General features: G+C 66.3%; 48 protein-coding genes and 2 pseudogenes (1 of these 50 running past the window's edge). 14 read left to right on the top strand and 36 right to left on the bottom strand.

The window, feature by feature from the left end; translation table 11 throughout:
- Window positions 1-188 precede the first annotated feature (188 nt).
- Entirely contained in the window at window positions 189-1,466 is a 1,278-nt protein-coding gene (hemW, locus tag QZX93_RS00785) for a radical SAM family heme chaperone HemW (protein WP_295392731.1), read from the bottom strand.
- 307 nt (window positions 1,467-1,773) lie between these two features.
- On the opposite strand from hemW, the gene QZX93_RS00780 reads away from it, so the two are divergent.
- On the top strand, window positions 1,774-2,655 hold the full coding sequence (locus QZX93_RS00780; protein WP_295392729.1) for a class I SAM-dependent methyltransferase: 882 nt from the start codon (window positions 1,774-1,776) through the stop codon (window positions 2,653-2,655).
- Between the two features lie 86 nt (window positions 2,656-2,741).
- Here the strand turns inward: QZX93_RS00780 and QZX93_RS00775 are convergent, their stop codons facing one another.
- From QZX93_RS00775 to QZX93_RS00755, 5 genes are all read right to left on the bottom strand, one after another.
- Window positions 2,742-3,074 (bottom strand): lysozyme inhibitor LprI family protein, encoded by a 333-nt coding sequence (locus tag QZX93_RS00775; protein WP_295392727.1) that lies wholly within the window; start codon window positions 3,072-3,074, stop codon window positions 2,742-2,744.
- 135 nt (window positions 3,075-3,209) lie between these two features.
- The gene (locus QZX93_RS00770) at window positions 3,210-3,941 is read right to left on the bottom strand and encodes an LrgB family protein (protein ID WP_295392725.1); all 732 of its coding nucleotides are present in this window, start codon (window positions 3,939-3,941) and stop codon (window positions 3,210-3,212) included.
- Window positions 3,938-4,300 (bottom strand): CidA/LrgA family protein, encoded by a 363-nt coding sequence (locus QZX93_RS00765; RefSeq protein ID WP_295392724.1) that lies wholly within the window; start codon window positions 4,298-4,300, stop codon window positions 3,938-3,940. Before QZX93_RS00765 ends, QZX93_RS00770 begins: the two co-directional genes overlap by 4 nt.
- A gap of 45 nt (window positions 4,301-4,345) precedes the next feature.
- Entirely contained in the window at window positions 4,346-4,552 is a 207-nt protein-coding gene (locus QZX93_RS00760; protein WP_295392723.1) for a hypothetical protein, read from the bottom strand.
- Entirely contained in the window at window positions 4,539-4,805 is a 267-nt protein-coding gene (locus tag QZX93_RS00755) for an AbrB/MazE/SpoVT family DNA-binding domain-containing protein (RefSeq protein WP_295392722.1), read from the bottom strand. The genes QZX93_RS00760 and QZX93_RS00755 overlap by 14 nt, the downstream gene beginning before the upstream one ends.
- 372 nt (window positions 4,806-5,177) lie before the next feature.
- Between QZX93_RS00755 and QZX93_RS00750 the strand changes: the two genes are divergently transcribed.
- The 4 genes and pseudogenes from QZX93_RS00750 to QZX93_RS00735 all read left to right on the top strand — a co-directional run.
- A complete protein-coding gene (locus tag QZX93_RS00750) occupies window positions 5,178-5,387 on the top strand; it encodes a hypothetical protein (RefSeq protein WP_295392721.1) in 210 nt (69 codons plus the stop codon).
- A 12-nt stretch (window positions 5,388-5,399) separates the two neighbouring features.
- A complete protein-coding gene (locus QZX93_RS00745) occupies window positions 5,400-6,014 on the top strand; it encodes a hypothetical protein (protein WP_295392720.1) in 615 nt (204 codons plus the stop codon).
- The gene (locus tag QZX93_RS00740; protein ID WP_295392718.1) at window positions 5,992-6,192 is read left to right on the top strand and encodes a hypothetical protein; all 201 of its coding nucleotides are present in this window, start codon (window positions 5,992-5,994) and stop codon (window positions 6,190-6,192) included. The genes QZX93_RS00745 and QZX93_RS00740 overlap by 23 nt, the downstream gene beginning before the upstream one ends.
- A 558-nt stretch (window positions 6,193-6,750) precedes the next feature.
- Window positions 6,751-7,227 (top strand): annotated as a pseudogene (locus QZX93_RS00735) (secretin N-terminal domain-containing protein); the annotation flags it as partial.
- A gap of 74 nt (window positions 7,228-7,301) precedes the next feature.
- On the opposite strand, the gene QZX93_RS00730 reads toward QZX93_RS00735, so the two are convergent.
- The 6 genes from QZX93_RS00730 to dapC form a co-directional block, all read right to left on the bottom strand.
- Window positions 7,302-8,213 (bottom strand): hypothetical protein, encoded by a 912-nt coding sequence (locus tag QZX93_RS00730; RefSeq protein ID WP_295392716.1) that lies wholly within the window; start codon window positions 8,211-8,213, stop codon window positions 7,302-7,304.
- Window positions 8,210-9,280, bottom strand: coding sequence for a GNAT family N-acetyltransferase (locus QZX93_RS00725; protein ID WP_295392715.1), 1,071 nt, complete (start codon window positions 9,278-9,280; stop codon window positions 8,210-8,212). The genes QZX93_RS00730 and QZX93_RS00725 overlap by 4 nt, the downstream gene beginning before the upstream one ends.
- A 6-nt stretch (window positions 9,281-9,286) precedes the next feature.
- Entirely contained in the window at window positions 9,287-10,417 is a 1,131-nt protein-coding gene (gene dapE, locus QZX93_RS00720) for a succinyl-diaminopimelate desuccinylase (protein WP_295392713.1), read from the bottom strand.
- Complete coding sequence (locus tag QZX93_RS00715) at window positions 10,417-10,761, bottom strand: ArsC family reductase (protein ID WP_295392711.1); 345 nt, start codon at window positions 10,759-10,761, stop codon at window positions 10,417-10,419. The genes dapE and QZX93_RS00715 overlap by 1 nt, the downstream gene beginning before the upstream one ends.
- A 93-nt stretch (window positions 10,762-10,854) precedes the next feature.
- A complete protein-coding gene (gene dapD, locus QZX93_RS00710) occupies window positions 10,855-11,676 on the bottom strand; it encodes a 2,3,4,5-tetrahydropyridine-2,6-dicarboxylate N-succinyltransferase (protein ID WP_295392709.1) in 822 nt (273 codons plus the stop codon).
- Between the two features lie 86 nt (window positions 11,677-11,762).
- Window positions 11,763-12,959 (bottom strand): succinyldiaminopimelate transaminase, encoded by a 1,197-nt coding sequence (gene dapC, locus QZX93_RS00705; RefSeq protein WP_295392707.1) that lies wholly within the window; start codon window positions 12,957-12,959, stop codon window positions 11,763-11,765.
- Window positions 12,960-13,202: 243 nt separating this feature from the next.
- Here dapC and QZX93_RS27225 point away from each other — a divergent pair.
- The 6 genes and pseudogenes from QZX93_RS27225 to QZX93_RS00675 form a co-directional block, all read left to right on the top strand.
- A pseudogene (locus QZX93_RS27225) lies at window positions 13,203-13,607 on the top strand (toll/interleukin-1 receptor domain-containing protein); the annotation flags it as partial.
- Between the two features lie 202 nt (window positions 13,608-13,809).
- Window positions 13,810-16,239, top strand: a complete 2,430-nt coding sequence (locus QZX93_RS27220; RefSeq protein ID WP_366759398.1) for a WD40 repeat domain-containing protein — start codon at window positions 13,810-13,812, stop codon at window positions 16,237-16,239.
- Between the two features lie 54 nt (window positions 16,240-16,293).
- Window positions 16,294-17,298, top strand: coding sequence for a hypothetical protein (locus QZX93_RS00690; RefSeq protein WP_295392705.1), 1,005 nt, complete (start codon window positions 16,294-16,296; stop codon window positions 17,296-17,298).
- Between the two features lie 235 nt (window positions 17,299-17,533).
- The gene (locus QZX93_RS00685; RefSeq protein ID WP_295392703.1) at window positions 17,534-17,785 is read left to right on the top strand and encodes a CopG family ribbon-helix-helix protein; all 252 of its coding nucleotides are present in this window, start codon (window positions 17,534-17,536) and stop codon (window positions 17,783-17,785) included.
- Window positions 17,782-18,069: a type II toxin-antitoxin system RelE/ParE family toxin gene (locus tag QZX93_RS00680; RefSeq protein ID WP_295392702.1), complete on the top strand. Its 288-nt coding sequence runs from the start codon at window positions 17,782-17,784 to the stop codon at window positions 18,067-18,069. The genes QZX93_RS00685 and QZX93_RS00680 overlap by 4 nt, the downstream gene beginning before the upstream one ends.
- Window positions 18,070-18,179: 110 nt before the next feature.
- Window positions 18,180-18,959 carry an HAD-IA family hydrolase gene (locus tag QZX93_RS00675; RefSeq protein ID WP_295392700.1) on the top strand — a complete coding sequence of 260 codons (780 nt, stop codon included), beginning with the start codon at window positions 18,180-18,182 and terminating at the stop codon, window positions 18,957-18,959.
- A gap of 494 nt (window positions 18,960-19,453) precedes the next feature.
- Here QZX93_RS00675 and QZX93_RS00670 read toward each other — a convergent pair whose 3' ends face one another.
- Genes QZX93_RS00670 through cysT form a run of 4 tightly spaced genes read right to left on the bottom strand, consistent with a single transcriptional unit; the run spans window position 19,454 to window position 23,232 of the window.
- On the bottom strand, window positions 19,454-20,389 hold the full coding sequence (locus tag QZX93_RS00670; RefSeq protein ID WP_295392698.1) for a CysB family HTH-type transcriptional regulator: 936 nt from the start codon (window positions 20,387-20,389) through the stop codon (window positions 19,454-19,456).
- 1 nt (window position 20,390) lies between these two features.
- Window positions 20,391-21,470, bottom strand: coding sequence for a sulfate ABC transporter ATP-binding protein (locus tag QZX93_RS00665; protein WP_295392696.1), 1,080 nt, complete (start codon window positions 21,468-21,470; stop codon window positions 20,391-20,393).
- Window positions 21,467-22,375 carry a sulfate ABC transporter permease subunit CysW gene (gene cysW / locus QZX93_RS00660; RefSeq protein ID WP_295392695.1) on the bottom strand — a complete coding sequence of 303 codons (909 nt, stop codon included), beginning with the start codon at window positions 22,373-22,375 and terminating at the stop codon, window positions 21,467-21,469. The genes QZX93_RS00665 and cysW overlap by 4 nt, the downstream gene beginning before the upstream one ends.
- Window positions 22,375-23,232, bottom strand: a complete 858-nt coding sequence (cysT, locus tag QZX93_RS00655; RefSeq protein ID WP_295392693.1) for a sulfate ABC transporter permease subunit CysT — start codon at window positions 23,230-23,232, stop codon at window positions 22,375-22,377. The genes cysW and cysT overlap by 1 nt, the downstream gene beginning before the upstream one ends.
- A gap of 278 nt (window positions 23,233-23,510) precedes the next feature.
- Between cysT and QZX93_RS00650 the strand changes: the two genes are divergently transcribed.
- Entirely contained in the window at window positions 23,511-24,524 is a 1,014-nt protein-coding gene (locus tag QZX93_RS00650; RefSeq protein WP_295392691.1) for a sulfate ABC transporter substrate-binding protein, read from the top strand.
- 92 nt (window positions 24,525-24,616) lie between these two features.
- Here the strand turns inward: QZX93_RS00650 and QZX93_RS00645 are convergent, their stop codons facing one another.
- The 4 genes from QZX93_RS00645 to QZX93_RS00630 all read right to left on the bottom strand — a co-directional run bounded on the left by QZX93_RS00645 (window position 24,617) and on the right by QZX93_RS00630 (window position 27,793).
- Entirely contained in the window at window positions 24,617-25,024 is a 408-nt protein-coding gene (locus QZX93_RS00645) for an HIT family protein (RefSeq protein ID WP_295392689.1), read from the bottom strand.
- Between the two features lie 850 nt (window positions 25,025-25,874).
- A complete protein-coding gene (locus QZX93_RS00640) occupies window positions 25,875-26,288 on the bottom strand; it encodes a HEPN domain-containing protein (RefSeq protein WP_295392687.1) in 414 nt (137 codons plus the stop codon).
- Entirely contained in the window at window positions 26,281-26,601 is a 321-nt protein-coding gene (locus QZX93_RS00635; protein ID WP_295392685.1) for a nucleotidyltransferase domain-containing protein, read from the bottom strand. The genes QZX93_RS00640 and QZX93_RS00635 overlap by 8 nt, the downstream gene beginning before the upstream one ends.
- 202 nt (window positions 26,602-26,803) lie before the next feature.
- Complete coding sequence (locus QZX93_RS00630; RefSeq protein ID WP_295392683.1) at window positions 26,804-27,793, bottom strand: lysophospholipid acyltransferase family protein; 990 nt, start codon at window positions 27,791-27,793, stop codon at window positions 26,804-26,806.
- Between the two features lie 125 nt (window positions 27,794-27,918).
- Here QZX93_RS00630 and QZX93_RS00625 point away from each other — a divergent pair, with 125 nt between their 5' ends.
- Entirely contained in the window at window positions 27,919-28,347 is a 429-nt protein-coding gene (locus tag QZX93_RS00625; RefSeq protein ID WP_295392682.1) for a rhodanese-like domain-containing protein, read from the top strand.
- A 213-nt stretch (window positions 28,348-28,560) separates the two neighbouring features.
- Here QZX93_RS00625 and iscX read toward each other — a convergent pair whose 3' ends face one another.
- The 10 genes from iscX to QZX93_RS00575 form a co-directional block, all read right to left on the bottom strand.
- Window positions 28,561-28,755 (bottom strand): Fe-S cluster assembly protein IscX, encoded by a 195-nt coding sequence (iscX, locus tag QZX93_RS00620; protein ID WP_366759408.1) that lies wholly within the window; start codon window positions 28,753-28,755, stop codon window positions 28,561-28,563.
- Window positions 28,756-28,950: 195 nt separating this feature from the next.
- Window positions 28,951-29,289, bottom strand: coding sequence for an ISC system 2Fe-2S type ferredoxin (gene fdx, locus QZX93_RS00615; protein WP_295392678.1), 339 nt, complete (start codon window positions 29,287-29,289; stop codon window positions 28,951-28,953).
- A complete protein-coding gene (hscA, locus tag QZX93_RS00610) occupies window positions 29,289-31,193 on the bottom strand; it encodes a Fe-S protein assembly chaperone HscA (protein WP_295392676.1) in 1,905 nt (634 codons plus the stop codon). Before hscA ends, fdx begins: the two co-directional genes overlap by 1 nt.
- Window positions 31,194-31,231: 38 nt before the next feature.
- Window positions 31,232-31,813, bottom strand: a complete 582-nt coding sequence (gene hscB, locus QZX93_RS00605) for a Fe-S protein assembly co-chaperone HscB (RefSeq protein WP_295392674.1) — start codon at window positions 31,811-31,813, stop codon at window positions 31,232-31,234.
- Entirely contained in the window at window positions 31,789-32,112 is a 324-nt protein-coding gene (gene iscA, locus QZX93_RS00600; RefSeq protein ID WP_295392672.1) for an iron-sulfur cluster assembly protein IscA, read from the bottom strand. The genes hscB and iscA overlap by 25 nt, the downstream gene beginning before the upstream one ends.
- 114 nt (window positions 32,113-32,226) lie before the next feature.
- On the bottom strand, window positions 32,227-32,613 hold the full coding sequence (gene iscU, locus QZX93_RS00595; protein WP_295392671.1) for a Fe-S cluster assembly scaffold IscU: 387 nt from the start codon (window positions 32,611-32,613) through the stop codon (window positions 32,227-32,229).
- 271 nt (window positions 32,614-32,884) lie between these two features.
- Window positions 32,885-34,099 carry an IscS subfamily cysteine desulfurase gene (locus QZX93_RS00590; RefSeq protein WP_295392670.1) on the bottom strand — a complete coding sequence of 405 codons (1,215 nt, stop codon included), beginning with the start codon at window positions 34,097-34,099 and terminating at the stop codon, window positions 32,885-32,887.
- Window positions 34,100-34,204: 105 nt separating this feature from the next.
- Window positions 34,205-34,696, bottom strand: a complete 492-nt coding sequence (gene iscR, locus QZX93_RS00585) for a Fe-S cluster assembly transcriptional regulator IscR (protein WP_295392668.1) — start codon at window positions 34,694-34,696, stop codon at window positions 34,205-34,207.
- Window positions 34,697-34,782: 86 nt separating this feature from the next.
- Window positions 34,783-35,598 (bottom strand): serine O-acetyltransferase, encoded by an 816-nt coding sequence (gene cysE, locus QZX93_RS00580; protein ID WP_295392667.1) that lies wholly within the window; start codon window positions 35,596-35,598, stop codon window positions 34,783-34,785.
- Window positions 35,591-36,418, bottom strand: a complete 828-nt coding sequence (locus tag QZX93_RS00575; RefSeq protein ID WP_295392666.1) for a TrmJ/YjtD family RNA methyltransferase — start codon at window positions 36,416-36,418, stop codon at window positions 35,591-35,593. The genes cysE and QZX93_RS00575 overlap by 8 nt, the downstream gene beginning before the upstream one ends.
- Window positions 36,419-36,494: 76 nt before the next feature.
- Between QZX93_RS00575 and QZX93_RS00570 the strand changes: the two genes are divergently transcribed.
- Window positions 36,495-37,292 (top strand): inositol monophosphatase family protein, encoded by a 798-nt coding sequence (locus QZX93_RS00570; protein ID WP_295392664.1) that lies wholly within the window; start codon window positions 36,495-36,497, stop codon window positions 37,290-37,292.
- Here QZX93_RS00570 and QZX93_RS27215 read toward each other — a convergent pair.
- From QZX93_RS27215 to QZX93_RS00545, 6 genes are all read right to left on the bottom strand, one after another.
- Window positions 37,228-37,551 (bottom strand): hypothetical protein, encoded by a 324-nt coding sequence (locus QZX93_RS27215; protein WP_366759406.1) that lies wholly within the window; start codon window positions 37,549-37,551, stop codon window positions 37,228-37,230. The genes QZX93_RS00570 and QZX93_RS27215 overlap by 65 nt on opposite strands.
- A 17-nt stretch (window positions 37,552-37,568) precedes the next feature.
- The gene (locus tag QZX93_RS00565) at window positions 37,569-37,832 is read right to left on the bottom strand and encodes a helix-turn-helix domain-containing protein (RefSeq protein WP_295392663.1); all 264 of its coding nucleotides are present in this window, start codon (window positions 37,830-37,832) and stop codon (window positions 37,569-37,571) included.
- A 467-nt stretch (window positions 37,833-38,299) separates the two neighbouring features.
- Window positions 38,300-39,463, bottom strand: coding sequence for a sensor domain-containing diguanylate cyclase (locus QZX93_RS00560; RefSeq protein WP_295392733.1), 1,164 nt, complete (start codon window positions 39,461-39,463; stop codon window positions 38,300-38,302).
- 23 nt (window positions 39,464-39,486) lie between these two features.
- Window positions 39,487-39,999, bottom strand: coding sequence for a PAS domain S-box protein (locus QZX93_RS00555; protein WP_295392662.1), 513 nt, complete (start codon window positions 39,997-39,999; stop codon window positions 39,487-39,489).
- A gap of 321 nt (window positions 40,000-40,320) precedes the next feature.
- On the bottom strand, window positions 40,321-40,566 hold the full coding sequence (locus tag QZX93_RS00550) for a hypothetical protein (protein WP_295392660.1): 246 nt from the start codon (window positions 40,564-40,566) through the stop codon (window positions 40,321-40,323).
- Window positions 40,567-40,577: 11 nt separating this feature from the next.
- A protein-coding gene (locus tag QZX93_RS00545; protein WP_295392658.1) for an Rpn family recombination-promoting nuclease/putative transposase crosses the window boundary here: on the bottom strand, window positions 40,578-40,696 show its end. The gene runs 163 nt beyond the window's last position; 119 of the gene's 282 nt are visible here — the last part of the coding sequence; its start codon lies beyond the right edge, outside the window — the gene reads right to left on this strand; the stop codon is at window positions 40,578-40,580.

Below are 40,696 nucleotides of genomic sequence, written 5' to 3'. Positions count from 1 at the left end.
GCCAGCCACTGGCCCTGCCAGGTGGCGACATACCACAGGGTGTGCCCGATCTTCGGCAGCGCGCCCAGGTAGTGATGGGTCTGCATCAGGGCCTGGAAGCGCGCCTCCTCGGACGCAGCGACGGGTTGGAGGATGACCTCGCGAAGGTTCACGCACGGGGCCTCGGACAGTAAGGGGACCGACGTGCTTTATACCCGGGCCACCTGGCGTTGTCCAGTGTTGCGGACAACCGCCGGTTGCAACAGAGAGTCCTGGCTAGAACGGTTCCGTCCTGAGGTTTCCTCGGCGGCCGGGTCATCGGCGAGGAAGCGTGCCACCAGGTCGTCGGCGAAGGCGCAGCCCAGTTCGGTGGGTACGACGCGCCCGGCGCTCAACTGCAACAGCCCGTCCCGGACCGCGGCAACGACCAGCGGCGCGATCCGCGACCACGGCAGTCCGGTGGCGGCAGTAAAGAGCGCTTGTTCAAACCCCGCAGTGAGCCGGAAGGCGTTGAGGGCGAATTCGCCGACCCGGTCGTCTTGGGTGAGTGTGCGCTCGCTCTCGATCAATGCCTCCGGTGCGGCGCTGAGATAGTCCTGCGGCCGGCGGTGTTTGGCCGTGCGCCGGATGGCCCCGGACCCCGGATCGGTCAGCTTGCCGTGGGCCCCGGCGCCGATCCCCAGATAGTCGCCGAAGCGCCAATAGTTGAGGTTGTGCCGACACTGCCGCCCGGCGCGCGCAAAAGCCGAGACCTCGTACTGGCCGTACCCCGCTTGCTGTAACCGCGCCCGCCCGGCCTCGCCCATATCGGCGGCCAGGTCGGCGTCCGGGACTGCCGGGGGGGCGGCATGGAAGGGGGTGTCGGGCTCCAGAGTCATCTGGTAGTAAGAGATGTGCTCGGGCGCTAGGTCGATCAGCGCCGCCAGGTCCGCCTTGGCCTGGGCCAGGGTCTGGCTGGGGAGGGCAAACATCAGGTCCAGATTCAGGTTGTCGAAGCCGGCGGCGCGGGCCGCCGCGACCGCCGCCCTTGCCCCCGCCGGGTCATGGACGCGACCGAGCCGCCGGAGCATCGCGGCGTCCAGGCTCTGGACCCCGATGGAGAGCCGATTGACCCCCGCCCGGCGATAGGCGGCGAAGCGCTCGGCGTCGGCGGCCCCCGGGTTGGCCTCCAGGGTAATCTCACATCCGGGGATCAGTTCGGTGTGTTTTCGGACCCCGTCAAGGAGCGCCTGGATGGCCGTGCCGGGAAACAGGCTCGGGGTCCCGCCGCCGATGAAAAGACTGATCAGGGGGCGGCTGGCGGCGGGGTTGCGCAGTTCCTGATCCAGGTCGGCGAGCAGGCGCGCCACATAGTCCGCGAAGGGCGGCGCGCCCGCCCAGGCGTGTGAATTGAAGTCGCAGTACGGGCACTTGCGCAGGCACCAGGGGGTGTGGATGTAGAGCGCCAGCGGGGGCGCGCGGTCGGTCGAGGTCAGGTCGAGTCCCACGGCATCACTCTTGGGTCGGATAGATCGGGCGCGCGGCAATCTGGCCGGGTCGCGGCACGGGTGCCGGTGGCCGCGCCGCGCTGATGCAGTCTACCGGAAATGCCGAACCTGGCCGGCGTGTGGCGCAAGGCGGCGCCCAAATGAACGTCCTCCGGCCGCGGACGCTCACCGCCAACACATTGACTTCGTGTGCGAAACCTGATCGAATCGCGCCGTTCCGGCGGTTGCGCAGCGCGTTCGCCGCCCTCCCGGTTGCCTCGCTGCGAGTGAATTGTCTTCAATCATGTATAGCCCGATAGTGCGCATTGTGCGTAATCAGTTAGCCGGTATACCCTTGTTGCGGCGCTGGCGCGACGCCAGTGGCGAGCCGTTGCAGCAATACCATGACGTCAGCTATAACATGGGTGTCTGTCGGCATCATATCGGCGCGGTGCAGCGCCTGGGATCGCCGGCCCCGCTGGGTCAAACGCTGGTCGAGATCGGCCCTGGCGGCAATTTGGGGAATGCCCTGATCTTGATCGCCTCCGGTGCGCGCCGCGTCTATTGCGTCGACAATTACCGCCATGTCGATTTCCAGTCCAAGCTGACTGCGTTTTATCGCGGTTTAATCGCCGATATTCTCGCCCATCCAGAGCGATTGCCGATCGCCGATCCGGCGCTATGGGATCGCCGGCAAGCCGCTCAGGCGCTGGCCGAGGCGGTGACCTTCGCCGGCGATACCGTCGCCTTCAGTCCTGACCGGATTGTCTATCTGGCCCCGTGCGAGGCGCAGACGATGCCGCTGCCGGATCGGTCCATCGACGTGTTGTTCAGTCATGCCGTTCTGGAGCATGTGAAGCACCCCGCTGCCGTCTGCCGGGAATTCAGTCGGGTCTTGCGGCCCGGCGGCTATTTCTCTCATGTCATCGATTTGCGGGATCACTTCGATCCGCTTGGCCTGGCCATGCTCCGCTATCCCGCCTGGCTCTGGCACCTCATGTCTTCCAACAGCCACGGTCATGTGAATCGCTGCCGGGCGGTCCATTTCGAGCAGTTTTTCAATGATGCCGGGGCGACCTTGCTGCAATCGCAAGCAACGCAGATGTTGCGGGATGTCGCGCTGATTCCCGCGGTTCTGAGCAAAGAGTTTGCCGATTTATCACTCAATCAGTTGCAAATCATTGGGCTCTCGGTCGTCGGTATCCGTTAGGCGCCGAATGGCGGCCTGATCGGATCAGGCGCGCGCCAGCGGGTGGATCGGCGCAGCGTATCCACCGCGCCGCCCTAACGGCGCCCTCAACGGTCCTGGAGTTCGCGGATGCGGTCCTCATAGGCCGCCTTGACGCAGCCGCGTTGGTCGCTGTCCTTCCAGCAATCGTTGCGGCCCTTGAGCCAGCCGCGTTGCTCGGACTTGAGCTGGCGCTGCTGGCTGGGCGGGGTGTGTCGCAGGACGACGCCGTAGAGGCCGGACAGTTGGCGGTCCAGGTCGGCCAGTTCGCCGTCCTTACAGATCAGGTCCTCCACCTCATGCGCAACCTTGCTGCACCGGAAGCTGGGATCGGCGGCCCAGGCCGGCAGGGCGAGCAGTGCGCTCAGGGCGGACACGGCGGCGATCTGGGTGAATCGCATGACGGGTTTCTCCGGGGTCTTGATGGTCCGGCGGGACCGATTCTTCGGGGGTTCGATCTTAACCCGCCGACGACATTCGTCGCGACCGGGAGGCCCTCCGACGGGCGTAGGAGCGGCCCCCCGGCCGCGACCGGTTCATCCCGTCAGGCCAACCCACCGCAACAACGGCGGCAAGATGAGCGCGGTGGCGAAGGCCGACAGGGCCATGGCGAGTCCGGAGAAGGCCCCCATCACCGGGCTCATCTGAAAGGCGCGGGCGGTGCCGATCCCGTGGGCGCTGAGCCCCATGGCGAAGCCCTTCACCGCGTCGTCGTGACACTTGAGCAGGCGCAACAACCCGGGGCCGAACACCGCCCCGACGATCCCGGTACTGACCACCAGGACCGCGGTCAGTGACGGCAGCCCGCCGAGCTTCTCGCTGATGCCCATGGCCACCGGGGTGGTGGTCGATTTGGGTGCTAACGAGATCAGTGTCACCGGGTCCGCCCCGCACAGGACCCCGATCCCGACGGCGCTTAAGGCCGCCGCCACCACCCCAACCAGCAGGGCGATGAGGATCGGCAAGGCCAGGCTGCGCAGCCGCTCCCGCTGGCGATAGAGCGGAATGGCGAGCGCGACCGTGGCCGGGCCGAGCAGAAAGTGGACGAACTGGGCGCCATCGAAATAGGTCTGATAGGCGGTCCCGGTGAGCTTGAGGAGCCCGATCAGCAGGGCCACCGCGATGGCCACCGGGTTCAACAGTGGGCTCTCGCCGCCCAGGCGATAGACCTTGAGCGCCGCCAGATAGCAGACCAGGGTCGCGGTCAGCCACAGCAGCGGCGAGGCGGCCAGGTAGACCCAGATCTCGGTCAGTGGTGCGTTCGTCATGGCTTGGTCCCCCGGCGTCGGGCCAGCAGCCACTGCACCCCCATCATGGTGAGTGCCGTCACCGCAGCCGTGATCAGGGTGCCGAAGACCAGGGCCGCGGCGATCGCCACCCACTGCTCCTGAACCCGCGCCCAATGGACCATGACCCCGACCCCGGCCGGGACGAACAGCAGCGACAGGTTGCCGAGCAGGGTATCCGCGGTCCGTCCGACCGGCTCAGAGATACCGCCTTTGAGCCACAGCCAGGCGAGCAGCAACAGCATCCCCAGCACGGGGCCCGGCACCGGCAGGCCGGCAGCGCGCACCGTCACTTCGCCGGCGAGCTGGCAGATCAGGATCAGGGTCAAGGCCTCAAGCAACGCACGTCCCCATGGGCGGTGACGCACAGAGTTGAATGGATACGCTCATTGGAAAGGACCAGGCTTGGTGGACTCCGGTTCAGCCCCGGGGACCATCACCTTTTCCAATTCTAGGATCACGGTGAGCGGGACGAATAGGTTCGAGAGCTTGGTGATAATCTCGTAAGCGATGGGTCGCTGCTTAACCGCTTCCGAATCGCCTGGGTCATCGACGTAGAATCGCGCGAGGATGTTGGTATCAAGGGCGATCATCGGCTGCACTGCGCATGCCCGTCGCGACGTCGAAATCGGCGAGGCGCCGTTCGCCCGGCCGAGTGCAGGTCAGCATACCGTACCCGTCTGCGGCCTGAGTTGGCTTGATTGTCCGCAGCGGCCTGATACGAATGCTGTCGCCCTCCAACTCGAAATCGAAATCGAGTTTGGTCCCGGGCGCAATCCCGAGCCGGTGTCGGATCGACGCCGGAATGACCACTTGGTCCTTGTCTGAGGCGGTGACGGTCGACATGGTAGAGGACTCGCATCTTGCACAGTAATTGACATTATCGGTGTAAGAGAGAGCGGCTTGCAAGTCGAACAGCGGGTGTGGCTAGCAAGAGGGTCTCGGCAAATCATGACCTGGACTGGCGCCCGCGGGCGGCAACCGCCGCTAGCGTAAGACTGCGATCGGTTCCGCATGTGCCCTCGGCGAGTCGTGCATCGTGACTTGGTAACGGTGCAGAACAAGTTATACACGAGAGTTCGACGCGAAGCCTTGTAAAACAGTCTGTTGCGCCAAAGTAACGCGGCGCTTGTTAGTGAACCGTCCCTTGGTTGGGTTCTGGGTGCATACGCTGTCGTCCCGGGGTATCCTGCGTTGCGAAACCCTGAGGATCACCCTGTGCGCTTCTTCAACAATGCCGGCCCGGCCAACTGCGTCGACCATTACTGCCTGGACCCGCTCCACCGGATCGACCTGGACGGGGTCGAGTCGCTGATCGAGCAGCAGCGCTATTTCATCCTCCACGCCCCGCGCCAGACCGGCAAGACCTCGTCCCTGCTGGCGCTGATGGCCCACCTGAACCGGCAGGGTCGCTACCGCTGCCTCTAGTTCAATGTCGAGATGGCCCAGAGCGCCCGGGAAGACGTCGGCCGGGCGATGCGTGCCATCCTGGGCGAGCTCGCCTCGCGGGCCAGGACCCACCTGCACGACGACTGGCTGGATGGCCACTGGGTCGAAATCCTCGAGCGCAGCGGGGCGGAGCGGGCCTTCACCGAGATCCTCACCCGCTGGTCTGCGCACAGTGATCGGCCGCTGGTGCTCCTGATCGACGAGATCGACGCACTGGTCGGCGACAGTCTGGTGGCGGTGCTGCGCCAACTGCGCTCCGGCTACGACAAGCGCCCCACCGCCTTCCCCCAGACCGTAGTCCTGTGCGGGGTGCGCGACGTGCGCGACTACCGCATCCACTGCGCCCATTCGCAAGCGATCATCACCGGCGGCAGCGCCTTCAACATCAAGGCCGAGTCCATTCGCCTGGGCAACTTCACGGCCGCCGATGTGGTCGAACTCTATCGCCAGCACACCGCGGAAACCGGCCAGTCTTTCAGCCCGGAGGCCCTTGCGCTGATCTGGGACCTGACCCGCGGCCAGCCCTGGCTGGTCAATGCACTGGGCTACCAACTCTGCTTTCGCGATCCGACCACCCGCGACCGTGCGGTCACGAATACTGCATAAGGGGCTGGCGCAGACCATCGCCCTGGGATTGGAACAGACCTATGCGTATCAGGACCGCTGTGCCGCAGATGAGGCCCACCTGCTGATCTTCGACCGCAGCGGGCGGGATTGGAGCGAGAAGGTCTTTCGGCGCAGCGAGCGGTTTCAGGGGGTTGGGATTGAGGTTTGGGGGATGTAGGGACATCATCGACTGCGAGCGCGCCGGATGTGCTATGGGGTTATCACCGGTGCGGATGTGCAAGGTCGGCTTTGATCATCGTTGCGGCCAGCGGCGATCCGCCCGTAACCGGAGGTCGAGGCTTTAGCCGGCGGCGGTTTTCGACCTATCCAAGAGACACCGGTGGCGCTTGCGCGCCGGACCGGCTAACGGCCATGGCGCCCGCACCACCCCGCAAGATGAAAGTGGCGGGCGCCGTGGCCGTTCCCCCACCCCGCCCTCCCCCAGGAGGGGGAGGGAGAAGTGGAGCGCGCTCCCGGCGCGACTTTCACGGTAAAGCCTCGACCTCCAGTGGCCGGAACGACGATCAAGGCCGCAAGGTCCGTAGCGGCATGCCACTCGTGGTGCATTGCTAGAGCTTACGACGAGCGTTTAATGTTGGACGCTTAAGCCTCTAGCGTCGATAATGTTCGTGATTGCATCCAACCGTTGCCGTGATAGGGGCCAACCATGGACTATGACTGCTTTCTCTCCCATAACGGCAAGGATAAACCCGCGGTGCGTGACCTCTACGCTAGCTCGGTCGATTTTCAGGACATTGAGGTGCGCGCGGTTTTGCAGTTGTTTGCTGATTTTACTGGGCTGAATCTGATCGCCACTGACACTGTACGCGGCAGCATTACGCTGCGGCTGAAGAATGTACCCTGGGACCAAGTTCTTGACATCGTTCTCAAGTCCAAGGGACTGGGCATGCGTCAAACGGGGAACGTGATCACGGTGGCACCGACCACGGAACTCGCGGCGCAGGAGAGGCTGGAATTGCAATCTCGCTTGCAGATTGAGGAGCTGGTCCCTCTGCGCTGGGAATTTATACAGGTCAAGTACCACAGCGCTACCGATCTCGCCGCCTTGATCAAGTCGGAGGGCGTCAACCTGCTCTCCGAACGCGGTACTATCGCCGTCGATCAACGAACCAACACGCTATTGGTCCAAGATGCTGTGGCTAGACTTGATGTTGTACGCGGAGTGGTCGCACGCCTCGACATTCCAGTGCGATACGGTTGACGAATAGCCTTTGTTCTCGCGCCCGTTTGATCGCCCTCTGAGCGCACATGAGGACAGACCGCGCGTCAATCGGGCCGCGGTACCAATCGTTGTGCATCCATCACCATCAGGCCCTGGTGCCAATCCAGATGGTGCATGGCGCGCCAGCCGCCGCTCGCCGGCCCGCTCGCGGCCCAGATGCGGCGTTCGCGAAAGCGCTCCGGGGTCAGTTCGAGGATCTGCTTGAGCGCAAGCCCATAGCCATAGCGGGGCACTGAGACTTGCGCCGGGCGCAGCAGGCGGCCTTGGTCATCGACAAAGACCCGGCCCCCGGGGCGTGCCCCGGCAAAGTCGCGCACCAGTGGATTGCCGGCATGTCGGGTCCAGCGGTCACTGAGCGGAGAGTCCGCATGGAAGGCGAAGAGCGAGTCGTTGACCCGCGCCTTACCCAGGCGGGCGCTGCACAAGAGCCACCAGCGGCCCTGGTGCTCGAACAGTGTGGCGTCGGCCGCCTGGATGCCGTCGATGAGGGTGCTCACCCTGGTCCAGCCGTGGGGGAAGGTCGTGCAGCGGTAGAGGTCCACGCGGCGGCTGGCGGCCGATTCCGGGACCATGTAGAGCTCCCCTTGGAATGCGAACAGGAAGGGGTAGGAGAGGTGGCGGTCCTCGTCGATGACCGGTACGGCGGGGCCGATGGGGTTGAGATCGGTCCCCAATTCCAAGACGCTGATCCGTCCGCGCTCGGTGTGAAAGGGGTACTCCTCAATGAAGATGCAGCGCCGCCCGTCCTGCACCCAAGCGAAGGGATCGGCCCAGAAGCTGTCCGCCGGGGGATAGAGCGGGGTTAGCCCCGCCGGGTCTGGGGTACACCAGGCGGCGCGCTCACGCAGACCTGCCAGCAGGAACCATTGCGGCCACGCGGTGCGCTCGTCGCGTTCGTCGCGGCGCTTGTAGATGGCGCGGGCCAGGGTTTGATGGAGGCGCCGCAGCGGGTTCACCCGCCGTCCCCGTCGCCCTGGGTGACATAGATGCCGGCGGCGGCGCTCGGCAGCGCGCGGGCCATGAGCGGCTGCGGTCGGCCGGACTTGGTGAGCCGCGGCGTGAAGCCCAGCGAGCCCAGGCAGTCCGCGAGGCCGCCACCGCAGGCGAAGGTCTCCACCCGCTCCGCCCGCTGCCGGCGCAGTTGGCGCAAGGCACCGCTCACCAGGGCGCGGACCGCCTCGGTGTCGCCCGGCGCGGTCAGCAGATCCACCAGCTTGGCCCAGCGTCGCCGGCCCTTGTCATAGGTGAGCAGCACCACATAGCCGCGCAGACCCTCACCGTCAGTGGTCGTGATGACCTGATAGTCGCCTTCCGGGTGCCGGCGATAGCGCCAGTCGAGCGTCGCGGCATCGCGTCGGCAGATGGCGGGGTAGCGACCCCGTACCTCCTCCCACAGCCGATCGAAACGCGCGTCGAATGCCCCAGTGAGCACCTCCAGCGGGAGCCGCGGCCGGCGCAGCGGCAGCGCCAGGTCCGCCACCGTGCCGACCAGATCGCCCAGCGGTCGACCGATGGAGCGCCCCAGCGTGTGTTTCAGCGACACTCGCCGGTGCATGGACCCACTGCCCGCGGTGGGGATGAAGCCGATCCGCTCGATGATAGTCATCATGTCATCGGAGATGTGCTTGCCGAATTGAATCGGCCCCGCGTTCGGGTGGTCGAACAGGGCCGCCGCGATGCCGTGGGAGAGGTCGGGCCCGCCGACCGGTGGGTTGCGGCGGTGGTCCTTGAGTGCCTGGCGCATCAGACCAAAATGCACCAGCACATCCACGAACCAGTGGGCTCTGACCGGCTCGCCGCCGATGTGCAACCCGGTGGGGATGGTGCTCAGGTTGCCGATGATCTGGCCGCGCCACTCGGCCACGATCCCGCGATAGCCCCGGGTCGGCAGCCGTGGGTCTTCATGCCACTGCCAGTCCCACAGCCGATCGGCCCGCGCCGCGGGCTCAGGGCCAAAGACCTCGGCGATCCGGGCGAGGATCTGCGGGCGGTCGGCGTCGGTGCCGGGTCTGATCTCGATCATGCGCGATTACGGCCCCAGCAACCGGGACAGGATGCCCTGATAGATCGCCGTCAGCGCCTCCAGGTCTGCCACCGCGACCCGCTCGTCCACTTGGTGGATGCTGGTGTTGATCGGCCCGAATTCGACCACCTGCGCCCCGGTCGGCGCAATAAAGCGTCCGTCTGAGGTGCCGCCACTGGTGGACGCCTCGGTGTCGATCCCGGTGACGGCGGTGATCGCCGCCCGGGTGGCGACCACCAACTCGCCGGCCGGGGTCAGGAAGGGTTGGCCGGAGAGCCGCCAGGTCAGGTCATAGGCGAAGCCGCCGGCGTCCAGGATGCGGCGCACGCGCTCCTCAATGACCGCCGGGGTCAGTTCGGTGGAGAAGCGCAGATTGAACTGGGCGGTGAGGTGGCCGGCGACCACATTGTCCGCGCCGGTGCCCAGGTTCAGGTTGACCATCTGGAAACTGGTCGGCGGGAAGTGGGCGTTGCCCTCGTCCCAAACCTCGGCGCACAGTGCCGCCAGGGCCGGGGCGGCGGCATGGAAGGGGTTACTGGCAAGCAACGGGTAGGCCACATGGCCCTGCTTGCCGTGGACGGTCAGCAGCCCGGTCAGGCTGCCGCGGCGCCCCACCTTGATGGTGTCGCCGAGGCGCTGCGGACAGGAGGGCTCGCCGACCAGGCACCAGTCGATCCGCTCGCCCCGGCGTTGCAGCCGCTCCACCACCTTGACGGTACCCTCGGTGGCGATGCCCTCCTCATCGCTGGTGATGAGCACGGCGATGGAGCCCCGGTGATCCGGGTGGGCGGCGACGAAGCCCTCCACTGCGGTAACCATGGCCGCGATGGAGCCCTTCATGTCCGCCGCACCGCGGCCATAGAGGTGCCCGTCGCGGATCTCTGGCGTGAAGGGGTCGCTCGCCCAGTGATCCACGGGCCCGCTCGGCACCACGTCGGTGTGGCCCGCAAAGCAGAACAGCGGGCCGGCCGTGCCGCGGCGCGCCCACAGATTGGTCACCTCACCGAACGGCATCCGTTCGATCCGGAAACCGATGGCTGCCAGCCGCCCGGCCAGCAGGTCCTGGCAGCCGGCGTCGATCGGGGTGACGGACGGCCGGCGGATCAGTTCGCAGGCCAGATCAAGGGTGGCGGACATCAGCCAAGCAACTCCGTATAACTGGATTCGGAAAAGCCGATCAGGCGTGACTCGCCGGTATCGAGTAGGGGCCGCCGGATGATCGCGGGTTGCTCCAGCATCACGCGGATGGCGGACTCTTGGTCGATGGCCTCCTGCATCGCCGCAGGCACCTTGCGCCAGGTCGTACCGCGGCGGTTGAGCAGCGACTCCCAGCCCAGTTGGTCTACCCAGGCGCGCAACTGCGGCTCGGTGAGCCCGTCGCGGCGATAGTCGTGAAAGCGGTACTCGCGACCATGCTCATCGAGCCAGCGACGGGCCTTCTTGATGGTGTCGCAGTTGGCGATGCCGTAGAGGGTGAGCATAGTGTTTAGTGATCAGTGGCTGGCGGCCAGACCGGACGCAGAGCGCCCGCACGGCATTCCCACGCGGGAGCGTGGGAACGAGAAGGCAAGCGCTCAGATATCGCGTAACAGCTCGTTGATGCCGACCTTGCCGCGGGTGCGCTCATCCACCTGCTTGATGATCACGGCACAGTAGAGGCTGTGGCTGCCGTCCTTGGAGGGCAGGTTACCGGGGACCACGACGGCGCCGGGCGGGACGCGGCCATAGAGGATCTCGCCGGTCTCGCGGTTATAGATCTTGGTGCTCTGGCCGATGAAGACCCCCATGGAGATCACCGCACCCTCACCGACGATGACCCCCTCGACGACCTCCGAGCGGGCGCCGATGAAGCAGTTGTCCTCAATGATGGTCGGCGCGGCCTGGACCGGCTCCAGCACCCCGCCGATGCCGACCCCGCCCGAGAGGTGTACGTTCTTGCCGATCTGGGAACAGGAGCCGACCGTGGCCCAGGTGTCGACCATGGTTCCGGTGTCGATATAGGCCCCGATGTTTACATAGGACGGCATCAGTACACAGGACGGTGCGATGTAGGACCCGCGCCGTGCCGTGGCCGGCGGCACCACGCGTACGCCGGAATTGCGGAATTCACGCGAGTTGGTGTCGGCATACTTGGACAACACCTTGTCGTAATAGTTGGTGTACCCGCCCTTCATGAACAGATTGTCCTCGATGCGGAAGGACAGGAGCACGGCCTTCTTGATCCAGTCGTTGACCACCCACTCGCCATCGCGCTTTTCCGCGACGCGCAGCTCGCCCCGGTCCAGACGCTCGATGACATCCAGGACGGCGTCGTGGACCAGGGTCTGGACATTGCGCGGGGTGATCTCGGCGCGGCGCTCGAAGGCCTCGACGATGATGTCTTGGGTGTCGCTCATGGACGGCTCCGGTTGGACAAAGGGGGTTGAACGGGGTTGAAGGGGGTCGGGACAACAGTTTACCGCAGCCGGTCAGGCCCGGTGCATCACAGCCGCTCGACCAGGCGGCGGATGCGCCAGGCGGCCTCGAGACATTCATCCAGCGGCGGGACCAGGGCCAGGCGCACCCGGTCGGCGCCCGGGTTGAAGCCATCCACGGTACGCGACAGGTAACTCCCCGGCAACAGGGTCACGTGTTCCTCGACAAACAGCCGGCGCACGAACTGCGTGTCCGGGATCGGTGTTTGGGGCCACAGATAGAAACCGGCCGGCGGTGCAGTCACCGGCAGGACCGGGTCCAGGACCTGCACCACCGCCGCGAATTTTTCGCGGTACAGCGCACGGCTGGCGCGCACATGACCCTCGTCCGACCAGGCGGCGGTGCTCGCGCTCTGGGTGGGCAGCGCCATGGCGCAGCCGTGATAGGTGCGGTAGTTGAAAAAGCCCTGGATCAGCTCGGCATTGCCGGCGACGAACCCGGAGCGCAGCCCGGGGGCGTTGGAACGCTTGGACAGGCTGTGGAAGCAGATGCAGTGCTCGAAGCGGTCGTTGCCCATGACCGCCGCCGCCTGGAGCAGCCCGGGGGGCGGGGCCGACTCGTCCAAATAGAGCTCCGAGTAGCACTCGTCGGAGGCGATGACAAAGTCGTGGGTCTGCGCGAGCTCGATCAGGCGGGTGAGTGCGGCGAGATCCATGACGGCCCCGCTCGGGTTGGCCGGCGAGCAGATGTAGAGCAACTGGCAGCGCTCCCAGGTGGCCGCGTCCACCGCCTCGAAGTCTGGGATGAACCCGTGCTCCGCCCGGCAGGGCAGGAAGTGCGGCTGTGCCCCGGCGAGCAGGGTCGCCCCCTCGTAGATCTGATAGAAGGGGTTCGGCATAAGCACCAGCGGCGCGCGGCGCTGGTCGACCACCGCCTGCGCGAGCGAGAACAGGCCCTCGCGCGTGCCGTTGACCGGGAGTATGTGGCGCTCCGGATCCACCAGCCCGACGGGCAGGGCGAAGCGCCCGGTCAGCCAGCGGGCGATGGCCTCGCGCAGGGCTAGCTGACCGCGGGTGGTCGGGTATACCGAAAGCGTATGCAGGTGCGCGATCAGGGCCTCAGTGATCAGCCCCGGGGTCGGGTGCTTCGGCTCGCCGATATAGAGCGCAATCGGCTGCAAGTCGCGCGGCGGCAAGCAGCCGGCCTTGAGCGCGTTGAGCTTTTCAAACGGGTAGGGCTGGAGCAGCCCGAGTGCGGGGTTCATGAGGCCGGGTGCCTGCGTGGCGCGGCGGCGCAGGACTGCGCGGCGGCGGTGGACGAAAGGGCGCTAGTATAGGGCATGGCCCCGGGCGGCTCCACGCTGGCGCGGGGCGCAAGCATTCGTCGCGTTCTGGGGCTCCTGCCCCGTAGGAGCGGCCCCCAGGCCGCGACCGGCTCCTCAAGGTCGCGCTGGCGCAACCACCGACCCCGGCGGTAATATCGCGTCGGATCAACGGAAGCGGACGATATGACCGACGAGACCTACAACGCCTTCATCAGCTACGCCTGGGTCGACAACGAACCCACCGGGCTGGACCAGTCGAAGGGCTGGGTCAGCACCTTCGTCGATCGGCTGCGCAAGCACCTCGCGCGCGAGCTCGGGCGCAAGGTTCAGGGCGACCGGGTGTGGCTCGACTATGAACGGCTGCGCGGCAGCGACAATGTCACCGATGCCATCCGCGCCAAGCTCGCGGCCTCCCACCTACTGGTGCCCATCCTCTCCACTGGCTATCGCGACTCCCCTTGGTGTCGGCAGGAGCTGGAGACCTTTCTGGACCAGCATAGCGGCGATCACGGGCGCATCTTCCCGGTCTGGATGTCCCCGGTCGAGGACCTGCCGGCGGTCTTCTCGGAGGATTTGCTCAAATACAAACTCTGGTTCGAGGACGGGCGTCGCCAACCCCGCACCCGCTGGTTCCCTGACCCGGACCCAACGGATCGGGAGTACGGGCAAGTCCAACAGGACATGGCACGGGACATGGCCGCCCGGCTCGTGGAGATCTTCGCGGCGGAACCCAAGCCGGAGCCGGTGCCAACGCCCGCTCGACCGGCTGGACGAGACCCACTTCCTGGCCGTGCTCGGCACCTCCGGTTCCGGCAAGTCCTCACTGGTGCGCGCCGGCCTGCTGCCCGCCCTGGATACCGGCTACCTGGCCGGGGCTGGCGCCCGCTGGGCGGTGGCGACGCTGCGCCCCGGTGAGCAGCCATTCGCCCGCCTGGCCGAGGCACTGATCCAGGAGACCGACTGGGACCAGGACGATGCGGCCGACCTGGAGCAACACCTGCGCAGCGGCAGCCTCGCGCTCAACTGGCGCCTGGGCCTGTCACCCCTGCCCGCGGACACCCGGCTGCTGATCCTGGTGGACCAGTTCGAGGAGCTGTTCCGTTACGGGGCCGGGACCGCGCCAGACACCACGCCGACTGCCGCACCGGACACCGCCGCCTTCATTGCGCTGCTGCTCGGTGCCGCCACCCACCCGGCGGTCTATGTGGTCATCACCCTGCGCTCCGAGTTCCTGGGCGACTGTTCCCCCTACCCGGACCTGCCGGAGGCGATCAACCGCGGGCTCTTCCTGGTGTCCTCACTGAGCCAGGAGCAGATGGCCGACGCCATCCAGCTCCCGGCGGGGCTGCCCCAATTCGGCGGCGAGGTCGACCCCGGGCTGGTCCGCCGACTGCTGGCCGAGGCGCGCGGCCAGGGCGATCAGCTCCCGCTGCTCCAGCACGCATTGATGCGCCTCTGGGACCGGGCGCGGGAGGCGGCGCCAGCCGGGCCACCCGCACCGCTGCTGGCCGCGGACTTGGACGCCATCGGCGGCCTGGCCAAGTGCCTGGATCGCCACGCGGACGAGGCATTCGCCGAGTGTGAGCCGGACCCGCAGCGTCGGCATATCGCCGAGACGCTGTGCCGCGCACTCACCGAGGTCGGCGCGGGCGGGCGGGTCATCCGCCGGCCGGTGACCCTGGGTGAGGTCGCCGCGCTGACCGGTGAAGACTGGCCAGCGGTCGCCGCGGTGGCTGAGTGCTTCCGCCAACCCGGGCGCAGCTTTCTCATGCCCCCCGCCGGCACCGAGCTCAAGCCGGGCACCCTGCTCGACATCACCCACGAGGCACTGATCCGCCAGTGGCAGAAGTTGCGCGCCTGGACGCTCGACGAGGCGGAGCAGGCCGAGCTTTACCTGCGACTGGAGTCCGCCGCCGTCCGTCACCGGGCGGGTCTGAGTGCGTTCTTGGTCGACCCGGACCTTCAGATTGCGCTCAAGTGGCGTGAGGAGCAGGGGCCAACCAAGACCTGGGCCGGGCGCTATGGCGGCGACTTCGACCTGGCGATGGGGTTTCTCGAGGCCAGCCGCGAAAAGCGGGATCGGGGCGCGGTACACAGCGAACAGCAGCGCCTGGAGCGTACCCGGGAACTCTTCGACTCACGGCTGACCCACGCCGCATTGCTGGCCCGGGTGGAGGACTATGCACAGGCCAGGGTGGTGCTGCACCAGACTGTCGCGCTGGACCCGGATGTCCCTGAGCATCGGCGCCATACGCGCAACCTGTTGGCGGGTTTTGTGGACATCATGGGTGCAAGTGCGGATAAGGTCTATGAGGGGGCTGGCGCCCAACTCTCAGGCGGCGTTGCGGTGAGCCCGGACGGTTGCTGGCTCGCGGCGGCGGGGGAGCGCGCGACCCTGGTCTTGTTCGATGCGCAGACCGGGGAACTGGTTCGGCGGCTGGAGGGGCATGACCCCAAGGCTTCCTCATTTGGGGGTGTGCGCTCGGTCGTCTTCGACCCGGACGGTCGTTGGCTTTACAGCGGCGGGGACGACCGCCGCATCATCCGCTGGTCCGGCCCGGCCGGTACCAAGCTCGCCGAATGGGAGGCCCCGGGCCAGGTTTGCGCCCTCGCACTCAGTCCGGACGGCAAGGTTTTGACCAGCGGTGGAACGGACGATGTCGTTACCCTCTGGTCAACCGAGACCGGCAAGAAGCTTGGAACGCTGAAGGACCACACCGGCGCCATCGCCTCGCCGAAAGGTCTCGCCTTCTCGCCCGATGGCAAGCGGCTCGCCAGCGCGTCTTACGACAAGACAGCTCGCATTTGGGGCCTTGAGACCAACAAGCGCCTGCGGACCCTCAAGTGGCACGATTGTCTCCAAGCGATTGCCTACGACCCAGCCGGCAAACTTGTGGCAACCGCAGGCAACGACCGGCGCATCGTCCTCTGGGACGCCGATAGCGGCCGCCAACTGCGCCAGTTGGTCGGTCACACCAACATCGTCTTCGGCCTGGCCTTCGACTCCACGGGCAATCGACTGCTCTCCGCCAGCCGGGACAGCACCATGCGTCTGTGGGATGTCGCCACTGGCATCGGTCTGCGGGTCTACCAGGGCCACAGTACCGGGATCTGCGCCGTCGCCGGCCATGGACAGACCCTCTATACTGCCGCCAACGATCAGACGGCGTCGATCATAATCCCGGCCAGCGGCGTGCGTAGTCAGGGCTTCCAGCCCTGACGGTGTCAGGCCAAGATGGCCTGACTACGCATCCGGCGAGCCCAAGTGGCCGGAATGACGATCAAGGCCGATCAGACCGTCTGCCGCTGGTCACTGGAGACACCTAGCCAGTGGGTTTGGGAAGTCGGGGAAGAACCCGCCGCCGTGGCCCTGAGCCCGGATGCCGATCTGATCGCGGTCGGTTTCGCAGGGGGTGCTCTGAGACTCTATGACCGGGCCAGCGGCGAGGTCATCGCCGCGACTGACGATGCTCATGGCAACGACATTAACCGCTTGGTGTTTAACGCGGACGGGAGCCGCCTCGCTTCCGGGAGCCACGATGGGAAGGCCCGGCTTTGGCAGGTCGTGTACGAGTCGGGTCGGGCCACCCTGGTCTCGCTCCACTGCTTGGAGGGTCATACTGACTCGGTCCATGCCGTCGCTTTCGCTCCTGACGGACGCACGCTGGCCACGGCCGGCTATGACGGGCGCGTGGGGCTGTTCGATGTAGAGAACGGTGAAGGCAAGTTATTCGACGCACACCAAGGGCCGGTCCTCAGTGTTATTTTCACCCCGGACGGTCGATCCCTCGTATGCGCCGGCCGCGACGATTTCTTGGTTAAACGTTGGGATCTTTCGCAGGACCCGCCCCCAGGGCAAGAGGTTACCAAGGCCCAGGACATGCTGCTCTGGGCGACCTTGAGCCCCGATGGCCGACAACTCGCCGCCGTCGGCCGCGGGTTGGTGGTCACCCTCCACGACCTCGGGCCCTCGCCAGCCAAGCCGCGCTACTTGGTGGGCCACGAGCAGACCGTTTTCCGAGCCATCTACGGTCCCGACGGCTGCCAACTCGCCACCGTCGGCGGCGATGCGACGGCCCGGCTCTGGGACGTGCAGACCGACCAACTGCTCTTCGCCCTGCGCCTGCCGGCGGTATCGCAACCCGGGATCCCGCCGATGTGGGACTTCGACTTCCGCTGCACCCCGGCCGGTGACTGCTGGATTGCGGTCCCACTCACCATGGGCCGCCTCGCACTCTACCGGCTCCCCTATCTCGAGCCGCCGGAGTCCATCCGCTGAGCCTGGCAGCGCGGCCCACCGGCTAACGGCCATGGCAGCAAGACCAGCCGCGCCGGACGATGGATGTCCCCCGTGGGAGCGGCCTCCGGCCGCGATGCGACGCTGCGGTAACCTGCGAGGTCGCGTCGCGGCTGAAGCCGCTCCCACCGGGGTCCGGCCTGACTTTGGGTTGGCACCGGCTCTGCGGATGCGCTATAACTGCACCTGAGTGCAATGCAATCACAGTAGGTGCCCTATGGCGCAAAGCAGTATCACCATCCGTACCGACCCCGAGCTGGTCGGCCAGGTCGCCGCGCTGGCCTTGGCCATGGACCGCACCCGCAACTGGGTGATCGAGGACGCCTTGCGTCAGTACGTCGAGTCTCAGGCCTGGCAGGTGGAAGGCATCAAGGAGGCCATGGGGTCGCTGGATCGGGGCGAAGGGCTCGACCATGAGGACGTCATGGCCGAGATGGATGCCTTTTTGGCGGGCCAGGACGCGGCTTGAAGACCCAGTGGTCGCCGCAGGCGCGTACTGACCTGCGCGAGATTTATCTGCGCATCCTCCCGGAGAATCCCCCCGCCGCCCGCACCCTCCAGGGGCGCATCCGCGCGGCCGTCGCGATGCTCCAGGCGACGCCTCAGATCGGGCGGCCGGGGCGGGTGCCGGGCACGCGGGAACTCGTGATCTCCGACACTCCCTATGTCGTCCCTTATCGCGTCGTCGGCAGCACCCTGCAAATCCTTCGTGTGTACCATGGTGCCAGACGTTGGCCGGAGGCCTTTCCATAACGGTTGTGGTTACCAAGCGCCAGCTTGGTAACGAGACTCTATAGGGCGGCTGGCTGTCTGGGTTATCCTCAACCGATTCCACCATCCCCCAGCCCCGAGGAGTGCGCCTCATGTACCGGTTCAAGGCCATCATTTTCGATGTGGACGGCACCCTTGCCGACACCGAGCGCGACGGGCATCGGCCCGCCTTCAACGCCGCCTTCGCCGAGGCCGGGCTGGACTGGCACTGGGCCCCGGCGCGCTATGGCGAACTGCTGGCGGTGACTGGCGGCAAGGAGCGCATTGCCTATTTCCTTGAACAGGAACAGATCGCCCTGGACCCGGGTGTCGACCGCGAGGCGCTGATCGCCGCTCTGCACCAGGCCAAGACCCGCCATTACCTGGCCTTGTTGCGCACCGGCGCCATCCCGCTGCGACCGGGCGTGCTGCGACTGTTGCGCGAGGCGCGGGCGGCCGGTATCCGCCTGGCCATCGCCACTACGACCACCCCGGAGAATGTCACCGTGCTGCTCGATCAGTGCGGCGAGCCGGGGCTGCGGGACTGGTTCGAGGTCATCGCCGCCGGGGACGTGGTGCCGCGCAAGAAGCCGGCCCCCGACATCTTTGAACTGGCCCTGGCCGAGCTGGGGCTGACGGCAGACGACTGTGTGGCGGTCGAGGACTCGGAGGCGGGCGCGCGCTCGGCCCTGGGGGCGGGGTTAAAGGCGCTGGTGGTATCCGTCAGTGCCTACACCGAAGGGCAGGAATTTACCGGCGTGCCCTTAGTGGTCGACCGATTGGGCGGGCCGGGTGAGCCCGCGACCGCACTCCAGGGGGACCTCGGCGGGGCCGAGTTTGTCGACTTGGCGGTGCTCGGGCGGGTGCATGAGCGGGTCTATCCTCGGACCTGATTGTTCATTGCGGCCGCGGGGCGCACAGCGCCCCACACCGGCGTGACACCGCTGGAGCCTAAACCCGGGAATTGCTCACGCCAAGGCGCCAAACTCGCCAAGCAATACGATCGGGTCGATCCACTATCCAGATCATCCTCCGGGTGACTGGCGCAACGTTGATAACGCGTTGAAAAGTCTTGGCGAGCTTGGCGCCTTGGCGTGACAACTGCTCTTTCTGGGTGAAGAGGCAAGGCAAGAATCGGTATCGGGCTGCGGACGCTCGCGCCTGGGAGCGCCGACATCCTGTCGGCCAACCGCCGCAGGCGGTTCGCGGTTTCGCGGTCAATGGTAAAGGTTTTTGTTTTCGCAGAGGATCCAACGGCGCTTCGCGCCGTCGCCGACAGGATGTCGGCGCTCCCAGGCGCAGAGGGGTTTGGTGTCTGCGAATACTTGCCCAGTCTCTGGAGCGGTCTCACCAGCGCGGGGTGAGGTTCGCGGCCTGGGGGCCGCTCCTACGCGTCGGGGGGCCGCGCGAACACCGCCTCTTTCACCTGCTCCTCGGTGAGTTCCGGGGCGCAGTAGGTGATGAAACGCACGGCGAAATCGCGCAGGTAATGGCCGCGGCACAGTGCAATACGCGTGGTGTTGATCCCGAACAGGTCGTTGCAGGGCAGCAGCCGCAGGCCGGCATCGCGCACCGGGTGGAAGGCCATGGCGGCGACGATACCCACCCCCAGACCGAGCTCCACATAGGACTTGATGACATCGGCATCGAGCGCGGACATGACCACATCCGGCACCAGACCGGCGGCGCAGAAGGCGGCATCGATCCGGGCGCGGCCGGTATAGCCCTCGTAATAGGTGATGATCGGATACTCGACCAGGGCCTCCAGGGTCAGTCGCCCGAGCGCGGCGAGGGGATGACCCTCCGGGACGATGACCGCGTGATACCACTGATAGAACGGAAAGCTCACCAGGTCCGCCTCATCGCCCACCGACTCGGTGGCGAGACCGATATCGACCTCGCCGGTGCGCAATTGGGCGGCCACCTCCGCCGGGCCGCAAATGCGCAATTCCAGATGGACCCTGGGCAGCTCCTGCTTGAAGCGGGTCACTACCGGTGGCAATGCATAGCGCGCCTGGGTATGGGTGGCGGCGATGATCAGACGGCCCTCGTCGCGCTGGGCGAATTGCTCGCCGAGCCGCTTGATGTTGCCGGTATCGAGCAGGATGCGCTCCACGATGGGCAGCAGCTCCTTGCCGGGTTCGGTCAGCCCCAGCAGGCGCTTGCCGCGGCGCACAAAGATCTCCACCCCCAATTCGTCTTCCAGGTCCTTGATGTGCTTGGAGACCCCGGACTGGGCGGTGAAGAGCGCATTGGCCACCTCGGTGAGGTTGAAGTTGTTTTTGACGGTGGCGCGCAGGATGCGCAGTTGTTGGAAGTTCATCTCAGGCGGCCTCGTTGCGGAACACCCGCAGCGGCGCGGGCACCAGGCGCACCCGCTGCCCCTGGACCAGCGCGACGGCCCGTTCCCGCGGCAGGACCACCTCGTAATGGATCGGCTCGGCGCCGGCCTTGACCGCCTCCACGCTATCGAGCTCCACCCGGGCGCTGCCGCCGAAGGCGAGCACCCGCCGCACCGTGGCATCCAGCCCGTTGGGGGCGGCGAGATCGGTGACGATGTCCAGTTCGTGCGGGCGCACGAAGGCCACCACCTCGGCGCCATGGTCGGCGTTACTTCCATCATGGTTCAGGGTCGCCCCGCCGACCCGTACATTGGCGCCCTCGACCCGGCCATGGAAGACGTTGGCGGCGCCCAGGAAGCCATAGACAAAGGGGCTGGCGGGGTGTTCGTAGACCTCGTCCGGAGTCCCGACCTGTTCGACCCGCCCGCGATTCATCAGCACCACCCGATCGGCCACCTCCAGCGCCTCTTCCTGGTCGTGGGTGACGAAGATCGAGGTGACGTGCAGGTCGTCGTGCAGGGCGCGCAGCCAGCGTCGTAACTCCTTACGTACCTGGGCATCCAGTGCGCCGAATGGCTCGTCGAGCAGGAGCACGCGCGGCTCCACCGCTAAGGCGCGGGCGAGCGCGATGCGTTGGCGCTGACCGCCGGAGAGTTGCTGCGGAAAGCGGTCGGCCAGCCACGCCATCTGCACCAGTTCGAGCAGGCGCATGACGCGGCGGCGGATCTCAGGCTCCTTGGGGCGCTGTTTGCGTGGCTGTACGCGCAGGCCGAAGGCGACGTTCTCGAACACCGTCATGTGTCGGAACAGGGCATAGTGCTGGAAGACGAAGCCCACCTGGCGTTCGCGCACATGGGTGCTGGAGGCGTCTTCACCCTCCAGGATGACCCGCCCCGCGTCGGCGGTCTCAAGCCCGGCGATGACCCGCAACAGCGTGGTCTTACCGCAGCCCGAGGGGCCCAACAGGGCCACCAATTGACCGGTGGGAAAGTCGAGCGACACCCGGTCCAGCACGGTGACGCCAGCAAAGGTCTTGCTGATCTCTGCGACCTGGATACTCATTTGCGGACCATAGCCTCCTTTTGAGTCACGACGCGATTGGCCTGCCATTCCACCCACGACTTCAATGCCAGGGTTACCAGCGCGAGCATGGCGAGCAGTGAGGCCACGGCGAAGGCGGCGGCGAAGTTGTATTCGTTATATAGGATCTCGACATGCAGCGGCATGGTGTTGGTCTCACCGCGAATGTGTCCCGAGACCACGCTCACCGCACCGAACTCACCCATGGCCCTGGCATTGCACAGGATGGTCCCATAGAGCAGCCCCCATTTGATATTGGGCAGGGTTACCCGCCAGAAGGTCTGTAGCCCGGTGGCGCCGAGCACGGTGGCGGCCTCCTCGTCGTCGCGCCCCTGTGCCTGCATCAGCGGGATCAGCTCCCGGGCGACGAAGGGGAAGGTGACAAAGATCGTCGCCAGCACGATGCCCGGTACCGCAAAGACGATCTTGATATCGTGCTCGATGAACCAGGAGCCGAACCACCCCTGGGCGCCGAAGATCAGCACATAGATCAGGCCAGCGATCACCGGCGAGACTGAAAATGGAAGGTCGATCAGGGTGCTCAGGACCTGTTTGCCGCGGAACTCGAAGCGGGCGATGGCCCAGGCGGCGGACACGCCAAAGACCAGATTGAGCGGCACCGCGATGCCGGCGGCCAGCAGGGTGAGCCGCACGGCGGCCAGCGCGTCGGGGTCGGTCACGGCGGCAGCCGCGGTCCCCCAGCCCTTGGCCAGGGCCTGATGGAAGACCACCACGAGCGGTAGCAGCAGAAACAGGACAAAAAAGCTCAGGGCGAGGGTCAGGATCAAGGCGCGCACCCAGGGCCGTTCGCGGGTGGCGGCGTTATTCTCGTAGCGACCTTCGCGGGCGTGGCCGGTCGCGGGCAGAATGGCGGCGGCGCTGGCCATCAGCGATTCCTCCCGGTGCGCCTGGCACTCCAGGCCTGTAACAGGTTGATCGCCAGCAGCATGAGGAATGAGAACAACAACATCACCACCGCGATGGCGGTGGCGCCCGACTCATCATACTGCTCCAGCTTGGTGATGATGATCAGCGGCGCGATCTCAGACACCATCGGGATATTGCCGGCGATGAAGATCACCGATCCGTATTCACCCACCGCGCGGGCGAAGGCCAGGGCAAAGCCGGTGAGCAGGGCGGGAGTGAGCACCGGCAGGAGCACCCGGGTGAAGGTCTGGCTCCGGTGCGCCCCCAGGCTTGCCGCCGCCTCCTCCAGTTCGGTCTCCAAGTCCTCCAGCACCGGCTGCACCGTGCGCACCACGAAGGGCACACCGATAAAGATCAGTGCCACCAGCACCCCGAGCGGGGTGTAGGCGACCTTGATCCCGAACGGGGCCAGCAAGGCGCCGAGCCAGCCGTTGCCGGCCCACAGCGCGCTCAAGGCGATCCCCGCCACCGCGGTGGGCAGCGCAAAGGGCAGGTCGATCAATGCATCCACCAGCTTCTTGCCGGGAAAGCTGTAACGCACCAGGGACCAGGCCAACATCAGCCCGAAGACCGCATTGATGGCCGCCGCCAACAGCGCGGCGCCGAAGGACAATTTGTAGGTGGCCACCACCCGCGGGGCGCTGACGATGGCCCAGAACTCGCCCCAGGTGAGCGAGGCGGTCTGGATGAAGACCGCCGCGAGCGGGATCAGCACCACCAGCGAGAGATAGACCAGGGTGTAGCCCAGTGACAGGCCGAAGCCAGGCAAGACCCGGGTCTGGCCGGTCGGGTTGAAAAAGCTGACGGCGGCGCTCATCGCGGCCCCGCCGTCAGGGGGCTGGGAGGGTTCATCGATCCGGCCTCGGGGGTGAAAAAATGGGGTGGATATGTCTGGAGTTGAGCTTAACAAAGGGCGCAAATAACTGGAACAGGCAAATTGTTATCTCGTTATTCCAGATTCGTCTAACAGGGCTGCCCCGTTCGCCCTGAGCCTGTCGAAAGGGGAGATGCGCTAACCTTTGCAGGATTTTTTTGTTCGGAACCGATCGGCGACGCGCTCTAATGCGCTGCCACGCCCACCCCGAGGAACGACCCATGACCCACCGCCTTAACCTGATCTCGCGCCTCGCCGGCACCCTGCTGGGGCTCGCCTTGCTCACCGGCACCCAGGCCGCCGATAGGATCACCCTGCTCAACGTCTCCTACGACCCGACCCGCGAACTCTACCAGGCGTTCAACCCCGCCTTCGCCAAACAGTGGGAGGCCAAGGGCGGTGGCAAGATCGCCTTCCAGCAGTCGCACGGCGGCTCCGGCAAGCAGGCCCGCGCGGTCATCGACGGACTGGCGGCGGACGTGGTCACCCTGGCGCTGGCCTACGACATCGACGCCATCGCCGCCAAGGGCCTGCTGGCCAAGGACTGGCAGCAGCGCCTGCCACACCACAGCGCGCCCTACACCTCCACCATCGTCTTCCTGGTACGCAAGGGCAACCCGAAGGGGATCAAGGACTGGGGCGATCTTATCAAGGACGGCGTGAGCGTCATCACCCCCAACCCCAAGACCTCCGGCGGTGCGCGCTGGAACTATCTGGCGGCCTGGGCCTGGGCCGCGCAGGCCTACGGCGGCGACGAGGCCAAGGTGACCGACTATGTCAGGCGTCTCTACCAACACGTTCCGTCGCTCGCCTCAGGCGCCCGTGGCTCCATGACCAGTTTTGTCCGGGAGGGGCAGGGCGATGTGCTGCTGTCCTGGGAGAACGAGGCCTTCCTGGCGCTCAAGGAATTCGGGGCGGACCAGTTCCAGATCCTGGCCCCCTCGCTCTCCATCCTCGCCGAGCCCCCGGTGGCCGTGGTGGACAAAAACGTCGATCGCAAGCATACCCGCGAGGCGGCCGAGGCCTATCTGAAGTACCTGTATTCAGAAGAGGGGCAGGAAATCGCGGCGCAGCATTTCTATCGCCCGACCAATGCGGCCGTCGCCGCCAAGTACAAAGACACGTTCCCCGATATCAAGCTGGTTGAGATTGCCGACCTGGGCGGTTGGGCGGCGGCCCAGCAAAAACACTTCGCCGACGGCGGCCTGTTCGACCAGATCTACAACCCGAACTGAGGCGGCCCAGGCAGGCCGTCTCTCGTTCCCACGCTCCAGCGTGGGAATGCCGCGCGGGCGCTCTGCGTCCCGTCTAAGCGTGTCGTGCCCGCTCAGTCGCGCGCGCCGAGTAACGCCGCGCCGATCGCCGCCAACGCGTCCGACCCATACTCCCGCACCGTCTCCAGATGCCCCCACACCGGCTTTGGCCAGCAGGCGTCCGCCGGGTCGCGCCCGATGACATGGACGTGCAACTGCGGCACCACATTGCCGATCCAGGCCACATTGACCTTGGTGTACCCCCGGGTGCCGGTCAGATAGTCCGAGACCCGCTTGCAGTCCGCCAGCACCGCGTCGCGCTCCTCGGTCGGCAGGTCCAGCAGGTTCCCGAGCGCGGTTTCCGGGACCAGGATGAACCAGGGCACCGCGGCGTTCTTGTGCAGCAGCAGATGGGTGGCGGGCAGGCGGCCCAGGCGGTGGCAGTCGGTCAGGAGTTGGGGGTGGATGGAGAATTCGGTCATGGTCGGATTCCTGAATGGGTGGACTGTCACACCGCACTCGCGATGCACGCTGGTGACACCGCTCCAGCGGTGTCACCCATGTGTCAAGCGCTCCGCGCCATGAGCATTTCGACCGCAATATTGGTCTCAGCGGAGAATCGCCCGGCCTTTATCATCGTTGCGGCGAGCGGCGGACCGTCCGCAACTGGAGGTCGAGGCTTTACCGTGAAAGTCGCGCCGGAAGCGCGCTCCAATTCTTCCTCCCCTATTGGGGGAGGGCGGGGAGGGGGAAACGGCCAAGGCGCCCGCCACTTTCATCTTTCGGGGTGGTGCGGGCGCCATGGCCGTTAGCCGGTGGCGACTCCCCAGACCTCCAATATAATCGGTGGTGCCTGCTCGCCGGACCGGCTAACGGCCATGGAAGGGGGGCCTACCACCCCGGAGCATGAAAGTCTGTCAGGCTAACGGGGCACTCCTGGGTTCCTCCGTCGTTTTCAGGTAAAAAAGACTTCAAAGACATTGGCTTGCGGCGACTTTCACGGTAAAGCCTCGACCTCCAGTGGCCGGAACCATGACCAAGGCCAAGCGGGCGGTCATAACACTCATCGCGATTGAATTTGACGGAGAGTCCGAGCGCGGTCTCCACCTCTGCCAGTAACTGCTGGCTGAGCCCGGGGCTTTCCTGGCGGTAGCTGATGAAGACCTGGTTGCGCAACTGGCGGCTTGCCCTGGGGTCCTTACGGGGTTGCGATGGATGGCAACTATGCCACAGACGTGCGCTCGCCGCAGGTCCGGTTGGTGCGGGGCGGCTGCCTTGTGCATTTGACGAGCAAGGGTTTAGCGTTCGTTTCGCTGACAGCGGGCCGCAGTCTCATGCCTTTCCCGTCAGGTCGCACGGCAATCGACGCATAACAAACTCCACGACAGTCTGTGCCAACTGCATTGCCTCAGCGACGTCGGATTCTTCGGGATCGAGCCCCTCGCCCGGATATCGAAACTCGGTTGCGTAGGGGGTCAATTTTGCTGCCGCTTCGGCCAGCTCGTGGAACTGGTAGTCGAGTTTCGCGCACTCTGCCACCAGTGGTGCCAGCAGGTGCGTCTTGCGGAACTGAATATCGTGCAGGGTCAGGTAACCCTTCAATGCCTTTTCCGCCGCTTGTTGGCAGTGATAGGCCGCGGTATCGAGCAGCGGCGGATCGTCGGTATAGAGGCGGTGCGCCGAACGCAGATCGTGCTGCGCCTTGTGCAGCCACTGGCCGACGGCACGCATCTTTTCCTTATCCATGAAGCACCCGCCCGCGATCCAGCGCCTGCCGTTCCAGCGAGGTCGCGACCCGGGCGGCCCGTGTGACCTCGTCGCGCGTTCGTACCACGATTTCAATTGGTAGGGTGAGTCCGTAGAGACTGCGATAGACCTCCTGCGCACGGCGATAGCCGGGCTGGTCGGAGGTGCTGAGAATGACCAGAAGATCGATATCGCTGTCCGCGGTTGGGTGTCCCCAAGCTTGGGAGCCGAATAATAGGATTTGCTCCGGATGGACCGCATGAACGATGCGACGCACGGCCTCGTCGAGTAGTTCGGGGCTGATTGTATCCATGGTCAATCCTCCGCCGGGTGTTCCAGCAATGGTTGGTTGGCCGTGATCGTTATGCCTGCTAGTGACGCACTTGGCGCGGAGCGCCAAACACAGGCGTGACACCGCTGGAGCGGTGTCACGAGAGGGTGATTGCGGCTCCTGGGGGTCGCTCCTACGTAGGTAGGAGCGGCCCCCAGGCCGCGACGAGCCGGAGTAGTAACGATCACGGCGGAGTCGTCTCCCGCTGGCTCGGCCGGCGCTCGATCAATGCAAGTAGCTTGTGGTCATCGAGCGGTCCGTCATAGATGCCCGGCAGGCCCGCCGGGCGGCGGCGGTAGCGCTTGTAGGGCCACACATACTGCTCGGGGCAGATGGCGACACACTGTTCGATGCCGCGGTTGAGCGCGGTGGCGGCGACCACGTCGTCGTCGCTGTCGATGCCGGCGGGGGCGGGGATGCAGTGCATCCGGAACCCGGCGGCGTCCGGCAGGCGCTGTGCGAACATGAAGATTACCGGGGCGCCGGTGCGCCGCGCCAGCCGGTTCACCAGCAGCATGCTGAAGGCCGGGATGCCGAACAGTGGGGCGAAGACGGCGCCCTTGTCCTCCTTGGGCTCCTGGTCCGGCAGCACGCCGACATAGTCGCCGCGCTCCAGGGCCTGGACCAGCACGCGGATGCCGCGGGCGGTGATGGGCGCGAGTTCAGCGCCGCAGCGCTGACGCGCGGCCAGGATCAGGCCGTCCAGATAGCGCTGCGGCTTGTAGAAGATCGCGGTGGGTCCCTGGCGGGCCAGGTGCAGACCGGCCAGTTCCCAGGCCCCCAGGTGGGGTGACAACACAATTAGACCCTTGCCGGGTTGGCGGAGTAAGAACTCGGCCCCATGTACCTCCCTTACCAGGTCGTGCACCTGCGGCAGCGGACGCAGCCACAGATAGCCGATCTCCAGATAGGTCTTGCCGAATTCGACCAGGTTGCGGTCGCGCAGTGCAATCAGCTCCGCGTGGTCCAGGGCTGGCAGACAGAGCTTGAGATTGATCAGTGCGTTGCGCCGTTGGCGGTTGGGCCAGTGGATGAAGACCCAGCCGACCCAGGCACCCAGGCGGTGGAGCGCCGACAGCGGCAGGCGCGCGAGCAGTTGCACCAGCGCACGCGCGATGCGGTCGATCACCGCGATCCGCAGGCGCCGCCAGGCGCTCAACTTTCTTCTCGCCACCGGCTCCACTCCTGATGATGGCGCGGCCTGGGGCCGCGGCCAGTTGTTACACTGTCGGTTCCGCGGCGCTCGCGCGTGAGCGGCGTCCGACGCACGATCATGACCAACAAACGAGGTATTCCAGCGTGAGTGACGATCACCCAAAAGGCCTGACCCCGGATGAGGCCCACCAATTGCTGCACGAGCACCCCCAGGCGGTCCTGGTGGACATCCGCTCCAGTATGGAGTTTCTGTTCGTGGGGCACCCCAAGGGGGCGGTGCATGTCGCCTGGATCGACGAACCGGACTGGGTCGTCAACCCCCATTTCACCACAGAGATCCGCAAGCTGCTCCTGGGCGGGGTCGCCTGCGAGCCGGGCACTCCCTGCGCCCCGGTGGTCCTCATCTGCCGTAGCGGCAAGCGCTCGCTGGAGGCCGGCAAGGCCCTGCTCAAAGACGGGCTCAAGTCGGTCTACCATGTGGACGAGGGGTTCGAGGGCGACCTGGACGAGGATCACCACCGCAGCACCACGGGCGGTTGGCGCTTCCGCGGGCTGCCCTGGGAGCAGTGCTGACCGGCACCTTTTTATCCTAGAAAGAGCATCTGGCCGCAAATGAACGCAAATAAGCGCAAATAAATCTGAGGCTTAGAAGTGCCCTGCAGGCCGCCCGGCGGGTGAACACACGGAACACCGCAGTGCCATGATTATTTGCGTCTTTTTGCGTTCATTTGCGGCTCAACTGCTCTTGCTATGTTTATCGTCCCCGGCCCCGCCGCGGGCGTGAGATTACTCCCGTTCCTCGATCCAGGCGACTTGGATGGCCTCCAGCACCTTCTCACCGCAGCGCGCCGGGTCGTCCGCGAACTCCGGGAGCGACTCGACCCAGGTGCGCAGGTCCAAGAAGTTGAGAAAGCGCGGGTCGCGCTCGGGGTGCGTCTCCTCCAGTGCGATGGCGATCTCCCGGGTGTCGGTCCACTTCAGTGCCATGGGCGGTTCTCCGAATGCATGCCTGGGGACTTTCCCCAGACCCTGGATAATAGTACAGGATTAACAGGATTTCTCAGGATTAACAGGATAATTCACCCGGCCGCTCGAAGTGAAATCCTGTTAATCCTGCCGAATCCTGTTAATCCTGTCCATATACCCTCAATTCATACCAGCCCTAGCCGGTAGACCCTACCGCCGCTCCGACACCATGTTGATGGTGTAGAGCGGGATCTGGATCACCAGGTCCTCCTCCCCGACCAGGGCCTGGCAGCTCAGACGCGACTCGGGTTCCAGACCCCAGGCGCGGTCCAGCAGGTCCTCCTCCAGGTCATCGGCGGGCGCGAGCGAGTCGCCGCCCGCGCGCACGATCACATGGCAGGTGGTGCAGGCGGCGCAACGGTCGCAGGCGTGTTCGATCTCGATCCCCTGGGCCAGTGCGGCATCGCAGATGCTCACCCCCGGCTCGGCCTCGATCACCGCCCCTTCCGGGCAGAGGGTCTCATGGGGCAAAAAGGTCAGGCGTGGCATCAGCTCGACTGCTCCGGGTGGACGAACTCAACGACCCGGCGCCCGGCCATGGCCGCGTGGATGGTCCGATTCATGCGCCGCTCCACATAGAATGCACAGGTCCGCTCCAGGGCGCCGATGGCGTATTGGATCATCCCGGCCTCGGTGCTGGTGAGTGTGGCCTCGAACCGGGCCAGGGCCTGGTCGATCCGCGCCCGCTCGGCGGTGTCCAGCAGTGCCTCGCCATCGCGTGCGAGTGCGGAGCGTAGGGCCTCGCGGACCCGCTCGCCGTCGAGCCGCTGCTCGTGCAGCCGCCGAGCCGCCAGGTCTTCGCCGGCGTGCTCCAGCGAGGCGCGCAACATGGACTCGATCTCGCCATCGCTCAGTCCGTAGGACGGCTTGACCTCGACCCGTGCGCTGACCCCGCTGGTCTGCTCGGCCGCGCTCACCCGCAGGAGCCCGTCGGCGTCGATCTCGAAGGTGACCCGGATGCGCGCTGCCCCGGCGATCATCGGCGGGATGCCCCGCAGCTCAAAGCGCGCGAGCGAGCGGCAGTCCGCCACCAGATCGCGCTCGCCCTGGAGCACATGGATGGCCATGGCGGTCTGGCCGTCCTTGAAGGTGGTGAACTCCTGATAGCGGGCGGCGGGGAGTGTGGTGTTGCGCGGGATCAGCGGCTCCACCAGGCCGCCCATGGTCTCGATCCCGAGCGAGAGCGGGATCACGTCCAGGAGCAGGAGGTCGTCGCCCGGGCGGTTGCCAGCCAGCAGGTCGGCCTGAATCGCCGCCCCGATGGCGACCACCCGATCCGGGTCGATGTCGCCCAGGGGCGCGCGGCCGAACAGCTCGGCCACCCGCTCGCGTACCAGCGGAACCCGGGTGGAGCCACCCACCAGGACCACCGCGTCAATGTCGGCGGTGCTTACCCGGGCGTCGCGCAGCGCGCGGCGGCAGGCGGTCAGGGTGCGCCCGATCAGGGGGTCGATCAGGGCGTTGAAGGTCGCGCGGTCCAGGGTCCCGCTCCAGTGGCGGCCGTCCGGCAGGTCGAGCTGCAATTCGGCGCTGGGCTCCTGGCTCAAGCGCTCCTTGGCGGCGCAGGCGACCTGCATCAGTCGGCGCAGGGTGCCGGGGTCGTTGTCGGCGCCGATCCCGGCCTGCTCGATGACCCAGTGGGCCACTGCCCGGTCGAGGTCGTCGCCGCCGAGTGCGGAGTCGCCCCCGGCGGCCAGGACCTCGAAGACCCCGCGGGTCAGGCGCAGGATGGAGATGTCGAAGGTGCCGCCGCCCAAGTCATAGATCGCGTGTACGCCCTCCTCGTCCCCCGTATCGCGCCGGTCCAGGCCATAGGCGACGGCGGCGGCGGTCGGTTCGCTCAAGAGTCGCAAGACCTTGAGCCCGGCGAGCGTGGCCGCGTCCTTGGTGGCCTGGCGCTGGGCGTCGTCGAAATAGGCCGGAACCGTGATCACCACCCCGGTCAATGGCCCGCCCAGGGAGTCCTCGGCGCGCCGCGCCAGGGTCTTCAAGACCTCGGCCGAGACCTCCACCGGGGTCAGGTCGCCGCCCGCCGTGCGGATGCGCGGGACCGCCGAGTCGGTGTCGACGAAGCAATAGGGCAGGTGCCCACCCAGTCGGTGGACGTCCGCCAACCCGCGCCCGATCAGCCGCTTGGCCGAGGCAATGGTGTTGAGCGGGTCAGCGGCGGCGGTGTCGCGCGCCGCGTGCCCGACCAGGGGTGGCGCGGTGGCCGAGAAGCGGACCACGGACGGCAGCAGGTGACGGCCCTGCGCATCGGCCAAGGTCTCGGCGACGCTGCCGCGTACGCAGGCGACCAGCGAGTTGGTAGTCCCCAGATCGATGCCAGCGGCCAGCCGGTGTCGATGGGGGGCGGCGGACTGGCCGGGTTCAGCGATCTGTAACAGTGGCATGTGCGTTCATGGGCGTTCACTCGCGGATAACAGTGTAATCAGTAGCGCCCGTCGATGGCCGATTCGAGCGCCTCGGCGTCGCGTCGGCACTTGTCCATGAACTGGAGCTTGCGTACAACCTCCCGGGCGGTCTCCAGATTGGCGGGGGAGGGGGTGGCGAACAGCCCCTCCAGTTCCTTGTCGAGTGCCACGCTCTGTTCCGCCAGTTGGGTCAGGACCCGGGCGACCGCGGCCTGTGGATTGGGGCTGGTCTGGGCCTCGGCCAGGGTCTCGCGCAGCTCCATCTGTTCCATCAGGAAGGCCCCGTCCTTGCTGGTCTCGCTGGTGGTGCCGGGGTCGCCGGTATGCAGGGCCAGCAGGTATTTGGCCCGCGCCAGGGGGTCCTTCAGGGTCCGATAGGCCTCGTTGACCTGGGTCGACGCCTGGAGCGACCAGCGCTTTTCGTGGTCCGCGGCCACGGCGAAGCGGTCGGGGTGGGTCGCCGTCTGGAGGGTGCGGTAACCCTCGGCCAGACGCTTGGCGTCCAGCGCGAAGCCCACGGGCAGCTCGAAAAGCTCGAAATAATTCTTGGAGAAGTCCAACACGGCGGCAGCGGCTAGACGTTGAAGCTCTCGCCGCAACCGCAGCCGTTCTTGGCGTTGGGGTTGTTGAAGCGGAAGCCCTCGTTCAGTCCCTCGCGGCCGAAATCAAGCTCGGTCCCGTCCAGATAGAGGAGGCTCTTGGGGTCGACGATGACCTTCACGCCGCGGTCCTCGAATACCTGGTCGTCGGGTCCCAGCGCGTCGGCGAACTCCAGCACATAGGCCATGCCGGAACAGCCGGAGGCGCGCACGCCCAGGCGTATGCCGAGGCCCTTGCCACGGTTGGCCAGCGAGCGGCTGACATGGTCGGCGGCGGCGGTGGTGAGTGAAATAGCCATAGGAGCGTTCTCCGGGATCGACGATCCCAAGGGCGGGCGGTGCGTCCCCGCGTGGCGAGATCCTAGGCCCTTGGGGAACGCTGTAGCAAGACTTCAACGGCCTGCGGTCTGTTCTCAGGCCGGCTTGCGTTTGGCGGCATAATCGTTGATTGCCGCCTTGATGGCGTCCTCCGCCAGCACCGAGCAGTGGACCTTGACCGGGGGCAGCGCAAGCTCGTCGGCAATCTCCTGGTTCTTGATCTGGCTGGCCTCGTCCAGGGTCTTGCCCTTGACCCACTCGGTGAGCAGGCTGCTGGAGGCGATGGCGGAGCCGCAACCATAGGTCTTGAAGCGGGCATCCTCGATCACCCCCGCATCGTTGACCTTGATTTGCAGGCGCATCACGTCCCCGCAGGCGGGGGCGCCGACCATGCCGGTGCCCACACTCGGGTCGTCCTTCTCGAACGAGCCCACGTTACGTGGGTTCTCGTAGTGGTCAAGCACCTTGTCACTGTATGCCATCTGGTTTTACCTTAGTATCGAAGCCACCCGCCGACAGGATGGTAGCTCTGGTCAAGCGTAGATCTGGCCTCGGGGAGCCAACATCAAGCCAAAGACACCCTAGCCGGAATGTCTCACGCCAAGGCGCCAAGTACGCCAAGGATAGGATTCTTAAACTAACGCAAGAAGATTGGCGATCCTTGCAGCATTGAGTATGAGGCGCCGATTATTTTCCAAGGACGTGTTTCCTTGGCGAGCTTGGCGCCTTGGCGTGAGACACATGAGGGGTGTCCTAGTGCCCTACCCATTGTACTGACTTGAGATCCACCCCGTCCTGGAACATCTCCCACAGGGGCGAGAGTCCGCGCAGACGCTCCACCTGGGTGCGGATCTTGGCGATGGCGTAATCCACCTCGTCCGCGGTGGAGAAGCGCCCCAGGGTGAAGCGGATCGAGCTATGGGCCAGTTCGTCCTCGCGCCCGATGGCGCGCAGGACATAGCTCGGCTCCAGGCTGGCGGAGGTACAGGCGGAGCCGGAGGACACCGCCAGGTCCTTCAGGGCCATGATCAGCGATTCGCCCTCCACATAGGCGAAGCTGACATTGAGATTGCCGGCCACCCGTTGTTGCTCGTCACCGTTCAGGAAGACCTGATCCAGGTCCTTGAGCCCATCCCACAGGCGTTGGCGCAGGGTCAGCACCCGGGCATTCTCGTCGGCCATCTCCAGGCGCGCGATCCGAAAGGCCTCGCCCATGCCGACGATCTGGTGGGTGGCGAGCGTGCCGGAGCGCAGGCCCCGTTCGTGGCCGCCGCCATGCATCTGCGCCTCGATCCGCACCCGCGGCTTGCGCCGCACATAGAGTGCGCCGATGCCCTTGGGTCCGTAGGTCTTGTGGGCCGAGAAGGACATCAGGTCGACCGGCAGGGTCTGAAGATCGATTGCGACCTTGCCGGTGCTCTGGGCGGCATCGACGTGGAAGAGTGCGCCGCGCGCCCGGGTCAACTCGCCGATGGCGGTCAGGTCCTGGATGACGCCGATCTCGTTGTTCACATGCATCACCGACACCAGGATGGTGTCGTCGCGCAACGCCGCCGCGAGCCGGTCGAGGTCAATCAGCCCGTTCGGCTCCGGGTCCAGGTAGGTGACCTCAAACCCCTCACGTTCCAACTGGCGGCAGGTATCGAGCACCGCCTTATGCTCGGTCTTGACCGTAATCAGGTGCCGACCGCGCTTTTGGTAGAAATGGGCCGCGCCCTTGATGGCCAGGTTGTTGGACTCGGTGGCGCCGGAGGTCCAGGCGAGCTCCCGGGGGTCCGCGTTGATCAGTTCAGCCACCTGGCGGCGGGCGTCCTCCACCGCGCTCTCCGCCGCCCAGCCGAAGGCGTGTGAGCGCGACGCCGGATTGCCGAAGTTACCGGCGTTGGTGAGACAAGCGCACATGCGTTCAGCCACCCGCGGATCGACCGGGGTGGTGGCTGAATAATCCATATAGATCGGAAGCTTCATAACGAACTCCGCACCGTCGCGGCGGCGGCACCGGGGCTGGCTGCCCGCGGGCGCCGACTCACCGCGTGGCCGGTCAGGCGGCTGATTGGTTGAATGAGACGTGCGTCAGGCGGGTGCCGCGGCGGCGTTGGCGCCCAGGTCCAGCGCCGGGTCGGTGCCGGCGCTGGCGGCGGCGCGCGCGCGCGCCGCCGCCGCCGCGCGGCGGTCGATGAGCTCTTGGAGTGTAATGCTCTCCAGGTAGTCTTGAATGCGGATGCTCAAGTCGTGCCACAGCTCGTGGGTCAGGCAGGGCTCGCCATTCTGGCAATTCCCGGCCCGGTTGCAGCGGGTGGTGTCGATCGTCTCGTCCACCGCCGCAATCACCATGGCGACTGGGATGTCAGCGGCCGGGCGCGCCAGATTATAGCCGCCGCCGGGACCGCGCACGCTGGTGACCAGGGTGCAGCGGCGCAGCTTGGCGAAGAGTTGCTCCAGGTAGGACAGTGAGATTCCCTGGCGCTGGGCGATGTCGGCGAGCGCGGTCGGCCCCTGCCCCTGATTGAGGGCCAGATCGAGCATTGCGGTCACCGCGTAGCGGCCTTTGGTGGTTAGTCTCATGCGGGCGTCCTCATGTGCAACTCACTCCCCGGTGGGGATTTTCGAGCGCATGGTACGTTAACCAAGCACATTGATCAATTAATCGCTCAGGCCGGCGGCGTCGCGCCACGGTCCGGCGCGTCCGGCGCCCCTGGGTCCAGGCCGTCCGCCGCGCTGGGGGAGTCGATCACGCCCGCGTCCAGGTCCGCGTCGTGGTCGAAATGCTGCATGATCCCACGGCGCTCCAGCGCCTGGGACATAGCCTCCAGGCGGCTGTCCATGTGGTGGATGTGGTCGAGCAACCGGTTGATGGCATTGGCCACCGGGTCCGGGGCGTCGCGGGTGGCGCCATAGGCGTCGAAGCCGATGCGCGCGGCGGTGTCGGCACGGCGGCGCCGATCCGCATCCTGCTCGCACTCGATCACCCGCCCGGGGATCCCGACCACCGTGGCCCCCGGTGGGACCGCCTTGACGACGACCGCGTTGGAACCGATGCGTGCCCCATCGCCGATCGGAATGGGTCCCAGCACCTTGGCCCCGGCGCCGACCACAACGTCGCGCCCGAGCGTCGGATGGCGCCGGCCCTTCTGCCAACTGGTGCCGCCCAGGGTCACGCCGTGGTAGAGGGTGCAGTCGTCGCCGATGACGGCGGTCTCCCCGATCACCACGCCCATCCCGTGGTCGATGAACACCCGGCGGCCGATCACCGCGCCGGGGTGGATCTCGATGCCGGTGAACAGCCGCGCCACATTCGACAGCACCCGGGCCGGCCATTTGAGGTTGCGCACCCACAACCAGTGGGTCGCCCGGTGCGCCAGCACCGCATGGATGCCGGGGTAGGTGGTCAGGACTTCGAAGCGGGTACGGGCCGCGGGGTCGCGTTCAAAAACGCCCGCGATGTCTTCTTTGATCCGGTCAAACATGGGGTTCCTTGGGGTGTGGGTCCGCGGCCGGTGGTGGCGCCTCGGCGGGGCGCCGCGCGCCTTTGCGCCCTTGGGCGGCGCTCAGGATGCCCCGCAGGATGTTGAGCTCCACCCGATCGGGGCGCGCCCGGTTGAACAGGTTCCGCAGCCGCATCAGGAGCTGGGTCGACTGGTTCGGGTCGGCGAAACCGATCTCAAGCAGGGTCTGGGCCAGGTGCGTATGGAAGCCCGCCATCGCCTCCGCGGTGGCCAGTTCGCGGGGCGGTGGCGCCAATGGCTCGGCCTGACCCTCCCGCCAGGCGCGCCGGATCTCGTAGGCCAGTACCTGCACGGCGGCGCCCAGGTTGAGCGAGGAGAATCCGGGGTCGGTCGGGATCTGCACCAGTTGGTGGCAGCAGCCCAGTTCATCATTGGTCAGGCCGGAATTTTCCCGCCCGAACACCAGTGCGACCTCCCCCAGCGCGGCCTCCGCCAGCAGCAGGCGCGCCGCCGCCGCCGGTTCCAGCAGCGGCCAGGCGAGCGAGCGCGGCCGGGCGCTGGTGCCGATCGCCAGTCGGCAGCCGGCGAGCGCCCCCACCAGGTCGGCGTGGATTCCGGCGCGTTGCAGCAGGTCGTCCGCCCCGGCGGCGTAGGCCAGGGCCTGGGCGTCCGGTGGGTGGCGTGGGTTGGCCAGCTCCAGGCGCGTGAGACCCATGGTCTTCATCGCCCGGGCGGCGCTGCCCAGATTGCCGGTATGGGTGGTCCCCACCAGCACGCAGCGGATGTGCTCCAGTGGTGCGTTGGGGTGTTCGACGGGGGGCAAGATGGTTGGCTCGATCATGGGGCGACAAGTTCTTCAGAATATCACTCCATTGTCAATCTTTGATCGCCGCGCGCCTTGGGGTATTGTGTCACCTATGAATCCCACGCTAAATATTGCTATCCGTGCCGCCCGTGCCGCAGCCAAGGTGCTGCTGCGTTATTACGAGCGGGTCGATCAGGTCAAGGCCCAAACCAAGGGCCGCAACGACTTCGTCAGCGAGGTCGATCGCGGCGCCGAACAGGCGATCATCCAGGAGCTGCGCGCCCGCTTCCCCAATCACGCCATCCTCGCCGAGGAGAGCGGCGCCCAGGGGCAGGGCGAGTTCGAGTGGATCATCGACCCGCTGGACGGGACCACCAACTATCTCCATGGCTTTCCTCAGTTTTCAGTCTCCATCGCGCAGCGCCACCGCGGCCAGCTCGAGTGTGCGGTGGTCTACGATCCGTTGCGCGAGGAGCTCTTCACCGCCGCCCGCGGCGAGGGCGCCCAGCTCAACGACCGGCGCCTGCGCATCGCCACCCGGCCCTCGCTGGAGGGTGCCTTGATCGGCACCGGCTTTCCCTTCCGCGACCAACGCCACATCGACGCCTATCTGGCCATGTTCAAGGACATGACGCTCAACACCGCCGGGCTGCGTCGCCCCGGCTCCGCCGCCCTGGACCTGGCCTGGCTGGCCGCCGGGCGCACCGACGGTTTCTGGGAGTTGGGCCTGTCCCCCTGGGACTTCGCCGCCGGGGCACTGTTGGTGACCGAGGCCGGCGGGACCGTGACCGACCTCTGCGGCGGGAGCCGCTATTTCGACACCTGCAACCTGGTGGCCGGCAACCTCAAGATCCATCAGTCGATGATCGAGCTGATCCGCCCGCACCTCGGCGGAACCCTGACGGCCTGACGGATGCCACAGCTGTAGGTGTTGGAGAGTGGGCCGCCCGGGCTCGCGGCCAGCAGCACGATCCCGGCAACCGTGGTTGGTCCCGGGTGAGGGTCCAGATCAGGATGGCGGCCAGGACCGGGAGCGCCACGAGCTGACCCAGCGTCGCGAGCGCCACGGTCCTGGGGTAGCGCAGCACCCGTCCCAGGTCCGCGGGCGTCAGGTCCAGACCCACCGCCAGCATCAGCAGCCAGACCAAGGCCGGGACCGCGAGGTCCATGATCGGGGCCGTTGCGCTCATGGCCGCGCGACCCTCCGCTGCCCCCGCGCGGGCATCGGCTCGCCGGCGTCCTGTCCGCTCGGACGTGCGATCCCGAGCTTCTGCATCCGCGAGCGCAGGGTGTTGGGATTGATCCCCAACCGCTCCGCGGCATTGCCCCTGCCGTTGATCCGCCAGCCGCACGCCTGGCACACGGCGCGGATGTGGTCGCGCTCGACCTCCGCGAGGGTGCGGCGGTCCGCAAGACCGGGAGCGGCTGGCGGCAAGGTCCGCCCGCCCATCGCGCGCGGGAGTCCGGCCGCGGCAACACGAGCGGGCCGCGCAACTCACCCGCCCGCCCATCGCGCGCGGGAGTCCGTCGACCTCCAGGCTCGACCCGGCTGAGAGGATCAGGGAGCGCTCGACGACATTCTCCAACTCCCGCACGTTACCCGGCCAGTCGTAGGCCATCAGCTCGGCCAAGGCCGGGTCCGGGATGCGCGTGACCTGCCGGCCGAGCTTGGGGCGTAGCTTCTCCACGAAATAGCTCGCCAATAATCCGATGTCCTCGCGGCGCTCGCGCAGCGGCGGCAGCTCGATGGGGACGGTTGTATATCCCTGATTTAGCTGCTTATTTCGCTGATTTCGCCCCGTCATCGGCCCCAGATCCCTGCGTATCCGGCCGGGGAGTGCCGCAGGGAGCGACTCGAGCCTGGCCCCTTAACCTTGTCCGTTTCGTGAGTTGACCCCATGACGGTGCCCGAGACGGTCATCTAATCTCCCGAGTGGAAAGACAAACGCGGTTTCTGCCGCCGGACTTGGCCGCGTAGAGTGCATCATCGACCCGCTTGATCCAGGCGTTATCCCTTTCATGAGGCTGGTATTCGGCCACGCCGATGCTCATGGTGACCGCGCCGACCTCGGGGAAGGTTCGGTCCGCAACCAGGGCGCGCAGCTTTTCCGCCGCATGCAGCGCCTGGATTGCCCCGCAGTGAGGCATCGGAATCACAAATTCCTCGCCGCCCCAACGGGCCAGGACGTCGACCTCGCGCAAATGCTGGCCGAGACGACCGGTCAGTTCGATCGATACCTGGTCACCGACGAGATGGCCATGGGTGTCGTTGATCGCCTTGAAGTGATCAATATCGAGCAACAGGAGCGACAATGGTGCGCCGTAACGCGCGGCGCGCGCGATCTCTGCCGCGACCGCCTCCTCGAAATAGGCCCGGTTCCCAACGCCGGTGAGGCGGTCCGTGACGGCGAGTCGTTGCAGCTCCGCGTTGGCCTTCTGGAGCGCTCGATTTGCCGTTTCCGTCGCGTCCCGCGCCTGGACCAGTTCCGCCTCGAACCGCTTGCGCTCACTGATATCGACGAAAGAGCAGATCAGCCGGTCGTCGAGGACCGTGCCGCTGATGACGATATCCTTGACCGTCCCGTCCCGGCTCGTCACGCGAAACTCGTGCGGCGTCACCTGCCCCTGCTGCGCGACTGCCCGTGCGATCCCCGCGCCCCATTGATCGAGCACGACGCGGCGATAGTCTGCGTCCGGATAGGCGCGCAGGAACCAAGCATCGTGGGTTGGGATCTCCTCTGGTGTCCAGCCGAAGGTCTGATCGAATTTGGTGTTGCGGTGAAGTATTCGTTGGTCCGGCTGCAAGCTCGCCACCGCAATGCCGACCGGCAGATGCTCCAGCATCTTGCGCAGGCGCCGCTCGCTGCGCTTCGCCTCGCTTTCGGCCCTCTTCACGGCGGTGATGTCCCGCGACATCCCGAGCAATTCCACCGGGATCCCGTCCGCGGTGCAAACCGGCAACACGTAGACATCGCACCAGATGGTCGAACCGTCCTTGCAGCGATATTCGAGCTCGTAGCGAACCCGCTCCAGCGGGAGCCCGGCTTGGAGGAGAAACGCCAAACGCCAGAAATAGTCCAGCGTGATCGCCTGAGACTCCGGCGTCAGGATCTCCTCGAGCGGCTGCTGCTGGCCTCCGTTGGGGTGAAGCCGCGCAGTCGCTCCACCGAGGGACTGACGTAGGTGATCCGGCCGTCCAGGGACATGGTCCAGATGACATCCGATGCGTTCTCAGCCAGCAGACGACACCGTGCCTCACTGACCTGCTGCCGCTCCTCGGTCTGACGGCGCGCCTGTTCGATCGCGATCAGCTCGCCTTGGGCTTCCTCCAGCCAGCCCATCACGCTCTCCTTGCGATATCCGAGGACCGGGGAATCCAACGCGAAGTCCCCGCTGCCAAGCCGGGCGATCCGCGCGCGAACCTCCGCGGCGGAGGCCCCGAGATTCTCCCGCACCGCGACCTGAGTCCGCCAAAGCAGGACGAGCAGGCCCGAGCCCAAGACCAGGAGGACGGGCGCCGCGCGCGCGCCCAGCGCAAAGGCGACCATCAGGCCGATCGCCAGCAGGATGGCGATCAGGACACTCGGCGCCGCTCGAAACGGTGTCATCATTGCCATTGAGAGACTGTTACCATCGTTCATCAGGGAACATGCACATCAGAACCGCGGCCCGCGCGGCCATCACCACCACGCCTAATCCTGACTGCACCGGGGCCATCGCGCAACTGGCCTGTGGTGCGTCCGTGTCCTTCCGGTAAGGCTGCATGAAATCCGGGCTTTCTTGAGGCGTTGGCGGAATAAGCCGTAGCAGAGTCGGTGCAAGCGGGGTAGGCTCCACCGCGCGGACCGCATCCCGGCGGAACCAACCGAAAACCGTTCCCCGTCGCGTACTCGACCGGGCTTTCTACGGAACCAGGAATTGACGACAGGCCGAGATCTCTACCGCATCCCGGGGTCGGACGGTGCCGGCTTGTCGGCGAGCAAGCGCTTCAGCCGCTCGTTCTCGGCCAAGGCTTCGTCCTTGGCGGCCCGCTCCTGCTCCACGGCCGCCCGCGCCTGCTCGACCTCCGCGCGCAGGTCGTCGAATTCGAGCTGAATGCTTTGCTGTTCGCGCAGATAGTCTTGCCGCGCCTGGTACGCATGGTAGGCGTGTTCTTTCTCGGAAAATGCCTTCAGTGTGTTCATGGCTCGCCTCATCAGAGGATGCGCGCCGGCAGGTCGCGGTGATTGAGCAGCTGGACCTCGACCTGATACATCTGCCCGGTCGCGTCGCGGGCCTTGACGTCGACGACGGTGAGCTTGTCGTCGAGGAATT

The sequence above is a fragment of the uncultured Thiodictyon sp. genome (assembly GCF_903946935.1).
Taxonomy (GTDB): domain Bacteria; phylum Pseudomonadota; class Gammaproteobacteria; order Chromatiales; family Chromatiaceae; genus Thiodictyon.
Note: the sequence above shows the minus strand (reverse complement) of the source record. Positions and strands in the feature narration are given on the sequence as shown.

Bases quoted from the DNA above. Each gene is read 5' to 3' on its own strand.
- QZX93_RS00775 (WP_295392727.1), bottom strand. From the start codon at position 3,074: ATGCGATTCACCCAGATCGCCGCCGTGTCCGCCCTGAGCGCACTGCTC.
- QZX93_RS00770 (WP_295392725.1), bottom strand. From the start codon at position 3,941: ATGACGAACGCACCACTGACCGAGATCTGGGTCTACCTGGCCGCCTCG.
- QZX93_RS00760 (WP_295392723.1), bottom strand. From the start codon at position 4,552: ATGATCGCCCTTGATACCAACATCCTCGCGCGATTCTACGTCGATGAC.
- QZX93_RS00755 (WP_295392722.1), bottom strand. From the start codon at position 4,805: ATGTCGACCGTCACCGCCTCAGACAAGGACCAAGTGGTCATTCCGGCG.
- QZX93_RS00745 (WP_295392720.1), top strand. From the start codon at position 5,400: ATGGCCCAGAGCGCCCGGGAAGACGTCGGCCGGGCGATGCGTGCCATC.
- QZX93_RS00725 (WP_295392715.1), bottom strand. From the start codon at position 9,280: ATGATCGAGATCAGACCCGGCACCGACGCCGACCGCCCGCAGATCCTC.
- dapE (WP_295392713.1), bottom strand. From the start codon at position 10,417: ATGTCCGCCACCCTTGATCTGGCCTGCGAACTGATCCGCCGGCCGTCC.
- QZX93_RS00715 (WP_295392711.1), bottom strand. From the start codon at position 10,761: ATGCTCACCCTCTACGGCATCGCCAACTGCGACACCATCAAGAAGGCC.
- dapD (WP_295392709.1), bottom strand. From the start codon at position 11,676: ATGAGCGACACCCAAGACATCATCGTCGAGGCCTTCGAGCGCCGCGCC.
- dapC (WP_295392707.1), bottom strand. From the start codon at position 12,959: ATGAACCCCGCACTCGGGCTGCTCCAGCCCTACCCGTTTGAAAAGCTC.
- QZX93_RS00690 (WP_295392705.1), top strand. From the start codon at position 16,294: ATGACGATCAAGGCCGATCAGACCGTCTGCCGCTGGTCACTGGAGACA.
- QZX93_RS00685 (WP_295392703.1), top strand. From the start codon at position 17,534: ATGGCGCAAAGCAGTATCACCATCCGTACCGACCCCGAGCTGGTCGGC.
- QZX93_RS00675 (WP_295392700.1), top strand. From the start codon at position 18,180: ATGTACCGGTTCAAGGCCATCATTTTCGATGTGGACGGCACCCTTGCC.
- QZX93_RS00670 (WP_295392698.1), bottom strand. From the start codon at position 20,389: ATGAACTTCCAACAACTGCGCATCCTGCGCGCCACCGTCAAAAACAAC.
- QZX93_RS00665 (WP_295392696.1), bottom strand. From the start codon at position 21,470: ATGAGTATCCAGGTCGCAGAGATCAGCAAGACCTTTGCTGGCGTCACC.
- cysW (WP_295392695.1), bottom strand. From the start codon at position 22,375: ATGGCCAGCGCCGCCGCCATTCTGCCCGCGACCGGCCACGCCCGCGAA.
- cysT (WP_295392693.1), bottom strand. From the start codon at position 23,232: ATGAGCGCCGCCGTCAGCTTTTTCAACCCGACCGGCCAGACCCGGGTC.
- QZX93_RS00650 (WP_295392691.1), top strand. From the start codon at position 23,511: ATGACCCACCGCCTTAACCTGATCTCGCGCCTCGCCGGCACCCTGCTG.
- QZX93_RS00645 (WP_295392689.1), bottom strand. From the start codon at position 25,024: ATGACCGAATTCTCCATCCACCCCCAACTCCTGACCGACTGCCACCGC.
- QZX93_RS00640 (WP_295392687.1), bottom strand. From the start codon at position 26,288: ATGGATAAGGAAAAGATGCGTGCCGTCGGCCAGTGGCTGCACAAGGCG.
- QZX93_RS00635 (WP_295392685.1), bottom strand. From the start codon at position 26,601: ATGGATACAATCAGCCCCGAACTACTCGACGAGGCCGTGCGTCGCATC.
- fdx (WP_295392678.1), bottom strand. From the start codon at position 29,289: ATGCCACGCCTGACCTTTTTGCCCCATGAGACCCTCTGCCCGGAAGGG.
- hscA (WP_295392676.1), bottom strand. From the start codon at position 31,193: ATGCCACTGTTACAGATCGCTGAACCCGGCCAGTCCGCCGCCCCCCAT.
- iscA (WP_295392672.1), bottom strand. From the start codon at position 32,112: ATGGCTATTTCACTCACCACCGCCGCCGCCGACCATGTCAGCCGCTCG.
- iscU (WP_295392671.1), bottom strand. From the start codon at position 32,613: ATGGCATACAGTGACAAGGTGCTTGACCACTACGAGAACCCACGTAAC.
- QZX93_RS00590 (WP_295392670.1), bottom strand. From the start codon at position 34,099: ATGAAGCTTCCGATCTATATGGATTATTCAGCCACCACCCCGGTCGAT.
- iscR (WP_295392668.1), bottom strand. From the start codon at position 34,696: ATGAGACTAACCACCAAAGGCCGCTACGCGGTGACCGCAATGCTCGAT.
- cysE (WP_295392667.1), bottom strand. From the start codon at position 35,598: ATGTTTGACCGGATCAAAGAAGACATCGCGGGCGTTTTTGAACGCGAC.
- QZX93_RS00575 (WP_295392666.1), bottom strand. From the start codon at position 36,418: ATGATCGAGCCAACCATCTTGCCCCCCGTCGAACACCCCAACGCACCA.
- QZX93_RS00570 (WP_295392664.1), top strand. From the start codon at position 36,495: ATGAATCCCACGCTAAATATTGCTATCCGTGCCGCCCGTGCCGCAGCC.
- QZX93_RS27215 (WP_366759406.1), bottom strand. From the start codon at position 37,551: ATGGACCTCGCGGTCCCGGCCTTGGTCTGGCTGCTGATGCTGGCGGTG.
- QZX93_RS00565 (WP_295392663.1), bottom strand. From the start codon at position 37,832: ATGGGCGGGCGGACCTTGCCGCCAGCCGCTCCCGGTCTTGCGGACCGC.
- QZX93_RS00555 (WP_295392662.1), bottom strand. From the start codon at position 39,999: ATGGCAATGATGACACCGTTTCGAGCGGCGCCGAGTGTCCTGATCGCC.
- QZX93_RS00550 (WP_295392660.1), bottom strand. From the start codon at position 40,566: ATGAACACACTGAAGGCATTTTCCGAGAAAGAACACGCCTACCATGCG.